The 55041-nt window shown below is 73.4% G+C and carries 53 protein-coding genes (2 of these 53 running past the window's edge); 20 read left to right on the plus strand and 33 right to left on the minus strand.

Translation table 11 applies throughout. The features are described 5' to 3' along the window. Nucleotides 1–498, plus strand: the 3' end of a protein-coding gene (locus tag AB0Q96_RS25460; protein WP_365329223.1) for a serine/threonine-protein kinase. It extends 1152 nt beyond the left edge of the window; only the last 498 of its 1650 coding nucleotides appear in the window; its start codon lies off the left edge, out of view; its stop codon occupies nucleotides 496–498. On the opposite strand, the gene AB0Q96_RS25465 is transcribed toward AB0Q96_RS25460, so the two are convergent. Beyond that, nucleotides 482–1291 (minus strand): SGNH/GDSL hydrolase family protein, encoded by an 810-nt coding sequence (locus AB0Q96_RS25465; RefSeq protein WP_365329225.1) that lies wholly within the window; start codon nucleotides 1289–1291, stop codon nucleotides 482–484. The two genes, AB0Q96_RS25460 and AB0Q96_RS25465, sit on opposite strands and share 17 nt — an antisense overlap. A gap of 211 nt (nucleotides 1292–1502) precedes the next feature. Here AB0Q96_RS25465 and AB0Q96_RS25470 point away from each other — a divergent pair, with 211 nt between their 5' ends. Then, the gene (locus tag AB0Q96_RS25470) at nucleotides 1503–2639 is read left to right on the plus strand and encodes a DUF5925 domain-containing protein (RefSeq protein WP_365329227.1); all 1137 of its coding nucleotides are present in this window, start codon (nucleotides 1503–1505) and stop codon (nucleotides 2637–2639) included. Nucleotides 2640–2687: 48 nt separating this feature from the next. On the opposite strand, the gene AB0Q96_RS25475 is transcribed toward AB0Q96_RS25470, so the two are convergent. Then, a complete protein-coding gene (locus AB0Q96_RS25475; protein WP_365329229.1) occupies nucleotides 2688–3062 on the minus strand; it encodes a GntR family transcriptional regulator in 375 nt (124 codons plus the stop codon). Between the two features lie 74 nt (nucleotides 3063–3136). On the opposite strand from AB0Q96_RS25475, the gene AB0Q96_RS25480 reads away from it, so the two are divergent. Further along, entirely contained in the window at nucleotides 3137–4066 is a 930-nt protein-coding gene (locus tag AB0Q96_RS25480) for a GNAT family N-acetyltransferase (RefSeq protein ID WP_365329231.1), read from the plus strand. Next, entirely contained in the window at nucleotides 4047–4541 is a 495-nt protein-coding gene (locus AB0Q96_RS25485) for a DUF402 domain-containing protein (protein ID WP_365329233.1), read from the plus strand. The genes AB0Q96_RS25480 and AB0Q96_RS25485 overlap by 20 nt, the downstream gene beginning before the upstream one ends. Nucleotides 4542–4572: 31 nt before the next feature. Here the strand turns inward: AB0Q96_RS25485 and AB0Q96_RS25490 are convergent, their stop codons facing one another. Genes AB0Q96_RS25490 through AB0Q96_RS25505 form a run of 4 tightly spaced genes read right to left on the minus strand, consistent with a single transcriptional unit; the run spans nucleotide 4573 to nucleotide 8092 of the window. Next, a complete protein-coding gene (locus AB0Q96_RS25490) occupies nucleotides 4573–5085 on the minus strand; it encodes a GNAT family N-acetyltransferase (protein WP_365329235.1) in 513 nt (170 codons plus the stop codon). Next, nucleotides 5082–6578 (minus strand): tripartite tricarboxylate transporter permease, encoded by a 1497-nt coding sequence (locus AB0Q96_RS25495; RefSeq protein ID WP_365329237.1) that lies wholly within the window; start codon nucleotides 6576–6578, stop codon nucleotides 5082–5084. The genes AB0Q96_RS25490 and AB0Q96_RS25495 overlap by 4 nt, the downstream gene beginning before the upstream one ends. Nucleotides 6579–6581: 3 nt before the next feature. After that, entirely contained in the window at nucleotides 6582–7112 is a 531-nt protein-coding gene (locus AB0Q96_RS25500) for a tripartite tricarboxylate transporter TctB family protein (RefSeq protein WP_365329239.1), read from the minus strand. Next, nucleotides 7109–8092, minus strand: a complete 984-nt coding sequence (locus tag AB0Q96_RS25505) for a tripartite tricarboxylate transporter substrate binding protein (RefSeq protein WP_365329241.1) — start codon at nucleotides 8090–8092, stop codon at nucleotides 7109–7111. Before AB0Q96_RS25505 ends, AB0Q96_RS25500 begins: the two co-directional genes overlap by 4 nt. A gap of 131 nt (nucleotides 8093–8223) precedes the next feature. Between AB0Q96_RS25505 and AB0Q96_RS25510 the strand changes: the two genes are divergently transcribed. Further along, on the plus strand, nucleotides 8224–8898 hold the full coding sequence (locus tag AB0Q96_RS25510) for a response regulator (protein ID WP_365329244.1): 675 nt from the start codon (nucleotides 8224–8226) through the stop codon (nucleotides 8896–8898). 148 nt (nucleotides 8899–9046) lie between these two features. Continuing rightward, on the plus strand, nucleotides 9047–10015 hold the full coding sequence (locus AB0Q96_RS25515; RefSeq protein ID WP_365329247.1) for a lytic polysaccharide monooxygenase: 969 nt from the start codon (nucleotides 9047–9049) through the stop codon (nucleotides 10013–10015). Here the strand turns inward: AB0Q96_RS25515 and AB0Q96_RS25520 are convergent. The 3 genes from AB0Q96_RS25520 to AB0Q96_RS25530 form a co-directional block, all read right to left on the minus strand. Beyond that, entirely contained in the window at nucleotides 10012–10890 is an 879-nt protein-coding gene (locus AB0Q96_RS25520; protein ID WP_365329249.1) for an alpha/beta fold hydrolase, read from the minus strand. The genes AB0Q96_RS25515 and AB0Q96_RS25520 overlap by 4 nt on opposite strands. Before the next feature lie 186 nt (nucleotides 10891–11076). Continuing rightward, the gene (locus AB0Q96_RS25525) at nucleotides 11077–12036 is read right to left on the minus strand and encodes a hypothetical protein (protein WP_365329399.1); all 960 of its coding nucleotides are present in this window, start codon (nucleotides 12034–12036) and stop codon (nucleotides 11077–11079) included. Next, nucleotides 12033–15578, minus strand: coding sequence for a DNA polymerase III subunit alpha (locus AB0Q96_RS25530; RefSeq protein ID WP_365329251.1), 3546 nt, complete (start codon nucleotides 15576–15578; stop codon nucleotides 12033–12035). The genes AB0Q96_RS25525 and AB0Q96_RS25530 overlap by 4 nt, the downstream gene beginning before the upstream one ends. A gap of 141 nt (nucleotides 15579–15719) precedes the next feature. Between AB0Q96_RS25530 and AB0Q96_RS25535 the strand changes: the two genes are divergently transcribed. Next, entirely contained in the window at nucleotides 15720–16757 is a 1038-nt protein-coding gene (locus tag AB0Q96_RS25535; RefSeq protein ID WP_365329253.1) for a DUF3533 domain-containing protein, read from the plus strand. Nucleotides 16758–16893: 136 nt separating this feature from the next. Here AB0Q96_RS25535 and adhE read toward each other — a convergent pair whose 3' ends face one another. The 8 genes from adhE to AB0Q96_RS25575 all read right to left on the minus strand — a co-directional run bounded on the left by adhE (nucleotide 16894) and on the right by AB0Q96_RS25575 (nucleotide 27315). Then, the gene (adhE, locus tag AB0Q96_RS25540) at nucleotides 16894–19488 is read right to left on the minus strand and encodes a bifunctional acetaldehyde-CoA/alcohol dehydrogenase (RefSeq protein ID WP_365329254.1); all 2595 of its coding nucleotides are present in this window, start codon (nucleotides 19486–19488) and stop codon (nucleotides 16894–16896) included. Nucleotides 19489–19683: 195 nt separating this feature from the next. Then, complete coding sequence (locus tag AB0Q96_RS25545) at nucleotides 19684–20583, minus strand: S1 family peptidase (protein ID WP_365329256.1); 900 nt, start codon at nucleotides 20581–20583, stop codon at nucleotides 19684–19686. Between the two features lie 325 nt (nucleotides 20584–20908). After that, nucleotides 20909–21706: a DUF1684 domain-containing protein gene (locus tag AB0Q96_RS25550; RefSeq protein ID WP_365329258.1), complete on the minus strand. Its 798-nt coding sequence runs from the start codon at nucleotides 21704–21706 to the stop codon at nucleotides 20909–20911. A gap of 24 nt (nucleotides 21707–21730) precedes the next feature. Beyond that, nucleotides 21731–22714, minus strand: coding sequence for an ABC transporter substrate-binding protein (locus AB0Q96_RS25555; protein ID WP_365329260.1), 984 nt, complete (start codon nucleotides 22712–22714; stop codon nucleotides 21731–21733). Between the two features lie 86 nt (nucleotides 22715–22800). Beyond that, nucleotides 22801–23592, minus strand: a complete 792-nt coding sequence (locus AB0Q96_RS25560; RefSeq protein WP_365329263.1) for an amino acid ABC transporter ATP-binding protein — start codon at nucleotides 23590–23592, stop codon at nucleotides 22801–22803. Further along, the gene (locus tag AB0Q96_RS25565; protein ID WP_365329265.1) at nucleotides 23589–24485 is read right to left on the minus strand and encodes an amino acid ABC transporter permease; all 897 of its coding nucleotides are present in this window, start codon (nucleotides 24483–24485) and stop codon (nucleotides 23589–23591) included. The genes AB0Q96_RS25560 and AB0Q96_RS25565 overlap by 4 nt, the downstream gene beginning before the upstream one ends. 137 nt (nucleotides 24486–24622) lie before the next feature. Beyond that, a complete protein-coding gene (locus AB0Q96_RS25570; protein ID WP_365329267.1) occupies nucleotides 24623–26467 on the minus strand; it encodes an FAD/NAD(P)-binding protein in 1845 nt (614 codons plus the stop codon). Next, nucleotides 26464–27315 carry an amino acid ABC transporter permease gene (locus AB0Q96_RS25575; RefSeq protein WP_365329269.1) on the minus strand — a complete coding sequence of 284 codons (852 nt, stop codon included), beginning with the start codon at nucleotides 27313–27315 and terminating at the stop codon, nucleotides 26464–26466. The genes AB0Q96_RS25570 and AB0Q96_RS25575 overlap by 4 nt, the downstream gene beginning before the upstream one ends. Nucleotides 27316–27729: 414 nt before the next feature. Here AB0Q96_RS25575 and AB0Q96_RS25580 point away from each other — a divergent pair, with 414 nt between their 5' ends. Beyond that, on the plus strand, nucleotides 27730–28209 hold the full coding sequence (locus tag AB0Q96_RS25580) for a GNAT family N-acetyltransferase (RefSeq protein ID WP_365329271.1): 480 nt from the start codon (nucleotides 27730–27732) through the stop codon (nucleotides 28207–28209). Continuing rightward, a complete protein-coding gene (locus tag AB0Q96_RS25585) occupies nucleotides 28206–29189 on the plus strand; it encodes an ABC transporter substrate-binding protein (protein WP_365329273.1) in 984 nt (327 codons plus the stop codon). Before AB0Q96_RS25580 ends, AB0Q96_RS25585 begins: the two co-directional genes overlap by 4 nt. Before the next feature lie 52 nt (nucleotides 29190–29241). Here the strand turns inward: AB0Q96_RS25585 and AB0Q96_RS25590 are convergent, their stop codons facing one another. Further along, entirely contained in the window at nucleotides 29242–30510 is a 1269-nt protein-coding gene (locus tag AB0Q96_RS25590; RefSeq protein ID WP_365329276.1) for a DUF5685 family protein, read from the minus strand. A gap of 288 nt (nucleotides 30511–30798) precedes the next feature. Here AB0Q96_RS25590 and sepF point away from each other — a divergent pair, with 288 nt between their 5' ends. After that, nucleotides 30799–31236, plus strand: a complete 438-nt coding sequence (gene sepF, locus AB0Q96_RS25595; protein ID WP_365329278.1) for a cell division protein SepF — start codon at nucleotides 30799–30801, stop codon at nucleotides 31234–31236. Between the two features lie 40 nt (nucleotides 31237–31276). Here the strand turns inward: sepF and AB0Q96_RS25600 are convergent, their stop codons facing one another. Continuing rightward, nucleotides 31277–32956, minus strand: coding sequence for an MFS transporter (locus AB0Q96_RS25600; protein ID WP_365329280.1), 1680 nt, complete (start codon nucleotides 32954–32956; stop codon nucleotides 31277–31279). Between the two features lie 415 nt (nucleotides 32957–33371). Between AB0Q96_RS25600 and AB0Q96_RS25605 the strand changes: the two genes are divergently transcribed. Beyond that, nucleotides 33372–34376 (plus strand): phosphatase PAP2 family protein, encoded by a 1005-nt coding sequence (locus AB0Q96_RS25605; protein WP_365329281.1) that lies wholly within the window; start codon nucleotides 33372–33374, stop codon nucleotides 34374–34376. Nucleotides 34377–34462: 86 nt separating this feature from the next. On the opposite strand, the gene AB0Q96_RS25610 is transcribed toward AB0Q96_RS25605, so the two are convergent. Then, nucleotides 34463–34654, minus strand: a complete 192-nt coding sequence (locus AB0Q96_RS25610) for an I78 family peptidase inhibitor (protein ID WP_365329282.1) — start codon at nucleotides 34652–34654, stop codon at nucleotides 34463–34465. A gap of 286 nt (nucleotides 34655–34940) precedes the next feature. Between AB0Q96_RS25610 and ctaD the strand changes: the two genes are divergently transcribed. Beyond that, nucleotides 34941–36653, plus strand: coding sequence for a cytochrome c oxidase subunit I (gene ctaD, locus AB0Q96_RS25615; protein WP_365329284.1), 1713 nt, complete (start codon nucleotides 34941–34943; stop codon nucleotides 36651–36653). 17 nt (nucleotides 36654–36670) lie between these two features. Here the strand turns inward: ctaD and AB0Q96_RS25620 are convergent, their stop codons facing one another. From AB0Q96_RS25620 to AB0Q96_RS25630, 3 genes are all read right to left on the minus strand, one after another. Further along, a complete protein-coding gene (locus tag AB0Q96_RS25620) occupies nucleotides 36671–37954 on the minus strand; it encodes a glycosyltransferase (protein ID WP_365329286.1) in 1284 nt (427 codons plus the stop codon). 70 nt (nucleotides 37955–38024) lie between these two features. After that, nucleotides 38025–39287 carry an ABC transporter substrate-binding protein gene (locus AB0Q96_RS25625; RefSeq protein WP_365329401.1) on the minus strand — a complete coding sequence of 421 codons (1263 nt, stop codon included), beginning with the start codon at nucleotides 39285–39287 and terminating at the stop codon, nucleotides 38025–38027. Nucleotides 39288–39312: 25 nt separating this feature from the next. After that, a complete protein-coding gene (locus AB0Q96_RS25630; protein WP_365329288.1) occupies nucleotides 39313–39804 on the minus strand; it encodes a hypothetical protein in 492 nt (163 codons plus the stop codon). 92 nt (nucleotides 39805–39896) lie between these two features. Here AB0Q96_RS25630 and AB0Q96_RS25635 point away from each other — a divergent pair, with 92 nt between their 5' ends. The 3 genes from AB0Q96_RS25635 to AB0Q96_RS25645 are packed head-to-tail and all read left to right on the plus strand — an operon-like array spanning nucleotide 39897 to nucleotide 43719. After that, on the plus strand, nucleotides 39897–40334 hold the full coding sequence (locus tag AB0Q96_RS25635) for a hypothetical protein (protein ID WP_365329290.1): 438 nt from the start codon (nucleotides 39897–39899) through the stop codon (nucleotides 40332–40334). Then, complete coding sequence (locus AB0Q96_RS25640) at nucleotides 40322–43057, plus strand: ATP-binding cassette domain-containing protein (protein ID WP_365329292.1); 2736 nt, start codon at nucleotides 40322–40324, stop codon at nucleotides 43055–43057. The genes AB0Q96_RS25635 and AB0Q96_RS25640 overlap by 13 nt, the downstream gene beginning before the upstream one ends. Further along, nucleotides 43054–43719, plus strand: coding sequence for an ATP-binding cassette domain-containing protein (locus tag AB0Q96_RS25645; protein WP_365329295.1), 666 nt, complete (start codon nucleotides 43054–43056; stop codon nucleotides 43717–43719). The genes AB0Q96_RS25640 and AB0Q96_RS25645 overlap by 4 nt, the downstream gene beginning before the upstream one ends. 107 nt (nucleotides 43720–43826) lie before the next feature. On the opposite strand, the gene AB0Q96_RS25650 is transcribed toward AB0Q96_RS25645, so the two are convergent. Further along, complete coding sequence (locus AB0Q96_RS25650; RefSeq protein WP_365329297.1) at nucleotides 43827–44345, minus strand: transglycosylase family protein; 519 nt, start codon at nucleotides 44343–44345, stop codon at nucleotides 43827–43829. 195 nt (nucleotides 44346–44540) lie between these two features. On the opposite strand from AB0Q96_RS25650, the gene AB0Q96_RS25655 reads away from it, so the two are divergent. Further along, nucleotides 44541–45323, plus strand: coding sequence for a hypothetical protein (locus tag AB0Q96_RS25655; protein ID WP_365329299.1), 783 nt, complete (start codon nucleotides 44541–44543; stop codon nucleotides 45321–45323). Between the two features lie 173 nt (nucleotides 45324–45496). Continuing rightward, nucleotides 45497–45736: a hypothetical protein gene (locus tag AB0Q96_RS25660; protein WP_365329301.1), complete on the plus strand. Its 240-nt coding sequence runs from the start codon at nucleotides 45497–45499 to the stop codon at nucleotides 45734–45736. Nucleotides 45737–45837: 101 nt separating this feature from the next. Here the strand turns inward: AB0Q96_RS25660 and der are convergent, their stop codons facing one another. The 5 genes from der to aroH form a co-directional block, all read right to left on the minus strand. Then, complete coding sequence (der, locus tag AB0Q96_RS25665) at nucleotides 45838–47286, minus strand: ribosome biogenesis GTPase Der (RefSeq protein ID WP_365329303.1); 1449 nt, start codon at nucleotides 47284–47286, stop codon at nucleotides 45838–45840. A gap of 70 nt (nucleotides 47287–47356) precedes the next feature. Further along, the gene (locus AB0Q96_RS25670) at nucleotides 47357–47944 is read right to left on the minus strand and encodes a lysophospholipid acyltransferase family protein (protein ID WP_365329403.1); all 588 of its coding nucleotides are present in this window, start codon (nucleotides 47942–47944) and stop codon (nucleotides 47357–47359) included. Nucleotides 47945–47997: 53 nt separating this feature from the next. Further along, nucleotides 47998–48717 carry a (d)CMP kinase gene (gene cmk / locus AB0Q96_RS25675; protein ID WP_365329305.1) on the minus strand — a complete coding sequence of 240 codons (720 nt, stop codon included), beginning with the start codon at nucleotides 48715–48717 and terminating at the stop codon, nucleotides 47998–48000. Nucleotides 48718–48804: 87 nt separating this feature from the next. Next, nucleotides 48805–49893 (minus strand): prephenate dehydrogenase, encoded by a 1089-nt coding sequence (locus AB0Q96_RS25680; RefSeq protein ID WP_365329307.1) that lies wholly within the window; start codon nucleotides 49891–49893, stop codon nucleotides 48805–48807. Then, nucleotides 49890–50252, minus strand: coding sequence for a chorismate mutase (gene aroH / locus AB0Q96_RS25685; protein ID WP_365329309.1), 363 nt, complete (start codon nucleotides 50250–50252; stop codon nucleotides 49890–49892). The genes AB0Q96_RS25680 and aroH overlap by 4 nt, the downstream gene beginning before the upstream one ends. Before the next feature lie 264 nt (nucleotides 50253–50516). Between aroH and AB0Q96_RS25690 the strand changes: the two genes are divergently transcribed. From AB0Q96_RS25690 to AB0Q96_RS25700, 3 genes are read left to right on the plus strand one after another with little or no spacing between them, the layout of a single operon-like run. Then, the gene (locus AB0Q96_RS25690) at nucleotides 50517–50852 is read left to right on the plus strand and encodes a DUF952 domain-containing protein (protein ID WP_365329311.1); all 336 of its coding nucleotides are present in this window, start codon (nucleotides 50517–50519) and stop codon (nucleotides 50850–50852) included. A 45-nt stretch (nucleotides 50853–50897) separates the two neighbouring features. After that, nucleotides 50898–51314 (plus strand): Rieske (2Fe-2S) protein, encoded by a 417-nt coding sequence (locus AB0Q96_RS25695; protein ID WP_365329313.1) that lies wholly within the window; start codon nucleotides 50898–50900, stop codon nucleotides 51312–51314. Nucleotides 51315–51324: 10 nt separating this feature from the next. Continuing rightward, nucleotides 51325–52002 carry a nucleotidyltransferase domain-containing protein gene (locus AB0Q96_RS25700; protein WP_365329315.1) on the plus strand — a complete coding sequence of 226 codons (678 nt, stop codon included), beginning with the start codon at nucleotides 51325–51327 and terminating at the stop codon, nucleotides 52000–52002. On the opposite strand, the gene AB0Q96_RS25705 is transcribed toward AB0Q96_RS25700, so the two are convergent. The 4 genes from AB0Q96_RS25705 to AB0Q96_RS25720 form a co-directional block, all read right to left on the minus strand. Beyond that, complete coding sequence (locus AB0Q96_RS25705) at nucleotides 51999–53039, minus strand: ADP-ribosylglycohydrolase family protein (RefSeq protein ID WP_365329316.1); 1041 nt, start codon at nucleotides 53037–53039, stop codon at nucleotides 51999–52001. The two genes, AB0Q96_RS25700 and AB0Q96_RS25705, sit on opposite strands and share 4 nt — an antisense overlap. Next, nucleotides 53036–53776, minus strand: coding sequence for an NUDIX domain-containing protein (locus tag AB0Q96_RS25710; RefSeq protein WP_365329318.1), 741 nt, complete (start codon nucleotides 53774–53776; stop codon nucleotides 53036–53038). The genes AB0Q96_RS25705 and AB0Q96_RS25710 overlap by 4 nt, the downstream gene beginning before the upstream one ends. Then, on the minus strand, nucleotides 53773–54693 hold the full coding sequence (locus tag AB0Q96_RS25715) for an AAA family ATPase (RefSeq protein WP_365329320.1): 921 nt from the start codon (nucleotides 54691–54693) through the stop codon (nucleotides 53773–53775). The genes AB0Q96_RS25710 and AB0Q96_RS25715 overlap by 4 nt, the downstream gene beginning before the upstream one ends. 145 nt (nucleotides 54694–54838) lie before the next feature. Beyond that, nucleotides 54839–55041: the final stretch of a pseudouridine synthase gene (locus AB0Q96_RS25720; RefSeq protein ID WP_365329322.1), read on the minus strand. 1075 nt of this gene lie beyond the right edge of the window; only the last 203 of its 1278 coding nucleotides appear in the window; its start codon lies beyond the right edge, outside the window; its stop codon occupies nucleotides 54839–54841.

The raw sequence follows: 55041 nt of genomic DNA on the forward strand, positions 1-55041 counted from the left end.
ACGCCGACGGCGGCGCCGACCACCGGGGCGCCCACCACTCCCCCGTCGACCTCGGCGAGCACGCCGGCGACCTCGGTGGTGGTGTCCGTGCGGGCGGACCGCGCGCGGTACGAGGGGGCCTGCCCGCCGCCGCAGGACCGGGCGCCCGCCTTCACCGCGACGTTCACGGTGGGCGGGACGCCCGCCTCGGTGTCGTACCGCTGGGTCACCGAGAGCGGCGAGGGCCAGGACACCGCGTGGCGGACGCTGGAGTTCCCGGCGGGCGGTCCGACCGAGCGTCAGGTGACCCGGATCCAGGCGGTGTACCGGCCGGACGGGACGCTGGAGGACCGGATCGGGGTGGAGGTGCGCTCGCCGGTCACCGTGCGGTCGGGCCTGGTCGCCTTCTCGGTGACGTGCGAGCGGGTGACCCCGACGGGCGGGGCCACCACTCCCACGGGCCCGCCGGCCACGAGCTCGGCCGGCACGCCCGCGCCGGGTGCTACACCGCGCCCTTGAAGCTGGGCAGGTAGCCGCCGGACTGGCCGGCCGCGGTGGGGTGGTACGACTCCCCGATGTTGAGCCAGTTGACGCTGTGCAGCCACGCCGTGCCGGAGGCGCAGATCTCGTGCCCGGTGAAGGCGGGGACGACGCTCGCGAAGGTGAAGCCGTGGTTGGCGGCTCTCTTGGCGGTGGCCGTGTTGAGGTAGTCCGAGGCGTCGTTGATGGCGCGCCGCTCGTTCTCGCTCAGACCTGCCGCGCAGGTTCCGCCGAGCTGGTAGAAGCGCGGGTAGCCGAGCACCACGACCCGGGCGTTGGGCGCCTTGTTGTGGATCGCCGTGTACACCGAGTCGAGGTTCCCGGGCAGCGTGGAGTCGACGTAGGCCTTGGCCTGATTCACGCGGTTGATACAGGTCGCCTCCGACTGGAGGACGCAGGTGGTCATGACGTCGGCGAAACCGGCGTCATTGCCGCCGATCGTGACGGACACCAGGTCAGTGGCGGTGGAGAGCGGTCCGAGCTGATTGGCCGTGACATCACCCGTTCGGGCGCCCGAGCACGCGGTGAACGCGAAGGACGAGGGGGCGTTCGCGTTCTTCCAGAGGACCGGATAGGCCTTCGTGGAGCGCTTGCAGTCGCCGCTCGCGCTGTCGTAACTCCCGGAGCCGACGCCCGAGGAGTACGAGTCGCCGAGCGCCACGTAGTCGAGTGCGGCACTCTCGGCCGCCTGCGCGGTTCCCACCCCGGTGAGGGCGAGGACGGCACCGAGCAGGAGCGAAGAGGAGAAAGCCGTAAAACGGGACAGTTTCATGGGACCTCCTGTAGCAGGATCTCTGCGTTACCAGGTAGTAGCAGTCGAACCGGCGCGCTGGAAGTGTCCATGCCAAAACTCGTGGCCGATTACCCCTGACTTCCTTTCAGAAACCATCAAGATCAAGCCATCTGAACATCGGTCGGCCCCCGCGGAACGTCCCGTTCAAAACCCCGTGCACGGAATGCCCGGTTGCCGGATCATGGACGCCATGTCAGCCAACGAAGCCCAGGGCACGGCGGGGGAACCGTCCGGGAAGCCGTCGAGACCCGAAGGGGCACTGCCCATCCGGCTCAACGTCGACGACAGCGACTCGCCGTCGGACGTCGTCGACGCGCTGTTCCTCGGACGCTTCACGACCGGGGAACAGCCGCACGCCCTGAGCACCACGCTCGACCGGGTCAAGCCCGCCGCCACGCTGCTGCCCGGCGGCGCGCGACTGCTCCGGGCCACCAAGGACGACGACCGCAGCGCGCTGCTCGCCGAGGGCGAGGGGTGGACACTGCTCGTCTCCCGCTGGAGCCGGGGCGCGGACGTCACCGTCACCGCGACCGACGCCGCCCTCGCCGAACGGGTCCTCAAGGAGGCCACGGACGGCGCCAAGGACGAGCCCGAACCCCAGCCGGAGAACGTCGCCATGGGCTTCTGGTACGTGTCGCCCCGGCGCGGCCCGCACCGGACCACCCGGCAGATCGGCGCGGGCACCTGGGAGGAGATCCGGCCCAACTACACGGCGCCCGTCGCCGGCGCGATGGACCGGCTGATGGCCGTCACCCCCGAGGACATCACCGGCCGGCTGCTGCTGCTCCACGGCCCGCCCGGCACCGGCAAGACCTCCGCCCTGCGCACCCTCGCCCGGTCCTGGCGCGACTGGTGCCAGGTCGACTGCGTCCTCGACCCGGAGCGCCTGTTCAGCGACGTCGGCTATCTGATGGACATCGCGATCGGCGAGGACGAGGGCACCCCGAAGGGCCGCTGGCGGCTGCTGCTCCTGGAGGACTGCGACGAGCTGATCCGCGGCGAGGCGAAGCACACCGCGGGCCAGGCGCTCTCCCGGCTGCTCAACCTGACGGACGGCCTGCTCGGCCAGGGCCGCAACGTCCTCGTCGGCGTCACCACCAACGAGGACCTGGAGCGCCTGCACCCCGCCGTGGTCCGCCCCGGCCGCTGCCTGGCCCGCATCGAGGTCGGCCCGCTGACCCGCGCCGAGTCGGTGGACTGGCTGGGGAGCGAGGAGGGCGTGGGCCGGGACGGCTCGACCCTGGCGGAGCTGTTCGCGCTACGGCGCGGGACCTCGGCGGTGGGCATGCCGGAACAGCGCGCCGCCGACGCCGGGTTGTACCTGTAGCGGGGCCCGGCGCGGTCCGCGCGCGCCGTGGCCCACGGCCGCGGGGGCTCAGTCGTCGAACGTCGCCCGGATCGCCTCGGCGACCGCCGACTCCGCCGCCTCCCGGCTCAGCCCCAGTCGGCGCGCCTCCGTCACGTACGCCGCCGCGGCCGTGGCGGCCAGGCGGGAGGCCGCGTCGGAGGCCGCCGCGACGAAGGTGCCGTTGCGACCCCGGGTCTCGATCACCCCGTCCCCTTCCAGGGCCTTGTACGCCTTGGCGACCGTGTTCGCCGCGAGCCCGAGGTCCTCCGCGAGGCCCCGCACCGTCGGGAGCTTGTAGCCGACGGGCAGCTCCCCCGAGCGGGCGCTCTCCGAGATCTGGGCGCGGAGCTGTTCGTACGGAGCGGTGGTGGAGTGCTGGTCCACGCTGATTCGAAGCGTCACCCGCCCGATTGTGCACCCGGCCGACGGGAAAATGGGAGGCGGCCTGACGCGCCCGCCGCATAGCGTGCGGCATCATGACTGTGATCGTCCGTGATGTACGGCCCGAGTCCTCCGAGGACACCGAGGGCTACGCCCGGGTCCGGCGCGCCGCCCTGCCCTTCATGCTCGCCACCGGCCCCCAGGTGGCCTTCGACTGGGCGCACACCCATCCCGACGCACGCCGACGCCCGCTGGTCGCCGAGGCCGACGGGGAGATCGTCGGCACGGCCGAGGTGGCGCTCGCCCACGAGTCGCCCGAGCCCGGCATCGGGAACGTCAACGTCTTCGTGCACCCCGCGCACCGCGGACGCGGCGCCGGCGCGCTGCTGCTGCGGGCCGCCGAGGAGCACCTGGCCGCGGTGGGCGCGACCACGCTGTACAGCTGGGTCCTGGACGAGCCGGCGCACCGCGCCTTCGCCGAGCGGCACGGGTACACGGCCAGCCGCTCCGCCTACTTCCTGCGCCTCGACCTGACCACCGCCGCGCTGCCGCCGCTCCAGGAGCCGCCCGCCGGGGTCGAGCTGCGTCCGGCGACGGACTTCGCCGCCGATCCGCGCCCGCTGTTCGAGCTGGACGCGCTGACCACGGCCGACGAGCCGGGTGACGTGGGCGCCGAGCTCGACGACTACGCGCACTGGCTCGCGTCCACCTGGAACCACCCGCTGCTCGACCGCGAGCTGACCACGGTGGCGCTGGTCGACGGGCGGCCGGCGGCGTTCACGGCGGCCCGTACCGACGGGCTGGGCCGCTACGGGTCGGGGATGACGGGCACGGCGCCGGAGTTCCGCGGGCGGGGGCTCGCCAAGCTGGCGAAGAACCACTCGCTGCACCGGGCGCGGGCGGCGGGCTGCACGGAGGCCCTCACCGGCAACGACACGGAGAACGGGCCGATGCTCGCCGTCAACGAGTGGTTCGGGTACGAGATCGCCGCGAAGGAGTGCCGCCATGTCCGCGCGCTGGGTTGAGATCGCCCTGGTGAAGGCGGGGCGGACCAAGATCCGTTATCCGGCGGAGCTGCTGGCCGACGACGGGGTCCGGCTGACCGTCCGGGCGCCGTGGGCCGCCGAGGGAGTACGGGACTTCGGCTTCGTGCGCTTCGAGCCGGGCGACGTCTTCACCGAGCACTACTGGCGGGACCGCTGGTACGCGGTGAAGGAGGTGCGGTCCGGCGACGGCACGCTCAAGGGCTGGTACTGCGACGTGACCCGGCCCGCCGCGGTGGGCGCCGACGGGGCCGAGGTGCTGGTCGAGGACCTGGACCTCGACCTGTGGGTGTCGGCGGACGGCTCCGAGGTCCTGCGGCTCGACGAGGACGAGTTCGCGGCGAGCGGCCTGGCCGCCGCCGACCCGGACGCGGCCGAGCGGGCCGTACGCGCCCTCGACGAGCTGGACGCGCTGGGCCGCGAGGGCCTGGTGCGCCTGCTGGCGGCGGGGGCGTAGCGCCCGTCCTGGCCACTCGCCGACGCCCGGCTCACCCCGTCGGAGGCGAGTCGGGCGTCGGGGCGCCGCTCACGGACTTCCGGTAGTGGACGCGGTCGTACGGCCCGTCACGACGCCGTTCGACGACCTCGTAGCCGTACCGCTCGTACAGCTTCTGGTTCTCCCACATCATCGCGTTGGTGAGCAGCCGCACCTCGGGCAGTCCGAGGGCGCGGGCCCGGTCCTCGACCCAGCCCATCAGGACCCGGCCGAGGCCGGTGCCCTGGGCGTCGGGGTGGACGGCGATGGTGTCGAGGTAGAGGTGGTCCGCCTCCGGGACCACCACGACCAGGCCGGCCACCGGCTCGCCCGCGACGAAGACCCGGCCCGCCGCCACGTTCGCCGTGTGGTCCTCCTCCATCGGGGCGGGCACGACGCCGATCCGCTCGATGTAGTGGTGGAAGGCCGCGTCGATCACGGCCTTCACCGCGGGCACGTCGGCGGGGGCGGCGGGACGGGGCACGTCCCGCCTCCGGGGATCCTGCGTCACACGGTCATGCGTCATGCCGCCACAGTACGGCGGCGGTTGATCAGCTTCCGCACCAGCGGCCAGGCCAGCAGGAGCAGCACCACCGCGTACACGGTCACCGAGAACGGGGTGTTCACCAGGCCGGTGAGCGAGCCGTCGCTGATCTGCAGGGCGCGGCGCAGCTGCTGTTCGGCGGCCGGGCCGAGGATGACCCCGATCACGGCCGGCAGGACGGGCAGTCCGTAGCGCCGCATGCCGAAGCCGATGAGGCCGATGATCAGCAGGATCACCAGGTCGAGGGCCTCGCCGCCGACCGCGTACGCGCCGACGGCGGCGAAGAACAGGATGCCGGCGTAGAGGTACGGGCGGGGGATGCGCAGCAGTTTGGCCCAGACCGGCGCGAGCGGCAGGTTGAGCGCGAGGAGCAGCACCATGCCGACGAAGAGCGAGGCGATCAGGCCCCAGACCAGCTCGGGTTCGCGTTCGAAGAGCAGCGGCCCGGGCTGGATGCCGTACTGCTGGAAGGCGGCGAGCATCACGGCGGCGACGGCCGTGGTCGGCAGGCCGAGGGTGAGCATGGAGACGAGGGTGCCGGCGGCGGAGGCGGAGGCGGCGGACTCGGGGCCCGCGACGCCCTCGATGGCGCCCTTGCCGAACTCGTCCTTGTGCTTCGACAGGCGCTTCTCCGTGACGTACGCCAGGAAGGTCGGGATCTCGGCGCCGCCGGCCGGGATCGCGCCGAACGGGAAGCCGATGAACGGGCCGCGCAGCCAGGACTTCCAGGTGCGCCGCACGTCGTCGCGGCCGAGCCAGGGGCGGCCGACGGGGATCGCCTCGCCGGTGGTGCGGCGCAGGTGGGCGGCGACCCACAGGGCCTCGCCGATGGCGAAGAGGCCGACCGCGACGATGACGACGTCGATGCCGTCGGCGAGCTGGAGCGAGCCGAAGGTGAGGCGCTGCTGGCCGGTCATCTGGTCGAGGCCGACCAGGCCGAGGGTGAGGCCGATGAGGAGGGAGGCGAGACCGCGGATGCGGGAGGAGCCGAGGACGGAGGTCACCGCGATGAAGGCGAGGACCATGATGGCGAAGTAGTCGGGGGCGCCGATGTCGACGGCGAGCGCGGCGACGGTCGGGGCGAGCAGCACGAGCAGGACGGTGCCGGTCATGCCGCCGGCGAAGTGCCCGATGGCGGCGGCCGCGAGGGCCTGAGCGCCGCGGCCCGACTTGGCCATCGGGTTGCCCTCGATGGCGGCGACGACGGCCGCGCTCTCGCCGGGGGTGTTGAGCAGGATGGAGGTGGTGGAGCCGCCGAACATGGCGCCGTAGTAGATGCCGGCGAACATGATGAACGCGCCGGTCGGCTCCAGGCCGTACGTCACGGGCAGGAGCAGGGCGACGGCCATGGCGGGGCCGATGCCGGGCAGCACGCCGATGGCGGTGCCGAGGAGGACGCCGATGGCGGCCCACAGCAGGTTGACGGGGGTCAGCGCGGTGCCGAAGCCGTCGATCAGGGAGTTGAGCGAGTCCATGGGTCAGAGCACTCCCATCAGCGGGCCGCCGGGCAGCGGGACGCCGAGCAGCTTGTCGAAGACGACGTAGGTGAGCAGGGAGAGGGCGGCGGCGATCAGCGGGTCGCGGGTCAGGTGGCGGCTGCCGAGGGCGTAGGCCGCGCCCCAGAAGAGCAGGGCGCCGGCGACGGGGAAGCCGGCCGGGCCGATGAGGACGGCGAAGCCGAGGAAGACGCCGGCGAGGAGGAGGACGGTGCGCCAGTCGCCGGGTTCGGACAGGTCGACGTCCTCGCCTCCCTCGGCCTCGCCTCTGCCGCCGCGCAGGACGTCGACGGTGAGGAGGACGGCGACGAGGAGCAGGCCGGTGCCGACGACCAGGGGGACGGTGCGGGGGCCGACGGGGCCGCGCTGCCCGAGGTCCACGGGCATGGTGAGGGCGTCGGTGAGGACCAGGACGCCGAGGGCGAGCAGGATGAGGCCGACGCCGAGCTCGGAGTGCTCGCGCAGCCAGGACCGGCGCGGGGCGGGGGCGGTGCCGGGGGTCGTGGTGGTCACAGTCCGAGCTCCTTCAGTACGGAGGCGACGCGGCGGTCCTGTTCGGTGAGGAAGGTGCCGAACCGGTCGCCGGGCAGGAAGGCGTCGTTCCAGCCGTGGGTCTTCAGGGACGCCTGCCACTGCGGGGACTCGTGGAGCTTGGTGACGAGGACGACCAGCTTGTCGCGTTCGGCGTCGGAGAGGCCGGGCGGGGCGACGATCCCGCGCCAGTTGATGAACTCGGTGTCGAGCCCGGCCTCGCGGAGGGTGGGGGCGTCGAGGCCGGGGACCCGCTCGGCGCCGGTGACGGCGAGCAGGCGCAGCTCGCCGGCCTTGATCTGGTCGAGGTACTCGCCGACGCCGGAGACACCGAAGGCGACCTTGTCGCCGAGGATGGAGGCGAGGAGTTCGCCGCCGCCGTCGAAGGGGACGTAGTTGACGTCCTTCGGCGGGATGCCGGCGGCCTGCGCCATCAGCATGGGCGCGAGGTGGTCGGGGCCGCCGGGCGAGGAGCCGCCGCCGACGGGCAGCTTGCCCGGGTCCTTCTTCCAGGCGGCGAGCAGGTCCTGAATGGTGCGGTACGGGGAGTCCTTGCCGACCACGACGATGTCCTGCTCCATGGTGAGCCGGGCGATCGGGGTGGTGTCGGCGAGGGTCTTCGGGGTCTTGTTGGTGTGGACGGCGCCGACGACGCCGAGGCCCATGGACATGGCGAGCCGGCCGTTGCCGTGTTCGCCGACGAGCCGGGTGAGGCCGACGGTGCCGCCCGCGCCGGGCAGGTTGAAGACCTCGATGTCGGTGGTGAGCCCGGCCTCCTCGGCGTTCTTGGCCGCGGTGCGGGCGGTGATGTCGTAGCCGCCGCCGGGTGTGTTGGGGACCATGATGCGCAGGCCGGGTATCTGCGTGCCGGTGTCGGAGCCGCTGCCGGTGCTGAGCAGCGGGGGTCCCACGAGCACGAGCAGCGCCGCCCCGAACAGGGCGAGCGGAGTGCTGAGCCGCACGTGAGCCGCCTCTCGGTAGGGAGGGATGGGGGTGTGAGGTGGCCCACATGTTGCCCGCGCGTGAACAAGCTGTCTCTCTTCCGCAACCAACGGACGTTGTGGTCCTTGTGGTCGCGCCCTACGTTGGCCGCGTGACGAACGTGCTGGTGGTCGACGACGACTTCATGGTGGCCAAGCTGCACTGCCGCTATGTGTCGGCGGTGCCGGGCTTCTCCGTCGTGGGCGTCGCCCACGGCGGCGCGGAGGCACTGCGCGCGGCGCACGCGCTCCGCCCCGATCTGCTGCTGCTCGACATCTTCCTGCCGGACATGGACGGGATCGCGGTGCTGCGCGAACTGCGGGCCGCGGGGCTCGCGACGGACGCGCTGTTCATCACGGCCGCGCGGGACGTGGACACCATCCGCGCGGCGCTGCGCGCCGGGGCCCTGCACTACCTCATCAAGCCGTTCAACCAGGCCGCCCTCCAGGAGCAGCTGCGCCATGTGGCCTCGCTCCGCAGCCGCCTCGCCGAACTGTCGGCGGCGGAGGCCCGTCAGGAGGACGTGGACCAGATCTTCGGCACCCGCCCGCGCGGCTCCCGCGAACTCCCCAAGGGCCTGGCCGCCCCCACCGCGGAACTGGTCGACACGATCCTGCGCGCCCACCCGGAGGGCCTCTCGGCCACCGAATGCGCCGAGGCCGGCTCCCTCTCCCGCGTCAGCGCCCGCCGCTACCTGGAGTACTTCGCGGAAACCGGCCGCGCCGAGATCACCCTCCGCTACGGCGGCACGGGCCGCCCGGAACGGCGCTACCGACGGGTGGGCTGAGGCGTGCCTGTGGCCCCGCTTAGAGGCCCCTTAACACGACCATAAAGATCGCCCCCCGGCCGTCGGAACCCCCGGATATCCGTTCGGCGAGGGCTAGTTTGCTGGGCAACCCCCCACATCCCCACCCTCGTGAAGGAGTTGTCCCCCCATGACCTCTCTCCGTACGGCCGTCGCTCCGGTCGTCACCGCCTCCGCCGTTCTGGTGCTGGCCGGGATCGGGTCCGCGCCCGCTTTCGCGCACGGGTCGATGACCGATCCGGTGAGCCGGGTCGCGGCCTGTTACGCGGAGGGGCCGGAGAGCCCCAAGTCGGCGGCGTGCAAGGCGGTCGTGGCGGCCGGTGGGACGCAGCCGCTGTACGACTGGAACGGGGTGAACATCGGGGACGCCGGCGGGCGGAGCCGGCAGATCATTCCGGACGGGAAGCTGTGCAGCGCCGGGAACGACAAGTACCGGGGGCTCGACCTCGCGCGGGCGGACTGGCCGGCGAGCAAGATGGCGTCCGGTGAGCACACGTTCCGGTACAAGGGGACCGCCCCGCACAAGGGGTCGTTCGCGCTGTACGTGACGAAGGACGGGTACGACCCGGCCAAGCCGCTGAAGTGGTCCGACCTGGAGGCGAAGCCGTTCGTCACGGTGACCGATCCCGGGATGACCGCCGGCGACTACGTGTTCAAGGGCACGGTGCCGAAGAAGTCCGGGCGCCACCTCATCTACTCGATCTGGCAGCGGTCCGACTCCCCCGAGGCGTTCTACACCTGCTCGGACGTCGTGTTCGGGGCGGATTCCGCTTCGTCGCCGGGGTCGCCCGCGCCGACCGCCGCCGCACCCACCGACGCGCCGCCCACGGCGGGGCACTCCGGGCACGCCGGGCACGGGGCTCAGGGCGGGCAGGGCGGGAAGGGTGCGCAGGGCGGGGAAGCGCCGGCGCCTGCCGGGTCCTCCGCGGCCGCCGCCCCGGCGCCCGCGCCCGCTTCCGCGGGCGGGGCCGGGGGTGACGCGCTGGCCGAGACCGGGGGCGACGCCGCCACCTCGTACCTGGCGGTGGGCGGCGCCGCCGTGCTGGGGCTCGGGGCGGTCGTGCTGTTCGCCACGGCCCGGCGTCGTTCTGTCCGTTAGCCGATCACGGACAGGCAGGTGGTCGGGGTCGCGTGGGCCGGGTCGAGGGCGTTCTCCACTTCGTGGAAGACGACCCGGTCCACCGTCCCGATCGCCACGTGCTCCGCCAGGTCGAGCGCGCACAGGTCCTGGAGCACGATGTTGTCGACGTTCGGCCCGTCGAGGAAGCCGGAGCGGTACGGGGTGACGACCTCGTCGTAACGGGTGGCGATGACCGTGTACCTCACGCCGGGCACCGTGTCGCCGCCCGCGTTCAGCTTGGTGAGGAGCGCGGAGCCGGCGATCTGGTCGGCGAGTCCCGGGGTCGACGCCGACAGCAGGTCCTCGGCGCCCGGGAAGTACGGCAGCAGCTTGGTGAGGCCGTTGAGCGTCGTGCCGTGGTTGTCCGGAGCGATGCCGACGAGCGCGTTGACCTTCTGCGCGCCGCCGAGGAACTTCAGGTAGTAGCGGGGCATCATGCCGCCCTGCGAGTGCCCGACGAGGTCCGCCTTCCGGGCGCCCGTCGCGGCGAGGACCCGGTCGACGTACGTGTCGAGCTGCGCGGCCGACTTGTCGACCGGGCCGAGGCCGTGGAAGAGCGGCACGTTGGGCAGTTGCCCGTAGTCGAGCGAGAAGACGCAGTAGCCGCGGTCGACCAGGTAGGGCGCCAGGCCCAGCCAGTTGTCGACGGCGTTGCCGAAGGTGCCGTGCACGAGGACGACCGGGCGGGGATGAGCGGCCGAGGGCTTGCAGGAGAAGTCGTTCCAGCCCCGGCTCGGGGCGGTGCCGGCCTGCGCGGCGGCGGTGGGGGCGAGGGTGGCGGCGGCGGTCAGCAGGAGCACGGCCAGCGCTCTGACGGCGTGCTTCCAGGGGGTCCGGGAGGTCCGGGGCAGCATCGGGCGATCTCCTTGCGGCTCAAGGGAAGGGGGATGCGGTACGCCCTGCGGTCCGGACCACAAGTGGGGATGCGCTTCCGTCAAGCTACGCACGGGTAGCGTCGACTGGGAAGTTACGCGTCAGTAAAAACTGGCGTGTCCCCGTCGGGTGCGCGGCAGGTGTGCGGCGGGTGCGCCGGGTGCGTCTCAAGCCGCCAGCGAGCCCGGCAGTACCGCCCGGGGGCCGTACTTCGCCCGGGCCCGGTCCGCCACCGCCTCGATCCGGCGCGCCTTCTCGTCCGCCGGGTCGAAGGTCAGCTGGCGCGCGGCGCCTTCGGCCGGTTCCAGACCCTCGGCGCGCAGGGCGATGCCCCGTACCCGGGCGCGCTGGAGCGCGAAGGAGGTGTGGACCGCGTACGCGAGGGCGGTGAGCGCGGCCGAGTGGGCGGTCGGTTCGCGCAGGGTGCGGGTCCGGCCGGAGGTGCTGCGGTCGGCGTACCGCACGGTGACGGTCAGGGAGCGGCACACCTGGCCCTCCGTCCGCATCCGGGCGCCCAGTTCCTCGGTGAGCGAGAGCAGTGCCCTGCGCTGTTCGGCCGGGTCCAGTTCGTCGTGCGGGAAGGAGCGTTCGGCGGCCAGCGACCTGGAGAGCTCGCCGGGGACGACGGGGGTGCGGTCGATGCCCCGGGCCCGTTCCCACAGCTCGCGGCCGGCCTTGGCGCCGACGAGCCGCTGGAGCACGGCGAGCGGCGCGTCCGCGACCCGGCCGACCGAGTCGAGGCCGTAGCCGCAGAGGGTACGGGCGGTGGCGCGGCCGACGCCGTCCAGCGCGACGACCGGGCGGTCCCGCAGGAAGTCCGCCGGGTCCTCGACGACCAGGGTGACGCCGGGCCGGGCCTCGCGGGCGGCCATCCGGGCCAGCATCGGGTTGGGCCCGGCGCCGATGACGCAGTCCACCCCGTACAGGGCGAGCGCCCTGACCCGGATGACCGAGGCGAGCTCGGCCGGGCTCCAGCCGAAGTAGCGCGCCGCGCCGCGCACGTCGGCGAGCATCTCGCCGTGCGGGGTCGCCTCGACCACCGGGGTGAACTCCGTGAGGAGGGCGATGAGTCGGGGGAGCGTCACCTCCCCCGGGGGTTCGAGCCGGAACCGTACGCAGAGGATCATCCGGCGCTCCCGGGGCTGCTGTGCCACAGTTTCCGCGCCGGTGTCGCGGCGCCCTCCCCGGCGGGCCGGAGGTCGGCCCAGGGGTTCATCTCGTAGCCGGTGGACAGGGTGATGCGCCGGCCGGTGTCGGCGGATCCGGTGGCCTCGGCTACGTCGGCGGTCCCGTCGGCGGAAGGGTCCCCCGGCTGTTCCGACAGGCGTTCCCCGACCGCCGGCAGGCCGCCGTTCGCCCGCAGTTCGGCCAGTTCGGCGAGGTTCCAGGCGGCGGAGCCGACCACGCTGAGGCTGCGCGGGCCGCGGCGCTGCACCACGCCCCGGACGAGCAGCAGCCAGGAGTGGAAGACGGTGTGGGCGCAGCGTTCGTGGGAGTCGTCGAAGAAGGCGAGGTCGACCAGGCCGGTGCCGTCGTCGAGGGTGGTGAAGATGACCCGCTTGCCGGAGCGGATCGGCGGCGTCTGGGTGGCGGCCTTGGCGCCGGCGACCAGGACGGTCTGTCCGTGCGGGGCGGAGCGCAGTCGCCGGGCGGAGACGACGCCGAGTTCACGCAGGAAGGTCCGCTGGTCGTCCATGAGGTGGCGGGAGGCGTCCATGCCGAGGATGCCGAGTTCGGCGCTGAGGCGTTCGGACTCGTCGAGGTCGGGCAGGCCGACGGGGGCGGTCCTGTTGCCCTGGGCGAGCGGGAGCTGTCCGCCGTAGGAGGCGGTTCCGCGCTGGAGGCGGTGGAGTTCGGTCAGGTGCAGGAGCAGGTCGCGGCGGTTGGCGCCGAAGGCGTCGAGCGCGCCGACCTGGGCGAGGCGTTCGGCGACGGGTTTGCGCGGGCGGGCCCGCTCCCAGAAGTCGAGGAGGGAGGCGTAGGGGCGGCCGGTCTCGATGCGGGCGCCCTCGGCCTCGCTGATGCCGTGGACGTCGGTGAGGCCGAGCCGGAGGCCCCACACCGCCGGGCCCTCGGACACCAGTTCGATACGGTGGGCGACCGCGGACCGGTTCACGTCCAGCGGCAGCACGGGCACCCCGCGCCGCCTGGCGTCCGCGAGCAGCAGCCGCTTCGGGTACATGCCGGGGTCGTGGGTGAGCAGCCCGGCGTAGAAGGCGGCCGGGTGGTGGGCCTTGAGCCAGGCCGACTGGTAGGTCGGCACGGCGAAGGCCACCGCGTGCGCCTTGCAGAAGCCGTACGAGCCGAAGGCCTCGACGATCTCCCAGGTGCGGGCGACCACCTCGGGGGCGTACCCCCGGCGCCCGGCCCGCTCGGCGAACCAGATCCTGATCCGCCCCTGCGACTCGGGATCGGAGAGCCCGCGGCGCACCTGGTCGGCCTCGTCCAGGCCGCAGCCGGTCATGATGCCGACGATCTCGATGATCTGCTCGTGGAAGACGACGACACCGTAGGTCTCCTTCAGCGTCCCCTCCAGGTCGGGGTGCGGGTAGCGGACCGGCGCGCGGCCGTGCCGGGCCTCGATGAAGGGGCGGACCATGTCGGCGGCGACCGGGCCCGGCCGGAAGAGCGAGATGTCGACGACGAGGTCGTGGAAGGTCTCCGGCTGGAGCCGGCCCACCAGGTCGCGCTGGCCGGGCGATTCGATCTGGAAGCAGCCCAGCGTCTCGGTGGAGCGGATGAGCCGGTACGTGTCGGGGTCGCCGGGCGGGACGGCGTCGAGGTCCGGGCGGGTGCCGGTGGCGCGCCCGACCTCGGCGACGGCGTGCGCCATCGCGGACTGCATCCGCACCCCGAGGACGTCGAGCTTGAGCAGGCCGAGGTCCTCCACGTCCTCCTTGTCGAACTGGGCCATGGGCATGGGGGAACCGCCGGTGCCCTCCGGGCCCTGGGGGATCTCGCCGCTGGTGGGGACGACGGGGGTGCGGGTGAGCAGCGAGGCGTCCGAGAGGAGCACCCCGCAGGGGTGCATGGCGATGCCGCGGGGCAGCGCGTCGAGCGCCTCGACCAGCGTCCAGAACCGTTCCCGGCCCCGGAGTTCGGCCTTCAGCCCGCGTAGCTCGGGCAGTTCGTCCAGGGCGGCGCGGGCGTCCCGGGCGCGGATGTGCGGGAAGGCCTTGGCGATCCGGTCGATGTCGGCCGGGTCCATGGACAGGGCGGCGCCCACGTCCCGTACGGCGTGGCGGACCCGGTAGGTCTCGGGCATGGCGACGGCGGCGACCCGTTCGGCGCCGAAGCGGTCGAGGATCGCCCGGTAGACCTCCAGGCGGCGGGCGGACTCCACGTCGATGTCGATGTCGGGCAGCGCGGTGCGGCGTTTGGAGAGGAAGCGTTCCATCAGCAGGCCGTGCTCGACCGGGTCGGCGTGGACGATGCCGAGGAGGTGGTTGACGAGGGAGCCGGCGCCGGAGCCGCGGGCGGCCACCCGGATGCCCATCCCCCGGACGTCCTCCACGACCTGGGCGACCGTCAGGAAGTAGCCGGCGAAGCCGTGGTGGGCGATGACGTCGAGCTCCCGGTGCATTCGCTCCCAGTGGCCGCGCCGCTTCTCGTACCCCTTCAGGACCATGCCGGCGGCGGCCCGGGAGGCGAGCACCCGCTGGGCGGTGCGGTGGGCGGCGCCGACGAGCCGCGGCTCGGGGAAGTGCGCGGAGCCCATGCCGAGGTCGTCCTCGGGGTCGACCAGGCACCCGGCGGCGACGGCCGCGGTGTGTTCCAGGAGCCGGTGCGCGGCCTCGCGGCGGAAGCCCGCGGCCTCGACGGTCCGCTCGGCGGCGGCCCGCATGGCGCCGGCGTCCTTGAGCCAGCCCTCCCCGCCGTCGAGCCCGGCGCCGCGGGGGTCGACGGGGACGAGCCGGCGGGCGGAGTCGAGGACGTCGGCGACGGGGCCCTGGCCGGGGTCGGCGTAGCGGACCTCGTTGCCGAGGACGGGCCGGACGCCCTGTTCGGCGGCGAAGCCGACGGTGCGGGCGGCGAGCCGCAGCGAGCCGGGGCCGGTGCCGGGGAGCCCGTGCGGGACGACCTCCAGGCGCAGGGCGTCCCCGTACCGCTCGCGCCAGGGCACGAGCAGCCGGGCGGCCCGGTCGGGGCGGCCGGCGACGAGGGCGCGCCCGACGTCGGAGGCGGGCCCGAGCAGCACGAAGAGCCCGTCGTCGGCGCCCGGCCCCGAGGGTCCGGCGGCGGTCCCGGCGGTCCAGGGCAGCACCGGCGGCCCCTCCCCCGGCCGGGCGTGGGCGGCGGTGACGAGGGCGCAGAGCGCGGCCCAGCCGGCGCGGGAGCGGGCGAGGAAGACGGCGCGGGGCGCGGACTCGTCGACGAAGGCGCCGCCCCGTACGGGCACGCGCCGCGCGGAGCCGCGGGCGGCGGCGGTGGTGGTGTCCGGCGGGCCGGGGGCCGGGGCGTAGGCCAGGTCCGCGCCGAACAGGGGGCGTACGCCGGCCGTCGCGCAGGCCTTGGCGAAGCGGACGACGCCGGCGACGGTGTCGCGGTCGGTCAGAGCGAGGGCGTCCATGCCCCGCTCGGCGGCGCGCTCGGCCAGGCGGGCGGGGTGGGAGGCGCCGTAGCGCAGGGAGAAGCCCGACGCGGTGTGCAGGTGCGTGAACCCCGGCATCGCCACACCTCCCGCATCTCATTCGTACGTACGTTCCCACCCCCTCGATCCCAGCGTAGCTCATTTTCGAACATCCGTACGATAACCCGTTCGGGCCTCTCCCACCTGCGACGACACCCCGTTGCCACGAGCCTGGGGGGCATGACCCTCGTCGACGAACTGAAGAGCGCCGTCACCCCCCGGGCAGCCTTGCTGGTCGTGGGCGTCTTCGCCCTCCAGATGCTGTTCATCGCCTCGTACGTCGGGGCCCTGCACGATCCCAAGCCGAGGGACGTCCCCTTCGGCGTGGTCGCCCCGCAGCCGGTCACCGCCACCCTGACGGGACGGCTGGAGAAGCTGCCCGGCGACCCGCTCGACCCGCGGACGGTGGCGAGCGCGGACGCGGCCCGGGACCAGATCGTGAACCGGGAGATCGACGGGGCCCTGATCGTCGACCCGGCCGGCCGCACGGACACCCTGCTCGTCGCCTCTGGCGGCGGCACCGTGCTCTCCTCCACCCTGGAGAAGATGTTCACGGCGCTCGAAGCGCCCCAGGGCCGCACGGTGCGGACCGTCGACGTGGCCCCGGCCTCCCCGAAGGACTTCGACGGGCTCTCCGCCTTCTACCTGGTCGTCGGCTGGTGCGTCGGCGGCTACATCTGCGCCGCGATCCTGGCGATCAGCTCCGGGTCGCGGCCCGCCAACCTGGAGCGGGCGATCATCCGGCTCGGGGTGCTCGCGCTCTACTCGGTCCTCGGCGGTCTCGGTGGCGCGATCATCGTCGGCCCCATCCTGGACGCCCTGCCCGGCAGCATCCCCGCCCTGTGGGGCCTGGGCACCCTGGTGGTCTTCGCCGTCGGCGCGACCACGCTGGCCCTGCAGTCGCTCTTCGGGATCGTGGGCATCGGCCTGGCGATCCTGCTCATCGTGGTCGCGGGCAATCCCAGCGCGGGCGGCGCCTTCCCGCTGCCGATGCTGCCACCGTTCTGGAACGCGATCGGCCCGGCCCTGCCACCGGGCGCCGGCACCTGGGTGGCCCGCTCGATCGCCTACTTCAAGGGCAACGACGTCACCGGCTCCCTGCTGGTCCTCTCCGCCTGGGCGGTGGTCGGCTCGGTCGTCACGGTGGTGATGTCCACGCTGAAGCGCAAGCCCGAGCCGGACCCGATCGCCGGGGAGCTCGACGAGGTACGCCCGTAGCGCGGACCCGGCACACGGAAGGGCCCCCGGTCGTCACGACCAGGGGCCCTTCCCCTTACCTGATCACCGGCGCCACTTCCCGTGGTACGCCCGGGTCACCGGTGTTACTTCCCGTAGTACGCCCGGGTCACCGGTGCTACTTCCCGTAGTACGCCCGGGTCATCAGCGCCTTCATGTCGTCGATCATCGGCATCCGCGGGTTGGCGGGCGCGCACTGGTCGGCGTAGGCGTTCATCGCCTGCTGGGGCAGGGCCTCCAGGAAGGCCGCCTCGTCGACGCCCTCCTCCTGGAAGGAGGCCGGGATGCCGCACTTGGCGCGCAGCTCCTCGATCGCGCGGGCGTAGAACTCCACGCCCTCCTCCGGGGTCGCGGCCGGCAGGCCGAGCGTCCGGGCGATCTCCTGGAACCGCTCGGGGGCGCGGTAGACCTCGGCCTTCGGCCACGGCACGGCCTTGTGGGTGACGGTGCCGTTGTACCGGATCACGTGCGGGAGCAGCAGGGCGTTGGTGCGCCCGTGGGCCACGTGGAAGGTGTTGCCGAGGGTGTGGGCCATGGCGTGCACCAGGCCGAGGAAGGCGTTGGCGAAGGCCATGCCGGCGATGGTGGACGCGTTGTGCATCTTCTCGCGGGCCTCGGGCGCCTTGCCGCCCTCCGTCACGCAGGTCTCCAGGTTCTCGAAGATCAGCTTGATGGCCTGGAGGCACTGGCCGTCGGTGAAGTCGTTGGCGTAGGCCGAGACGTACGCCTCGGTGGCGTGGGTCAGGGCGTCGAAGCCGGAGTCGGCGGTCACCGTCGGCGGGAGGTTCAGCGGCAGCACCGGGTCGACGATGGCCACGTCCGGGGTGAGCGCGTAGTCGGCGAGCGGGTACTTCTGCGCCGCCTCGGGGTCGGAGATGACCGCGAACGGGGTGACCTCGCTGCCCGTGCCCGAGGTGGTCGGGATCGCGACCAGCTTCGCCTTCTCGCCCAGCTTCGGGAAGCGGTAGGCGCGCTTGCGGATGTCGAAGAACTTCTCCTTGGTGTCCGCGAACTCGACCTCGGGCCGCTCGTACATCAGCCACATGATCTTCGCCGCGTCCATCGGCGAGCCGCCGCCGAGGGCCACGATGGTGTCCGGTCCGAAGTCCCGCATGGCGGCGGCGCCGGCGCGGACGGTGGCGAGCTCCGGGTTGGGCTCGACGTTGTCGATGACCTGGATCGTCACCGGCTCGGCGCGCCCGTTGAGGATGTCGGTGACCTTCTGGACGAAGCCGATGGCGCCCATGGTCTTGTCGGTCACGATCGTGACCCTGCGGACGCCCTCCATCTCGCCGAGGTAGCGGATGGCGTTGCGCTCGAAGTAGATCTTCGGCGGGATCTTGTACCACTGCATGTTGGTGTTGCGCCGTCCGATCCGCTTGACGTTGATCAGGTTGACCGCGGTCACGTTGTTGGAGACCGAGTTGTGCCCGTACGAGCCGCAGCCGAGGGTGAGGGAGGGGAGGAAGGCGTTGTAGACGTCGCCGATGCCGCCGAAGGTGGAGGGGGCGTTGACGATGACCCGGATCGCCTTGACGCGCTTGCCGAACTCCTCGGCCAGCGCCTCGTCCTCGGTGTGGATGGCGGCGCTGTGCCCGAGGCCGTGGAACTCGACCATGCGGGCGGCCAGGTCGAGGCCGTGCTCGGTGGAGTCGGCCTTGAGGGCGGCCAGGATCGGGGAGAGCTTCTCGCGGGTGAGGGGCTCGTTCTCGCCGACCTCGGCGCACTCGGCGAGGAGGATCGAGGTGCCCTCCGGGACCTCGAAGCCGGCCTGCTCGGCGATCCACCGGGGGGACTTGCCGACGACCGCCGCGTTGAGCTTGGCGCCGCCGCAGTTGGTGCCGTAGGCGGTGGTGCCGAAGACGTACTCCTCCAGCTTGGTCTTCTCGGCGGCGGTGACGACGTAGGCGCCGAGCCGCTCGAACTCGGCGATGCCCTGCTCGTACACCTCCTGGTCGAGGACGACGGCCTGCTCGGAGGCGCAGATCATGCCGTTGTCGAAGGCCTTGGAGAGCACGATGTCGTGGATCGCGCGCTGGAGCTTGGCGTCCTTGGTGACGTAGGCGGGCACGTTGCCGGCGCCGACGCCGAGGGCGGGCTTGCCGCACGAGTAGGCGGCCCTGACCATCGCGTTGCCGCCGGTGGCGAGGATGGTGGAGACGCCCTCGTGGTTCATCAGCTCACCGGTGGCCGCCATGGACGGCTCCTCGATCCACTGCACGCAGTCGGCGGGCGCGCCGGCCTCGACGGCGGCGTCGCGGACGATCCGGGCGGCCTCCGCCGAGCACTTCTGCGCGGAGGGGTGGAAGGCGAAGACGATGGGGTTACGGGTCTTCAGCGCGATCAGCGCCTTGAAGATCGTCGTCGAGGTCGGGTTGGTGACGGGGGTCATCGCGCAGACGACGCCGACGGGCTCGGCGATCTCGGTGATGCCGTTCAGCTCGTCGCGGCGGATGACGCCGGCGGTCTTCAGCCCGGCCATCGAGTGGGTGACGTGCTCGCAGGCGAAGAGGTTCTTGACGGCCTTGTCCTCGAAGAGGCCGCGACCGGTCTCCTCGACGGCGAGGCGGGCGAGCTCGCCGTGCGCGCTCAGGGCGGCGAGCGAGGCCTTCTTCACGATGTGGTCGACCTGCTCCTGGTCGAGGGTCTCGAACCGGTCGAGGGCGGCGAGGGCCGCCTGGACGAGTCCGTCCACCATCTCCTTGGCCTCCATGGCAGGCACTCCTTCTTGGTCCCGTGCTTTTTTCTTCACCTCCCATTCGACACCCGGTGACCTGCGAAAAGATGCGATGAAAGACCCCTGGGACAGGGCCGGAAGTCCCTTTGTGAATGGATTCACAAGATCTTGGAAGGGGGTGCCCCCGACGCGTCCGCCGAGGGCACCGGAAGAACCTGGAAGGCGCGGGACCTAGAAGACGTTGACCCCGTAGGCGCTCAGGGCCTCGGTCACCGGCTGGAAGAACGTGGTGCCGCCGGAGCTGCAGTTGCCGCTGCCGCCCGAGGTGAGGCCGATGGCGCGGCTGCCGGAGTAGAGCGGGCCGCCGGAGTCGCCCGGCTCGGCGCAGACGTTGGTCTGGATCATGCCGTAGACGATGTCGCCGCCGCCGTAGTTCACGGTGGCGTTGAGACCGGTGACCGTGCCGCTGTGGATGCCGGTGGTGGAGCCGCGGCGGGTGACGGACATGCCGACCGTGGCGTTGGCGGCGCTGGTGATGTCGACGCTGCCGACCGTCCCGGACTTGGTCACCGAGGTGTTGGTGTAGCGCACGATCCCGTAGTCGTTGGTCGGGAAGCTGGACCCGGCCGTGCTGCCGAGGACGGTGGTGTGCGCGGAGTTCGACCACCAGGTGGTCGCGCCGTCGGTGCAGTGGCCGGCGGTGAGGAAGTAGTCGTTGCCCGCGCTGTCCTTGACGTTGAAGCCGAGCGAGCAGCGCCAGCTGCTCGCGTAGATGGCGTCGCCGCCGGAGATCAGCTTGTTGAACCTGCCCGCGGTGCGCTCGACGCGCAGCGCGCCCGCGTTGGCTCCGGCCTGGCGCTTGATCCTGGCTATGTCGGCCTGCGAGACGGTGGAGTCGACGGTGACCACCACCGTCTTCGTGGCCGGGTCGACGCGCCAGGCGGTGCCCGCGACGTCGGCCGCGAGGACGGCGTCGCTCGCGGCGGTGAGCTGGGGGGCGCTGAAGGTGCCCGTCGAGGCGGCGGAGTCGGCGTTCGCGGCGGGGACGGCGAACGCCGCGGCGGCGGCGAGGCCGGTCGCGACGGCGAGCATCCGGATGTTTCTCGTGGGGGTGGTGCGCTTGATCCTCACTTTTCGTTCCTCCAGAGGGGAATCGGGGGTCCGCAGTGGGGTGCCGGACCCGTGAGGCGCGGCCCAGGGCCGGCGCTGTGGGGGAGTCTCCGGCCGTACCGCTTCACGCCGCAAGGGCTCCTTTCGGCCGTACATCCTTCAACTGACGCTGTACGGAAGGGAGTTGAGGAGCCCGTCGATCACGCTTCCCAAGCCGAGCCGAGCCGAGCCGACCCGGCCCCGGACACGGCCCCGGACACGCGGACAGGCGGCACCCGGGGCGCGTTCGCCCCTGGTACCGCCCGCCCGTCCGGCCCGGCCCGGCCCGGTCCCGGCCGGTCCCCGGTCAGCCCTCGACCAGCCGCCGCTCCCCCGCCGCGACCGCCGTGTCCAGCGTGTTCCCCGGCGGCGGGAAGGGGCAGATGAAGTGCGCGGCGAACGCGCACGGCGGCAGCAGCACCCGGTTGAGGTCCACCGTCACCGAGCCGTCCGCCGCCGGGGCCGGCGGCCGCAGGAAGCGGAAGCGGTAGCTGTCCCGCCCGCTGGTGGCGTCCGCGAAGACCGCCCAGAGCGTGCCGTCCTCCTCCACGGCCACCTGGAGGGTGTGCTCGGCTCCGTGCAGGTCGAAGACGAGCTCGCCGGCGAGACCGAGCCCGCGCTGCTTGCCGTCCGCGTTCTCCACCCGCACGTGCCGGTCCTCGGCGTACGGGCGGAAGACGCCCGGCCGTACCCACGCCTCGTCGTACGGGGTGGCCTCGATGCCCCGGAACGCGCGCCGCGCCTCCGAGCCGGGGTCGAAGTCCCGTACGGCCCACTCCCCTTCGCGGCGCAGCACGACGAGCCGTCGGCCGGCCGCCTCGACTCGTGACTCGTGGATCGGGCCGTGGTCCGCGGTGAGCCGGACGCTGCCGGTCAGCGGCTTGCCGTCCACCGTGACCGCGTCCTCGGCGCCGGCGGTGAGGACCACCTCGTCGTCCTCCGCCCGCCACTCACCGGGAACGGCCGGAATTCGCCCCTCCGGGAAGTCCGAGAGCCAGTACGTACCCGTCAGCGAGAGCGGCCCGTAGGTCGAGGCGACCGCCGCCTCGCGCCGCTCGTGCCAGTCCTGCCAGTCCTGCCGGTCCTGCGATGTGTCCGTGCTCATGGTGGGAAACCTTTCCATACCGGGTCAGTTCTCGGTCCGGGGCAGGCCGGGCGGGTTGATCTCCGAGGCGGCCACGGCCTCGCTGCTCAGCCCCCAGCGCTTCAGGACCTGCCCGTAGGTGCCGTTCTGGATGACGTGGTCCAGCGCGGCGGCGTAGGCGGCGACGAGGCCGCTGTCCTTCTTGGTGGTGGCGGCGATCTTGCCCTGGAGCCCCGCGCCGGCCCCGGAGAACTTGCCGACGATCTCCGTCTGGCCGGCGGCGGCCACGTGGTACGCGGCGCTCGGGTTGGGCCCGAGGTAGGCGTCGATGCGGCCCGACTGGAGGGCCAGGTAGTAGTCGGAGACGTTCTGGAAGTACTTGATGTCGACCGGCTTGCGGCCCGCCTTCTCGTTCTCCTTGCTCCAGTCGACCAGGATCTTCTCCTGGTTGGTGCCGGAGCCGACCGCGATGGACTTGCCGGCCACGTCGGCCGCGCCCTTCACCTTCCAGCCCGTGCCCTTCTTCGCCTCGAAGGCCAGGTCGTCCAGGCGGTAGGTGGCGAAGTCGTACTTGTCCTTGCGCTCCTCGGTCACGGTGACGTTGGAGAAGACGCCGTCGAACTTGCCGCTGTCCAGGCCGACGAAGAGGTTCTCCCAGGAGACGGCGTCGAACTCCGGCTTCACGCCGAGGGTGTCGGCGACCAGGGTGGCGATGTCGAGCTCGACGCCGATGAGGGTTCTGTCGTCGGTGGCGTAGAAGCCGAGCGGCGGGGCGCTGCCGGTGGAGACCCCCAGGGAGAGCGTGCCGCGCTTGCGCACGGCCTCCGGCAGCTTGGCGGCGATGGCGTCGACCTTGGCGGTGTGGACGCGCTTCTGGTCCGGGCCGAGGTTGATCGAGCTGCCCGCGCCCTTCTGGCCCTTGGGCGCGACCTGGTCGGTGGCGACGTCACTGGCACCGCAGGCGGTGAGCGAGGCGAGGGCGGTGAGCGAGGCGAGCGCGACGGCGAGCGGACGACGGCGTACGGACATGACGGGACTCCTTCTGTCGGGGGAGGTCGGGGAAGGTCAGAGGGCAGGGAAGGTCGGGAAGGGGCGGGGAGGAAGGGCGGGAAGGGTCAGAGGACCTTGGAGAGGAAGGCGCGGGTGCGCTCGTGCCGGGGGTTCTCCAGCACCTCGGCCGGCGGGCCCTGTTCGACGATCCGGCCCTCGTCCATGAAGACGACCGTGTCGGCGACCTCGCGGGCGAAGCCGATCTCGTGGGTGACGACGATCATGGTGGTGCCGGAGGCGGCCAGGTCCTTGATGACGTCGAGCACCTCGCCGACCAGCTCGGGGTCGAGCGCGGAGGTCGGCTCGTCGAAGAGCAGCAGGCTCGGTTCGAGGGCGAGCGCGCGGGCGATGGCGACCCGCTGCTGCTGTCCGCCGGAGAGCTGCTTGGGGTAGGCGTGGGCCTTGTCGGCGAGCCCGACCCGTTCGAGCAGCGTCAGGGCGGCCAACTCGGCTTCCTTGCGCGGGCGCTTGAGGGCGGAGACCGGCGCCTCGACGATGTTCTCCAGGACGGTGAGGTGCGGGAAGAGGTGGAAGTTCTGGAAGACGAAGCCGATCCGGGTGCGCTGCCGGAGGATCTCGCGCTCGCGCAGCTCGTACAGCTTGTCGCCGGAGCGGCGGTAGCCGACCAGGGTGCCGTCGACGCTGATGGAGCCGCTGTCGACCTTCTCCAGGTGGTTGATGGTCCGCAGGAGCGTGGACTTGCCGGAGCCCGAGGGGCCGAGGATGACGGTGACCTCGCCGGGGCGCACGTCGAGGTCGATGCCGCGCAGGACCTCCAGGGCGCCGAAGCTCTTGCGTACGGAACGGATCCGGACCTTGCTCTCGGGTGCGGCGGTGTCGGGTGCGGCGGTGCTCATCGGGTGCTCCCCTTCGCGTAGTGACGTTCGACGTAGTGCTGGACGATGGAGAGCGCCGTGGTGAGGAGGATGTACCAGGCGGTGGCGACCATCAGGAGCGGGACGACCCGCCCGTTGCGGCCGTAGACGACCTGGACCTGGTAGAAGAGCTCGCCGATCGCCATCACGGAGACGATCGAGGTGCCCTTGAAGAGCGAGATGATCTCGTTGGCGGCGTTGGGCAGGATCGAGCGCATGGCCTGCGGCAGCACGATCCGGCGCAGTTGTCGCAGCCGCGGGATGCCGAGCGAGGCCGCCGCCTCCAGCTGGCCGCCGTCGACGGCGAGGACGCCGCCGCGGACGATCTCCGCCGCGTACGCCGCCTGGTGCAGCGCCAGGCCGAGGACGGCGGCGCTCATCGCGCCGACCAGGCCCATGGTGTCGAAGGAGAAGAAGCGCGGCCCGAACGGGATGCCGAGGCTGAGCTCCTTGTAGAGGTAGGCCAGGTTGAACCAGAAGAGCAGCTGGACGATGAGCGGGATCGACCGGAAGGCCCAGATGTAGCCGAAGGCGACCGCCTTGAGGAAGGGGCTCGCGGACAGGCGCATGAACGCGAGCACGATCCCGAGGGCGAAGCCGAGGGCGGTGCCGTAGAAGGTGAGCTGGAGGGTGACCCAGACGGCCTTGAGGATGGCGTCGGCGGTGAAGAAGCGGGCGAAGACGTCCCACTCCCAGCCGGGGTTGGTGATCAGGCCGTTGAGGAACTGGGCGAGGACGACGGCGGTGGCGACGACCGCGACCCAGCGCCAGGGGTGCCGTACGGGCACCACCTTGAGGACGGCGGGGTCCGCGCCGTCGGTCGCGGCGGCCGGCCGCGGCGGCGCGTCGACCGGTGGATCACTGGTGAGAGACATGGGCGTACCTCGGTACGAGAGGAGGGCGGGAGGTGCGGAGGGACGGACGAGGCAGGCGGGGCTGCCGGGGCAGACAGGACTGCCAGGGCTGCCGGGACTGCCGGGGCGCGGGGAACGGTCGGAACGGGGGCCCGCGCTCAGCGCGCGGGCACCGCCTCCGGTACGGCCTCGGGCTCCGGTGCGGGCGCCGTACAGGACAGGTCGCGCAGCAGCGCGAGCGCGGTCCGGGCGGTCCGGTCGTTCTGCCGGAAGGCGAAGCCGCCGGTGCGCGGCCGGGTGAAGGCGCCGCCCGCCCGGGCGGTGGTGTGCGGTCCGAGCGCGAAGTGCCGCGGGTGCGGGCGTCCGTCGCGGCCCAGGACCCGTCCGTCGTCGGGGTCGACGGCGAGCAGCCCGGCGTCGGTGGCGCGGGCGCCGTCCTCGTACAGGGCGCGCAGCAGGGGGCTGCCGGTGCGCTTCAGGGTGGGGTCGGGCAGCCGGGCCTCGACGAGGGCGCGGGCCTCGGTCCACTCCCCCGGCACGCTCGCGGAGGAGGCGCGGAAGACGCCCCGTTCCTCGTCGGTCTCGACGGTGACGTCCGCGCCGAGGAAGCGGACGAGTCCGGCGTCGGAGAGGGCGAGCAGCCGGCGCAGCCGGGGGCCGGGCGGGCCGGAGGCGAGGTAGCTGAAGAAGCCGTGCCACCAGTTGCTCGGGTCGCCGAGGTCGCCGAGGCGCAGGAGCTGCCCGTAGACGGAGAGCACGGCGCCGAAGACGGCCAGGTCGGGGCTGTGCGCGGGGTCGTGGCGGCGGTCGAGGTCGGCGGCTATGTAGCGGCGCAGCCCGTCCTGGAGGGCGTCGCCGGTGCGGTGCGTCACTCCGGCGAGCGGGTGGTCGAGGGCGTCCAGGTCGAGCCGGTCGGCCGGGTCGGGCACGGCGGCGGCGACCAGCGCGTCGAGTTCGGGTGAGCGGGGGGCGGCGGCGGTGTACTTCTCCTCGAAGTCGGTCCAGGCGACGCCGGTCCGCTCGGGGTGCGCGGCGAACAGGCGGTGGTAGTGGGCCCAGCCGAGCTCCTTCTCGACGAGCGGCCACACGTCCCGCCGGAAATCCAGGGGGCCGGTCCTGGCGAGCAGCGCGTCGACCTCGGCGGGGCCGAAGAAGCGGGGCAGCGGGGGGTGCTCGCCGTCGAGCTCGTAGCCGATCTTGGAGTGGTACGGGACGCCCCGCCGCGAGCCGACGTGGAGCACGGGCTCGCGGCCGGACGGGCGGTAGACGAGCCGGTCGCCGTGCTCTTCGTACGTGCCGCCGCGGCCCTCGGTGAGGAGCACCATGAGGTCGATGAAGGCGAGGCCGAAGCCGCGGACCAGGACGGGTGCGCCGGCGGCCAGCGCGGACAGGTCGGTGTCGGCGGTGAAGTCGGGCGGCAGGTGGACGAGTCCGTGCCGGGCGGCGAAGTCGGTGAGTGCGCGTTGGTCGGCGTCGGGGTGGGCGTCGAGGTGTCCGAGGGCGAGGACGACGAGGTCGGCGGTGAGCGGCACGGCGTGGCCGTCGAGCCAGACGCGCTGGCGGCCGTCGCGGGGTCCGGTGACGCGCAGCGCGGTGGTGGGGTGCTCGTGGACGGTGACGGAGGGCGGGAGCGCGGCGCGGGCCCGCTCGTAGAACCAGCGGAGGTAGGCGCCCTGTTGGGGGCGGCTGGGGAAGCTGCGGCCGTCGAGGCCGGCCCATTCGGCGAGGGTGGGTCCGGGCCGTACGGGGCCGTCGATGGTGACGGTCTCGTCGGTGAACATGGTGACGTCCTCGGCCTGGGAGTTCATCCAGAGCAGCGGGGACTGGGAGGTGCGCCAGATCCGGCCGCCGCCGGCCGGGTGCGGGTCGACGAGGTGCAGGTCGAGGGGGTGGTCCCCGTACAGCTCGGGCAGGTTGGCGGCGAGCCGTTCGAGGAAGCCGGTGCCGCGGGGGCCGGCGCCGACGACGACGAGCGAGCGGCGTGCGGTGTCCGGGCGGTTCATCGGGCACCCGCCGTACCGCGGGCGTAGTGCCGCTCGACGTAGTGCTGTCCGACGCTGAGGACGGAGGTGACCAGGACGTACCAGAGGGTGGCGACCAGGAGCAGCGGGATGACCTGGTAGGTGGCGTGGTAGACGAGCTGGACGGAGTAGAGCAGGTCCTGCACGGCGATGACGGAGACGATCGAGGTGCCCTTGAGGGTGCCGATGAGCATGTTCCCGGCGGGCGGGACGATGGCGCGCATGGCCTGCGGCAGCACGATCCGGGTGAGCCGGCGGCCGCGTCCGAGGCCGAGGGACTGGGCGGCCTCGATCTGGCCGCGGTCGACGGAGAGGATCCCGCCGCGGACGACCTCGGCGGCGTAGGCGGCCTCGTGGAGGGTGAGGCCGATGACGGCGACGGAGACGGGCCCGAGGAGGTTGACGGTGTGGACGCCGAGGATCGTCGGGTAGAGCACGCCGATGTTGAACCAGAACAGCAGCTGGACCAGGATCGGCGTGGACCGGAAGAACCAGACGTATCCCCAGCTCACGGCGCGCAGCACGGGGTTGTCGGAGAGCCGCATGACGGCGAGCAGGGTGCCGAGGACGAAGCCGAGGGCCATCACGAGGGCGGTCAGCCACAGGGTGAGGCCGAGGCCGCGCAGCACGGACGTGGAGGTGAAGTAGGCCCCGACCACGTCCCATTGGAAGGCGCGGTTGGTGGCGACGGAGACGAGGCCGAGCGCGACGAGGACGAGGACGGCCGCGGCGGCGGTCCACTGGCCGGTGCGGCGGGCGGGGACGATGCGCGGCGCCGGTTCGGTGTCGGGCGGGGCGGTGACGGGGGTCTTGGTGAGGATCGCGGACATGGCGAAGGCTCCGTGGATGCCAGAGACGGATCGAACACGGGAGTGCGCCTTCACGCGCGGTGAGCCGCGGCCCGAGCCCCTCAGCACGGTCCGCCTCTTCAACGTAGTCGGCGGGCACGGAGTGCTGTCAAGTCCGTCCGGAGTGTGAGCCGTTCGTCTCATCACGGTTGACGGGGAAACGGATGCCTGTTCCACTTGGGCCATGTATTCGCAGCAGTGGCTGGTCACGCGCTCCCACATCGACTTCGGTCGCGTGTGGTCCTCTTCCTGTTGAGCCGACCCCCTGCTTGCTCCTGTCCGCGTGCTGTTCTCCCGCGGCGCCTTCACTTCCGCACGTCCGTGAGTGCCTGAGCTCGACTCCCCTCGTCCTGCCCCGCCTTTCGTCTTTTTCCCTACTTGTTCCGTAGGAAATCCATGACCTTCGCGCTGTCCGTGCACCGGACCACGACCACCGACCCCTTGGCGCGCCCGCTCCTCGACGAGCTGGCGTACGAGTACACGACCCGGTACGGCTCCTCGGAGGACCTGCGCCGCTACCCGGCGGAGGAGTTCGCCCCGCCACGGGGGGCCTTCCTGCTGCTCCTGGAGCAGGGGCGGCCCGTCGCGGGCGGCGCCTACCGCCGTTACGACGAGCACACCGCCGAGCTGAAGCGGATCTGGACCCACTCGGCGCACCGCAGGCGCGGTCTGGCCCGCCGGGTCCTGACCGTGCTCGAACGGGAGGCCGCCGACCGCGGCTACACCCGGATCTACCTGACCACCGGTCCGCGCCAGCCCGAGGCCAAGGGCCTCTACCTGGCGACCGGATACCGCCCCCTCTTCGACGTCGCCGCCGATCCCGAGTCGATCGGGCCGCTGCCGTTCGAGAAGTACCTGGAGAACCCGAAGCCATGAGCACCACACGCACCCAGCGCACCACGCGTACGAAGCGCACCACCGCCCTGCTCGCCCTGACCGCCGCGGCGGGCCTCGCCCTCACGGCCTGCGCCGGCGGGGAGCCGGTGGCGGCCCCCGCCGGCGCGACGGGGAAGGGGGGCGCGCAGGGCGCGCTCCCGAAGGAGGACGTGGTGACGGGGGTGAAGAAGAACGAGGCCGCGGCGAAGCTGCTGCCGGCCGACGTGAGACAGCGCGGCCGTCTGACCCTCGCCACCTCGGTGGGCACCCCGCCCAGCTCGGCCTACCTGCCGGACGGGAAGACCGTGACCGGCCTGGACGCCGACTTCTCGCAGGCCGTGGGGAAGGCGCTCGGCCTGGAGGTGACGACCGAGGTCGCCGGCTTCGAGGCCATCCTGCCGGCGCTCGGCAGCGGCAAGTACGACATCGGCATGGGCAACTTCGGTGTGACGGAGGAGCGGCGCAAGACGATCGACTTCGTCACGTACGTCAACGACGGGCAGGGCTTCGCGGCCCGCGCCGACTCGAAGCTGACGGACATCACCGACCTCACGCAGCTCTGCGGCCTGAAGGTGGCCACCGGGGCGGGCACCACCTTCGAGCGGACCCTGGAGAAGAACAAGGAGCGGTGCGCGAAGGCCGGCAAGGAGCCGTACGAGGTGAACGTCTTCGCCGACACGTCCGCCGGCTGGCTGGCGCTCCAGCAGGGCCGCAGCGACGTGCTGATGAGCACCATCAACGGCATCCGGTACGCGGTGACCCAGCAGCCGGGCACGAAGTTCCTCAACGAGTACCGGCGCCTCGACGTCGGCTTCGCCTTCAAGAAGGGCTCGGCGCTCACGCCCGCCTTCCAGGCCGCGGTGAACGGCCTGAAGGCGGACGGGACCTACGACCGGATCCTGAAGAAGTGGGGCGTGTCCGCCTCGGCCATCGCCGAGTCGCGGATCTCCCCGCCGGAGATCCCCGCGCCGACGAAGTGACGGGCTCCGTCGGGCCCCGCCGCACCGGGGCCCGACGGCCGATGAGACGCCGTCAGCAGTCGCAGGGGCAGCAGCAGTCACAGTTGCCGCAGTCGCAGCCGCCGCAGTCGCAGTCGCACTTGTGGCAGCAGCCCTCCCGCTTCTTGCGGGACCAGGGGCCCTCGTACTTCTCGGCGCAGCAGATCTGGCAGGTGCAGAACAGCCAGGTGAAGGCGGCGCACCCGGCGAGGAAGCCGCGGGGCTCGGGCCGGTGCGGTCCGCCGCCCTCGCCGCCCCCGCCATGGAAGGGCGGCACCCCGCCCGGCCCGCCGGGGCCGCCCGGCTTGGCGAGCGGGTCGCCCGGTCCGTACGGGCCGGGCTGCGCGTACGGGTTCCCCGGCACCGGCCCCCCGTACGGCTGCCCCTGCCCCGGCCCGTGCGGCTGCCCGTACGGCTGCCCCGGTCCCGGTGCCCCGTGGGCGCAGGTCGTCGTGCCGAAGGCCCGGTCGACGGAGGTGCGCAGCTCGTGGGCGAGCAGGACGTGGGCCAGCCGTCCGTCGGCGAAGTCGGCGTCCTTGAGCGCGAGCCGGATGCCGTGCAGCGCGTCGTCGGCGAGCCGGCGCGCCTCGTCGCGGGAGGTCCCGGTCGCGGTGAGCGGGTTCCAGGCGCCGGCGGCGGCGTCGGCGGCCTGGTCCTCGACGGCGTCGAGGAGGTGGGCGAGGCGCCCGAAGAGGCGCCCGGCCTCGGCGAGCGGCTCGGCGTTGCCGGGGCGGCCGGCGAGGACGGCGGTGTGCGCGAAGGCGGCGGCGGTCGCCGTCTCGGTGGGCTCGGTGACGACGAGCAGCGGGGTGCCGGGCCCGGCGAGCGCCTCGATGCCGGTCTGCCGGTCGACGGCGTCGACCAGGACGGCGGTGTCGAAGCCGAGCTCCCGGCCGGTGCGGGCGCCCGCCCGGTCCCAGGAGCGGGCGATGCGGCGGGCCGCGGCGGCGACCGGCCTGCGGGCCAACAGCCCGTCGCGGTCGGCGACGTGGTCGCGGACCTTGGCGGACGCCAGCACGAGGGAGACGGCGGCGGCGAGCCGCGCGCCCTCGCCCCGGGCGACGGGCGCGGTCCGCATCGCCCGGAGCGCGCAGGGGCCCGCGGTGCGGCGGCCGGCCGCGGTGGCGCCGGTCTGAGCCTCCGTCAGGACCGAGACGATCAGGCCGTCGTAGTTGGTGACCACCCGGGCGAGCTGCCCGTGGTCGGCGCGAAGTGCCAGGCAGAGGCCGCAGAGATGGGCCATCCACTCGGTCCTGAGCCCCTCGGTGAGGCGGTGCGCGCAGGGTCTGACGATTCCGAACAAGACATTCTCCCCCGTGGCTGCCGGGCGTGGCGGTTCACCCGTACGCCCCTGTCGTCACCCTTCCGGCCCGACATTCGTATTTTAAGTTGCGCGCTCCCGCCCGCCCCCCCTGTCAGCCCCCGCATACCGCAAGATCCCTGACGAATCGCCAGTTTTCGAACCTCACGTTCTGCACCAGTACCGTCACGAATCCCCTGCGCGCCGACTATCCACTTGGCGCGCGATCCGCATCATGGACGACGATAGGGATTGCGGAACCACAAGTGACCGCGCTGAAAGGAGGCGTCCATGGGATCGGTGCGCAAGGCGAGTGCCTGGCTGGGACTCGTCGAGGACAACGACGAGCGTTACTACGACGACGAGTACGCCGACGGTGCCGAGAACGGCAGCGACGCCTGGGTGACGGACCCGCGGGTGCGGGTGGCGACCGACACGGCGCAGGACCACGGCCGTCGGATCGCCACCGTCTCCCCCGACGGGTTCCGGGACGCCCGGGGCATCGGCGAGCTGTTCCGGGACGGCGTCCCGGTGATCGTGAACCTGACCGCGATGGAGCCGAACGACGCCAAGCGCGTGGTCGACTTCGCCGCCGGTCTCGCCTTCGGCCTGCGCGGCTCGATCGAGCGGGTGGCCACCCGGGTCTTCCTGCTGACCCCGGCCGACACGCAGATCGTCAGCGGCGAGCCCGCCGGGCGGTCGCAGGACGGTTTCTTCAACCAGAGCTGACCCCCGCCGGGGCTCGGCTCACCTCCGGCCCGGTCCTGCGTCAGGACCGGGGCCGGGCCGAGCCGGCCGGCTCGGCGGGCTCACGGGACCCGGGCACCTTCGGGACACCGCCCGCCCGCTCCGCGCCTCCGACGGGCTCCGCGCTCCCGACCGGCTCCGACTCACCGACGAGCTCCGGATCGGCGGCGCACTCCATCACGCGCGGCAGCCGCAGCGCCATCAGCGCCCCGAGCAGCAGCAGCCCGGCGCTCACGAACAAGGTCACGTGCAGGCCGTTCACGAAGGCGTGCCGGGCCGCCTGATACAGCGCCGTCCCCGCCGGGCCGCCGAGCCGCTCGGCCACCTGGTACGCCTCGCCCAGCGAGTTCGCCGCGGCCTTCGCGGCCCCCTCCGGCACTCCGGGCAGCCCGCTCAGACCGGGCGCGTAGGCCGCGTTCATGACACTGCCGAGCAGCGCGATGCCCATGCCCGCGCCGAGCTGGTACGAGGTCTCGCCGATCGCCGCGGCCCCGCCGGCGCTCTCCGGGGGAGCCTCGCTGAGCATCGACTCGTACGCCGAGAAGAGCGTGGTCTGGAGCCCGAAGCCGAGCAGGACGAAGCCGGTGGTGAGCAGCAGCGGCCGGTCGTGCTGGCCCATGAGGGTGAGCAGGAGCACTGCGGCGGCGGTCAGCACGAAGCCCCAGCCGACCATCCGGCGCGGTCCGAGCCGGCGCAGCGTGTACGAGCCGGTGGCGCCCGCGGCCATGGCGGCGAAGGTCAGCGGCAGCAGCCGCAGCCCGGTCTCCAGCGGGCTGAGCCCGAGGACCAGCTGGAGGTACTGGACGGCGATCAGCTCCAGGCCGACCAGGGCCAGCATGCCCAGGACGATGCAGCCGACCGAGGTGGTGAAGGCCGGCCGGGAGAACAGCCGCATGTCGATCAGCGGGTGGGCGCGCCGCTTCTGCCGCCGCACGAAGAGGACGAGCAGCGCGGCGCCGACCAGCAGCGGGCCCGCGGTGGCCAGGGAGAGCGGGGGGTCGCCGGCGCCGAGCCGCTTGACCCCGAGGACGGAGCCGAGCACACCGGCGGTGGCCATCAGGGCGCCGAGGACGTCCCAGGGGCCGTCGGCGCCGCCCTTGGACTCGGGCAGCAGCCAGCGGCCGAGCGGCAGGATCAGCGCCATCAGCGGGATGTTGATCAGGAAGACCGAGCCCCACCAGTAGTGCTCGACCAGGAAGCCGCCGAGCACCGGCCCGGTGGCGGCGCCGATGGCGGCGACCGCCGTCCAGACGGCGATGGCGGTGGCCCGCTCGCGCCGGTCCGGGAAGACCGTGCGGAGGATGGAGAGCGTGGCGGGCATGATCATCGCGCCGCCGACCCCGAGCAGGGCGCGGGCCCCGATCAGGACCCCGGGGGTGGTGGCGAGCGCGGCGACCGCGGAGGCGACGCCGAACAGCGCGTATCCGAGGAGGAGCACCCGTCTGCGGCCGACCCGGTCGCCGAGCGTGCCGAAGAGGATCAGCAGCGAGGCGCAGATCAGCGGATAGGCGTCGACGATCCACAGCAGCGCCGTGGAGCTGGGGCTCAGGTCCTGGGTGAGGGAGGGGACGGCGACGTGCAGCACGGTCGAGTCGAGTGCGACGAGCAGCAGGCTCACGCAGAGGACGACGAGGACGACCCAGCGGTTGGCGCCGCCGGCAGCGGTACGGAGTCGCGCTCCGGCCGTGTTCGTCCGCGTCATGTACGTACCTCCCAGTGAAGCCCTCGCGCTCGGCGGGCACCTGCCGGGGGACGGACCCCGGGGCGGCCCGGCATCGACGGGCGAGTGAGCCGTCAGCGTACGCGAGTTCAAGCCCCGAGCGCGTGGTGCAGCTCTCACCTCGGCGGACCACTCGGTGTGGCGTACGCCACTCGACGCGCGCCGCGCGTCGTGTGGAATTCCGTGCGGAAGGCGGTCGGACCAATTGATCCGGCATTCTCCTGACCCTCAAACAGACTTCCGGAAACGCCCGCTCCGCAATAGGGCGGAAGGTCATCCGATTTTCCGACGGACGGCGGGAACAAACGCCCGGCTGAGAGCAACTCCACATCACATCGTCATCACGAAGGCACCGGAACGACCAAGGTCGCTACTCACTCCCTGTAACGTCGATTGGGTGCGTACCGACATCTTTGCCCGGCTGGACCGGGAGCCGGAACCGCCGAAGATAGAGGTCCCGCGGATGACCCGCACGCGTCTCGCCCTCTTCGGCGGGACGTCGGCGTTCTATCTGGCCATCGTCGTCGCCGTACTGCTGTCGACCTGGCTGGTGACCCTCGACTGGAAGATCATGCTCTTCCGGCCCTATCAGCAGTGGCCGGAGCTGCACGCCTTCCTCGACTACTACGTCGTCCTCGGCCAGCGCGGCCCCACGGCCGTCATGGTGGCGGCCTGGCTGGGCTGGCGCTCCTGGCGTCAGCACACGCTGCGACCGCTGCTCTCCCTCGGCGCCGCGCTGCTCCTGCTCAACGTGACCGTCGGCGCGGTCAAGCTCGGCCTCGGCCGTCTCGGCCCCCACTACGCGACGCAGGTCGGCTCCGCCGAGCTGTTCGGCGGCGGCGATATATTCCCGTCCGGGCACACCGCGAACGCGGTGGTGACCTGGGGCATCCTCGCCTACCTGGCGACCACGCCGAGGGCCCGGCGCTATCTGTCGGCCCTCTCGGCGGTGGTCGCCCTCGGGGTCGGTCTCACCACCGTCTACCTCGGCACCCACTGGCTCAGCGACGTGCTGCTCGGCTGGGCCGCGGGCCTGCTGATCCTGCTCGCGCTGCCCTGGTGCGAGCCGGCGATCGCGGTGGCCGAGGCGTGGATCCTGGGGCTGCGGGACCGGCTGCGCGAGCTGCTGCGGGCCCGTCGGCGGCTGGTCCCCTCGCTGCCCGTGGCGGGCGGCGGACCGGTACCCGGGCTCTTCCCGCAGCGCCCGACGGGGGCCGACGAGCCGGTCCGGGAGAAGGTCGGCGCCGGTTCGGGCCGGGCGGCCGCGGGCCGTGCCACCGGGCTCCCGAACCCGCCGCTCGCCCCGCCGCGCACCCATCACGCGGTGCGCTCGGAGCGCGGTCCGGTCGGTCAGGCCGGCAGTCGCAGGCCGCCGCACTCGCGGCCGGCCACCGGCGGCTGAGCCGTCAGCACGACATGAAGGAGGGGCCCCGGCCGGGATCGGCTGGGGCCCCTCCTTCATGTCGCGCGGACGTCCCGGTGGCGCCGTCAGCCGCGCCAGGCGCGCGTGACGACCCCGTTCTCGACCTCGAAGTTGATGCGCCCGGCCAGGTACTCCATGGTCACGATCGAGCCCGGCGGCAGGGACCGGACGACGCGCCAGCCCCTGTTCCGGGCGGTGCGCTCGGCGTCGTCGGCGGCGAGCCCCACATACGTTTCGGGTGCGTGTTCGGGTGTCATACAGCTCACGTTAGTACCTTGCCGGTCACGCTTGTGTCACAGGTTCTCGACATACGTTTGACAGGGACGCGCTCGTTCGCACGGGCGGTTTCCGGCCGGTTCTCCGATAATTCTCGCCCCCTCCCCGGAATTCGGGTGAGGCCGCCGTCCGCCGGGAATTCCCGGGCATCCGCCCACATGCGCGGCTTTCACGTTTTCCGCGCATCCCGCACACAAGGTCCGCCGACCGGACGACCCGTCGGTCCGCCTCCCCCGCTTCCCGGGCGGCACGGCGCATCATCCAGGGATGGCTACCGAGACCGCGCCCGGAACGGTCGAATCCGCACGCCAGCGGCACGGGCGGGTGCTGGTCGACTGGATCACCACGACCGATCACAAGAAGATCGGCCACCTCTATCTGGTGACCTCGTTCGTCTTCTTCCTGATCGCCGGGGCCCTCGCCATGGTGATGCGGGCCGAGCTGGCCAGACCCGGGCTCCAGCTGGTGTCGAACCTGGAGTTCAACCAGGCGTTCACCCTGCACGGCACGATCATGCTGCTGCTCTTCGCGACCCCGACCTTCGCGGGCTTCGCCAACGAGCTGGTGCCGCTCCAGATCGGCGCGCCCGACGTCGCCTTCCCTCGGCTCAACATGTTCTCGTACTGGCTGTTCCTCTTCGGCGGCCTGATGGTGCTCGGCTCCGCCTTCACCCCGGGCGGCCCGGCCGCCTTCGGATGGACCGCCTACGCCCCGCTGAACAGCCTGCTGCGGTCGCCCGGCGTCGGCGTCGACCTGTGGATCATGGGGCTCGCGCTCTCCGGCTTCGGCACGATCCTCACCTCGGTGAACTTCCTCGCGACCATCATCGGGATGCGGGCGCCGGGGATGACCATGTTCCGGATGCCGATCTTCACCTGGAACGTCCTCTTCACCACGATCCTGGTGCTGATGGCCTTCCCCGTGCTCGCCGCGGCCCTGCTCGCCCTGGAGTCCGACCGGCGGCTCGGCTCGGTGGTCTTCCAGCCGCAGAACGGCGGGGCGCTGCTGTGGCAGCACCTGTTCTGGTTCTTCGGGCACCCCGAGGTCTACATCATCGCCCTGCCGTTCTTCGGCATCATCAGCGAGATCATCCCGGTCTTCGCCCGCAAGCCGATCTTCGGCTACACGACCCTGGTGGCCGCCACGATGACCATCACCGGCCTGTCGGTGGTCGTGTGGGCGCACCACATGTTCGCGACCGGGGCGGTGCTGCTGCCCTTCTTCTCGCTGCTGTCCTTCCTGATCGCGGTGCCCACCGGAGTGAAGTTCTTCAACTGGACCGGCACCATGCTGGGCGGCTCGCTCTCCTTCGAGACCCCGATGCTGTGGGCCACCGGCTTCCTGGTGTCGTTCCTGTTCGGCGGGCTCACCGGGGTGATCCTCGCCTCGCCGCCGATGGACTTCGCCGTCACCGACTCCTACTTCGTGGTCGCCCACTTCCACTACACGGTCTTCGGCACGGTCGTCTTCGCGACCTTCGCGGGCTTCTACTTCTGGTGGCCCAAGTTCACCGGGCGGATGCTCGACGAGCGGCTCGGGAAGATGCACTTCTGGACGCTCTTCGTCGGCTTCCACACCACCTTCCTCGTCCAGCACTGGCTGGGCGCCGAGGGCATGCCGCGACGGTACGCCGACTACCTGGAGGCCGACGGGTTCACCGCCCTCAACACGGTCTCGACCATCGGCGCCTTCCTGCTGGGCGCCTCCACCCTGCCGTTCCTCTACAACGTGTGGCGGACCTGGCGGTACGGGGAGAAGGTCGACGTCGACGACCCGTGGGGCTACGGCCGCTCGCTGGAGTGGGCGACCTCCTGCCCGCCGCCCCGCCACAACTTCACCTCGGTGCCCCGGATCCGCTCCGAGTCCCCCGCCTTCGACCTGCGGCACCCCGAGTTCGCCGCCTACGAGCGCATGCGGCTCACCAGCCCGCCGCCGGAACGCCGGCCGGCGCGACGGGGCGGCGGGACGCCCGGCCCCTGAGGCGCGGGCTCCGGCCGTCAGCGGAAGCGGCGGACCAGGACCCCCGCCTTCGCCTTCGCCGTGTAGCCGGCGTCGAGGAGCGCGCCGACCGCGCGGTGGAGGCCCGCGCGGGCCCGCCCTCCACTCCGTACCCGGGGGCGGGCGGCGGCCCCGTCGGCCAGTGCGGACCAGATCGTCTCGTGGCGGGCGGCGATCCTGACCGGGTCGAAACGCTCGGACGCGACCAGCGCCGCCTTCGCCGCCCGGGCCCGGCCCTCGTCGTCGTTGATGAGGGCGAGCAGGGCCGCGGCGACCGCCGCGGTGTCGTCGACCGGGACCAGGCGCCCGTCGACGCCGTCCTCGATGATCTCGCCGGGCCCGTACGGGCAGTCGGTGGAGACCACCGGCAGGCCGCAGCGCATCGCCTCGACGATGGTCATGCCGAAGGACTCCCGCCGCGAGGTGACGGCGGCCAGCGAACCCTTGGCCCACTCGGGCTCCATGGGGTGCGCGGTGCCCATGAGGAAGACGTGCTCGCCGAGGGAGCGCCGCTCGATCTGCCGGGCCAGCGTCTTCTTCAGGTTGTCGGAGGCGTCCCCGGTGCCGTAGATGCGCAGCTTCCAGTCGGGACGGGCCGCGGCCACATCGGCGAAGGCGTCGATCAGCAGGTCGTACCGCTTGACCGGGGTGAGCCGGCCGGCCGCGACGACGACCTTCGCGGCGGGGTCGGCCGGCGGCACGTCCGGCGCGGGCACGCTGTTGGGCACGGCGTCGACCCGCACGCCGGGCAGGGCGAGCGCCCGGTAGGAGCGGGCGTCGGCCTCGGTGACGGTGGTGACGGCGTCCAGGAGCGCGTACTCGTGGGCGATGTCGCGGCGCAGCCGGTAGCTGTGCCCGTCGAGGATCAGGTGCTCCTGGCCGACCAGGACCGGTCCGCGCGGGGCCTGCCGGGCCAGCTGGACGTTGAGGCCGGGGCGGGTGGCGACCACCACGTCCGCCTCGACCGAGGCGAGATGGGCGCCGATCCGGGCGTCGGTGAGCGCGCTGTACTGCTTCCATCGCCCGTCGCCGCGCGGGAAGACCCGGGCGGGGCGCCCGAAGTCGGGGTGCCCGCCGTCGTAACCCGGGCTGTTCTTCCGCAGGTCGACGAGGTGACGCAGGGTCACCCCGGCGGGGATGCCGAGGATCGGTTCGTCGCGGTGCCGGAACACCGAGACGATCTCGACCTCGTGACGTTCCGCCAGTTCGGCGGCGAGGGTGAAGGTCGTCCGGATCGTGCCGCCGATGTGGTAGCCGTTGTGGAGCAGGAAGGAGATGCGCATGACGCTTACCGGTTCCCCCCGGTGAGGTGCGTGGTCGGGGCGACTGTACTGCGCCCGGCGGAGCCGCCGTTCAGGGCCGGTAGGGAAGTTGGGGCACGGTGGCGCAGTCGGTGTCCATGTCGCCCTGCGACACCCAGCCCCGCCCGTCCTGCCAACGGGCCACGGACAGACAGGTGTACCGGGTCTCCGGCGGCCGGGCGAGACGCTCGAACCGTACGGGCAGCAGCAGTCCGCGCGCGGTGTACGGCTCCGGCCGGCCGACGAACCCCTCCACGCACGCGCGGGTCGGGCGGGCCCCGCAGGACCGCACCGCGTCCGTGAACCACATGGCCGCCGCCCAGCCCTCCAGCTGCCACTGGGAGAGCGGCCGGTCCCCCATCGCCGCCCGGAACTCCCGTACCGCGGGCCGTCCCGTGTCGTCGTGGTTGCGGCTGGAGCCGGTGGCGTAGAGCGCGGCGCGGCAGCCGGGCGCGCCCGCGTAGTCGCGGGGCACGGTGGAGGACCAGTTCTGCACGTTGGTGACCTTGGCCTCGACGCGGACGCCGAGCTGCTGCATCGCCTCGCACAGCCGGACGTTGCCGTGCGTGTCCAGGGCGTCGAGGACGAGGTCCACGTGCTGCGCCCGCAGGTCGGCGGCGACCGCGCGGAAGTTGGGCAGCACGAAGTCGACCTGCTCGTCGACGACCCGGTAGCCCTCGGCGCGCAGCCCCGCGGAGACCAGCCGGGCGTACGAGGCGGAGGCGGCCTGGTTGTAGGAGACGACGGCGGCGGTGCGGGCGCCCAGGTGCCGCCGGAACCAGCGGTAGACCTCGGTGCCCCCGTACAGCGTCCCGTTCCAGCCGGGCGCGCGGCCGGTGCGCGGGGCGGAGCTGCCGTAGATCCCGTACAGGTGCGGGTAGGTGTCGTAGGCGGGGGTCAGCGGCTGGCCGCCGATGTCGGGGACGCCGGCCCGGGAGACCAGCGGGGCGCCCGCGTAGTCCAGGGCGGTGGTGGCGACCAGGGCGAAGACCTTCCGCTCGTCGAGCAGCTCGTGCACGCACGCGTTGTTGCCGGCGCCGCTGCCGCCGTCGTCGCAGGTGAGGACCTCGACCTTGCGGCCGTCGATGCCGCCGCGCGCGTTGAGGGCGTCGAAGTAGGCGCGGGCGCCGTCGCGCGGGCCGGTGAAGGTGTCGCCGCCGACCGGGCTGGTGGCGCTGGTGATGATGCCGACGCGGAGCGGCCCACCGCCGGAGGGGGGGTTGGCGGTGGGTCGCGTCTCGAAGTCACGTTCCGGAAGCCGGCTGCCGCAGCCCGCGACCAGCAGCAGGGCGAGCACGGCGAGCAGGGCCGCCACGGCGACGCGCCACGCCGGGCCCGCCTCAGCAGCCGGTGACCTGCGCACCGCTGAGCTGGACCAGGCCGCAGAGGGTCTTCACGGAGACCTTCCAGGTGTCGTTCTGCAGGACGGAGGTGCCCTTGGCGCCGGGCAGGGCGGGACTGCCGCCGACGAGCAGGTCGTAGGTCACGTCGGCGCCGGAGGGCGAGGTGAACGTGATGGCCCTGACCTGGGCCGAGGCCATGCCCGCGGTCTTGTCCGCGGCGAACGCCCCGAGCACGGGCGCCATCTTCTCGCCGTTCTCCAGGAGTTTGATCCTCTCGCTCGTCGGGGTCTTCGGGTCGAAGAAGGCCGTCCAGTTCCTGCTGATCTGCGCCTTGGCGGCGACCGGGTCGGCGGGTCCCACCATGGCGGGTGCGGTGGTGGTGCCCTGCCCGGAGGAGGAGCCGCCGCCGTCCGAGCAGCCCGCGAGGGCCGGGACCAGCAGCAGCACCGCGGCGGCCGCGAGGGGCGCGGCGCGTCGTCCGAGAACCATCTGGCTCACCACCGGATGTCCGTCCAGGCCGGACGGCCTGATGATTCCAGGGTGGGCCGAACAGGGACATACCGCAAGAAAGAACAGGATCCATGGAGGCGAGGGAGGTCCCCGTGCCGGCGTCGACACCCCGGATCCTGCTGTGGGGCGGGCTCGCGGCGGCCGCCGGGGGCGCGGTGCTGTGTGTTCTCGGCTGGTACGGGATCTCGGGCGAACGCTTCGCGGAGCGGCAGCTGCCGTACCTGGCGTCGTGCACGGTGCCGGGGGCGGCGCTGATCGTCGCGGGAGCGGTCCTGCTGGCGACGGGCACCCGACAGCCCTCCGAAGCCGCCCCCGACCAGGACCCGCCCCCGCCCCCCGGGCCCCCTCCCCCGGCCCCGCCCTCTTCCCCCGGCCCCCCGCTCCGCGTCCCCGGCGGGACGCTCGCCCACCGGCCGGACTGCCCGCTGGTGGCCGCACGACCGGAGGCGGTGCCGGTCGGGGACGCGGAGCTGGACCCGTGCCCGGTGTGTGAACCGTGGCCTCGCTGACGTACGAGCTGACGCTGGCCGGACTGGCGGTCGGCAGCGCGGCGGCGCTCACCGGCATCGGCCTGATCGTCACCTACCGGGCGACCGGCGTGCTGAACCTGGCGCACGGGGCGATCGCGATGATCTGCGCGTACGTGCTGCGCCAACTGGTGGTGGAGTGGTCCTGGCCGCTCCCCGTGGCCGCGCTCGTCACCCTCCTCCTCTTCGCCCCGGCCGTCGGGCTCGTCCTCGACCGGGTGGTGTTCCGCCCGCTCGCGCTGCGCGGCTCGAACCCGGCGCAGACCCTGGTGGCCTCCATCGGCGTGTTCGTCCTCCTCGTCGGGACGGCGGCGCTGATCTGGGGCACGGGCGCCCTCCCCGACGCGCCGGTCCTGCTGGGCGACGACCCGTGGGCGCAACTGGCGGTGGTGGTGGCGCTGGCCTGCCTGGTCGGGGCGGTGACCCGGTGGACCCGCTTCGGCCGGGAACTGCGGGCGGTGGTGGACAACCGGCCGCTCGCGACGGTCTCCGGGATCGCCGCGGACCGGGTGTCGGCGGCGGGCTGGGCCTTCGGCTCGTGCACGGCGGGCCTCACCGGGGTGCTCCTCGCGCCGTACGTGCGGCTCGACCCGTACGGGATGCCGCTGCTCGTCGTCGAGGTGATCGCGGTCGCGGTGGTGGCCCGGATGCGGAGCCTGCCGGTGGCGGTGCTGACCGGGCTCGCGCTGGGCGTGGCCCAGGCCCAGCTCACCCGGCTGCACCCGGAGGGCTGGGCGGGGCCGCTGGTCGAGGCGGTCGGGGCGAACCTCTTCGTGGTGGCGCTCCTGGTGGCGGCGCTGGTGCTGCCGGGGGTGGGCGGCGGGGACACGCTGCCGCCGGCCCCGGCGGGCCGGGTCCCGCCGGGCCTGTGGCCGACGGCGGGCGTCCTGCTGCTCCTGCCGCTGGGCTTCGGCGGCACCGACCTGACGACCGCGGTCCAGGTCCCGGCCCTCGCGGTGATCCTGCTCTCGCTGGTGGTCGTCTCGGGCCGGGCCGGCCAGATCGCGCTGGGCCAGACGGCGTACGCGGGCCTGGGCGCCCTCTTCGCGGCCCTGCTGGCGGCGGCCGGCCTGCCGGAGCTGGTGGCGCTGGGGACGGCGGTGCTGTGCGTGGCCCCGCTGGGCCTGCTGACCGGCTGGCCCGCGATCCGCCGCCACGGCCTGGCGCTGGCCCTGGCCACCCTGGCGGTCGGCGTCGCGGTCAGCCGCTTCGTCCTGACCCAGCCCTACGCCACGGCGGGCCTGACGGTCTCCCGCCCGGCCGCGTTCACCGACGACCGCGCCTACTACGCCCTGGAGCTCGTCCTCCTGGCCGCCTGCCTCCTCCTGGTGGGGGCGCTGCGCCGGGGCCGCACGGGCCGCGCCCTCGCGGCCCTGCGCGACCACGAGCCCGGAGCGGAGGCGGCGGGCGTCCGCGTGGCCGGCCTGAAGCTGCTCACCTTCGTCCTGGGCGCGGCCCTGGCGGCCCTCGGCGGCGGCCTCCTGACCATGGGCCAACGCGCCTTCGACCCCGACGCGTACGACCCGATCCGCGGCCTCCTCTGGTTCGCCGCCGTCCTGGTCCTCGGCCCCGACACCCTCCTCACCCCCCTCCTGGCCGCCGCCCTCCTCACCACCCTCGACACCGGCACCCACCCGGGCATGGCAGCGGCGACGATCGGCATCCTGGCCACCTTGACCGGCCGAATCCCTCCGCTGCTGGAGTGGCTGGGGCGGGGGGTGGGTGGGGGGAGCCCTGCGGGCGCGGCGGACAGGGCGGGCGGGTTCGGCGGGGCGGATATGCCAGGCCCAGCGGGCAGGCCGGACGCGGCGAGCACCACGGACAGGTTCGGCGGGCCGGGTGTGCCGCGCCCGCCCACTGCACCGGCACCCACCCCACCCGCGCCGAAGGCGCCGTCGTCCGCCGCCCCCCACCGCCCCGCGGCCGCCGACGGCGCGGCGCCCCCCACGGGAAGACCCGCACCTGTCTCCCCCGGCGGAACGGGTGGTGCGGGTGGGAACCCCAGCCCGGCCGGAGGCCGGGCGCACCCCCACCGGCCCGCAGCGGCCGACGCACCCGCACCCGCCCTCCACACCGACCACCTCACCCTCACCTACCCCGGCGGCCTCACTGCCCTCCACACCGTCACCCTCACCCTCCGCCCCGCCCAGATCACCGCCCTCGTCGGCCCCAACGGCGCCGGCAAGAGCACCTTGTTCGACTGTCTCGCGGGGACCCTGCGGCCGACCGCGGGGCGGGTCGCGCTCGGCGGCACCGACATCACCGGGCGCCCGGCGCACGCCCGCGCCCGGATGGGGATCGGCCGGACGTTCCAGCAGCTCGCCGTGTTCCCCTCGCTCACCGTGGAGGAGAACGTCCGCGTCGGCGCCGAGCAGGGCCGGGCGGCCGCCCCGGGGGCCGTGGAGCAGGCGCTGCGTCTGGTGGGGCTCGCCGGGCCCGCGCGGCACCGGCCGGCGGCCGGGCTGCCGACCGGGACGCTGCGCCGGATCGAGCTGGCCCGGGCCCTGGCGGCCCGACCGCACACGCTGCTGCTCGACGAGCCGGCCGCCGGCCTGGACGCCGGCGAGACCGCGGAACTCGCCCGGATCCTCGCCGCCCTGGCCGCCGACGGCCTGACCGTGCTGGTCGTCGAGCACGACCCGGACCTGGTCGCCGGCCTCGCCCGTACCGTCCACACCATGGAAGGCGGCCGGGTCGTGTCATGAGCGTCGAGATCGCCCTGCGCGCGGCCCGGGTCCGCTACGGCCCCCTGGAGGCCCTGCACGGCCTCGATCTGCCGCTGCCGGCCGCCACGGTCACCGTGCTGCTCGGCCGCAACGGCGCCGGCCGCAGCTCCGCGCTGCGCGCCCTCGCCGGGACGGTGCCGCTCGCGGCGGGCCGGGTGGAGTGGCAGGGCGCCGACGTCACCCGGCTGCCCGCCCACGAGCGGGCCCGCCGCGGCCTCTGCTTCGTCCCGGACCTGCGGGCCGTGTACGCGACCCTCACCGTCGCCGAGAACCTCGACCTCGCGGCCCCCGGCCGACAGGACGCCGCCCTCGCCGCCTACCCCGAGCTGGCGCCGCTGCTCGCCCACCGGGCCGGCACGCTGTCCGGCGGCGAGCGCCGGATGCTCGCGCTCACCCGCGCCGTGCTGTCGGACGCCCGGGTGGTGCTGGTCGACGAGCCGTCGCTCGGCCTGTCGAAGGCGGTGGCCGACCGTACGTACGGGCTGCTCGCCGGCCTCGCGCGAAGCGGCGGCGCGGCCGTCGTGCTGGCCGAGCAGCGGGTGCCGCCCGGCCTGCCGCCGGGCTCGGTGGCGTACGAGCTGCGGCGCGGCTCGCTCGCGTCCGGCGGGGAGATCCTGACCGGCGGTCCGGGGCCGGCCTAGGCCGTCCGCCCGGCAGGATCCGGAGGAAACGGCCTAGGTCGTGTCCGGAGAGTAGCGCCGTCTGCCCGAAGGGCAGGGCGAGCCAGGCGGGACTCTCCGGACACGACCTAGGGCAGCCGCAGCAGCGTGCCCACCATCAGCCGGTTCGGGTCCGGTCCGATCGCCGCGCGGTTCGCCGCGTACAGCGCCTCCCAGCCGCCCTTCACGGCGAACCGGCGGGCGACCTTGGCGAGCGTGTCGCCGGCCTGGACGGCGTGGGCGCGGCCGCTCAGCCCGTACCGCTCGGAGCAGACCGGCCAGGCGCCCCAGCCCTGGACGCGCAGGACGTCCTCGGCGACGGCGATCTGCTGGGCCCGGCTCGCGAGGTCGGCGCGCGCCGCGTACGCGAGGCCGCCGAACTCGCGCCAGGTCGGCGGCCAGAACTGGAGCCCGCCGTAGAAGCCGTTGCCGGTGTTCGCCGCCCACCGCCCACCGCTCTCGCAGTCGGCGACGCACCCCCACGGCCACTGGTCCTGCACGCACGCCTCGACGGGCGAGGGGGCCGCGACGGCGTCGGCGACCGCTCCCGGGGCGAGGAGCGCGGCGACCAGGACGGCACCGGCCGTCGCATATCGGATCTTCGACATCGGCGCAGGCTAGGCAGGCACCGCGGGCGCCCCGCCCGTGCCGCGCGGAACACCGTTCACATGCCACCCGGTCGGCGTCACACAAGTTGTCGGGTGCGCACGCGTGACCCCGGCCGAGCCTTGCCCGTTGAACTCGGCATGAGACGCCCGGGAACCGCCCGGCCGTCCGCACGCACCGAGTCCAGGGAGCCCCCCGTGCCGCGCATGCTCGACGTCAGCGAGGACGTACGCGCCGAGATCGGCGACGAAGAAGCCGACCGGCTGCTCGCCGGCGACAACGCCCCGGGCAGCTACGACTGCACCTCCTGCCGGACGCCGGGCGATTCCGAGCACGAGCGCACCAGCACGGTGCTGTTCGTCGGCGACGAGACCGCCGTCCTCGCCTTCGCCCACGCCACCTGCATCCCGTCCCAGGTCGTCCGGGTCGAGGAGGCGCAGCTCCAGGGGGCCGTGGCCTCGATCGCGGCGGCGGACGCGGCCGACTCGCTGGCGGTGTCGCACCCGGAGCAGGCGGTGCTCGGCGTCACGAGCGGCCTGGTCCTGATCGACGGCGAGCTGCACCCGGCGCTCGTCGTGGAGCCGACCGCCCCGGTCGCCCGGCCGGGCTCGGACGGGCTGGTCGACGAGTTCCTGCCGCTGCTCGCGGAGCAGGGCTTCCAGCAGGTGACGGACCTGAACCGGAAGCCGGCCCCGCTGCCGGGCTGGTCGGTCCTGGTCGCCATGGGACAGCTGCACTCGGTGCTCCAGCCGGGCGCGGGCGGCGTCGGCCAGGCCGCCTGGTGGCAGGCGCACCAGCCGCTCCAGGTCACCGAGGGCTGGCGGGCCGCGGCGAACAAGTCGCACACGGTGCTGGTGTTCGCGGCGCCGGTCGGCTCGATCGGCCAGCAGCCGCGCGAGGACCTGCTGCGCGACGCCCTGGAGAAGGCGGCGGCCAACGGGCGCCTGGTGGCCGCCGCCATGCCGCTGGCCGGTACGTGAGGGCGGACGGGCCCGGCATAGGGCCGGCGCGGGTCCCGGGTGCGCCGACGGTGCCGCGTCCCCGGGTTCCGCTATCCGAGGGCCGCCCGCATCTCGCGGACGGCGGGGTCGTTGGCACCTACGTGCACCCATACGACCCATTCCGTCAGCAGTGTCCGAGTCCGATCCCGTCCATGCGCCCGGCGCAGGACGCGTCGGCGGGTCCTTCGGCGACGCCGATCTACGACGCCCTGTACTCCGAGTACCGCCGGAGGTTCCGCACGCTGCCGGGCGACCGCAGCGGCGAGGAGGAGCTGGGCTTCCGCTCCTTCGGGGCGGGGACGTACCGGCACGCGGCGCACGGGCAGGGCCCGGGGCAGCGGCAGGCGGGCTGGTCGGCGTACGCGCTGCCGCCGGGCCGGACCAGTCCGTGACGGGGATACGGCGGAGGGCCGGGGCGATCACATCGCCCCGGCCCTCCGCCGTGTGCCCGGCCTACGCGAGCCGCACGTCCCCGTACGGCGTGTGGCGTGCCCTACTTCTTCTTGCCGCGCTTCTCCCGCACCCGCACCGAGATGTGGATCGGGGTGCCCTCGAAGCCGAACTCCTCGCGCAGGCGGCGCTCGACGAAGCGGCGGTAGCCGTGCTCCAGGAAGCCGGAGGCGAAGAGCACGAAGCGCGGGGGCTTGGTGCCCGCCTGCGTACCGAAGAGGATGCGGGGCTGCTTGCCGCCGCGAATCGGGTGCGGGTGGGCGGCGACGATCTCGCCCAGGAACGCGTTCAGCCGGCCGGTGGGGACACGGGTCTCCCAGCCGGCGATGGCGGTCTCGATGGCCGGGACCAGCTTGTCCATGTGGCGGCCGGTCTTGGCGGAGACGTTGACCCGGGGCGCCCAGGCGACCTGCTGCATCTCGGTCTCGATCTCGCGCTCGAGGTAGTAGCGGCGCTCCTCGTCGAGCTCGTCCCACTTGTTGTAGGCGATGACGACGGCGCGGCCCGACTCGACCGCCATCGTGATGATGCGCTGGTCCTGGACGGAGATGTTGTCGGTGGTGTCGATGAGGATGACGGCCACCTCGGCCTTCTCGACGGCGGCGGCCGTGCGCAGGGAGGCGTAGTAGTCGGCGCCCTCCTGGAGGTGCACCTTCTTGCGGATGCCGGCCGTGTCGACGAACTTCCAGGTCTTGCCGCCGAGCACGATCAGCTCGTCGACCGGGTCACGGGTGGTGCCCGCGAGCTCGTTGACGACGACGCGGTCCTCGCCGGCGACCTTGTTGAGCAGGGAGGACTTGCCGACGTTGGGCCGCCCGATCAGGGCGATCCGGCGCGGGCCGCCGATGGCGTTGCCGAAGCGCTGCTCGGGCGCCTCGGGCAGGGCCTCCAGGACGGCGTCGAGGAGGTCGCCGGTGCCGCGGCCGTGCAGCGAGGAGACCGGGTACGGCTCGCCGAGGCCCAGCGACCACAGGGCGGTGGCGTCGGCCTCGCCGGACTGGCCGTCGACCTTGTTGGCGGCGAGGACGACCGGCTTCCCGGCGCGGCGCAGCAGCTTGACGACGGCCTCGTCGGTGTCGGTGGCGCCCACGGTGGCGTCGACGACGAAGAGGCAGGCGTCGGAGGCCTCGATGGCGTACTCGGCCTGGGCGGCGACGGAGGCGTCGATGCCGAGGACGTCCTGCTCCCAGCCGCCGGTGTCGACGACCTTGAAGCGGCGGCCGGCCCACTCGGCCTCGTAGGTGACGCGGTCGCGGGTGACGCCCGGCTTGTCCTCGACGACGGCCTCGCGGCGGCCGATGATCCGGTTCACCAGGGTCGACTTGCCGACATTGGGACGCCCGACGACGGCGAGGACGGGGAGCGGGCCGTGCCCGGCCTCCTCGATCGCGCCCTCGACGTCCTCGATGTCGAAGCCCTCTTCCGCGGCGAGCTCCATGAACTCCGCGTACTCGGCGTCGCCAAGTGCCCCGTGGTCGTGCTGGTCGTTCATGAAGTCCGTTCCTTGATCATTCGTGGTCGGTGGGTCCCCGGGCCGCGGGGCCCACTACTGGGAGTGTCGCTCAGCGCCCGGTGAGGCGCCTGGCGTTTTTCAGGTGGTCGGTGAGGCGTTCCTGGATGCGGAAGGTCGCCTCGTCGAGCGCCTTGCGGGTGCGCCGGCCGCTGCCGTCGCCCGCTTCGAAGGCGTCGCCGAAGACGACGTCCACCCGGCTGCGGAGCCGGGGCAGCGCCTTGACGAGCCGTCCCGGCTTGTCGGTGCTGCCGAGGACGGCGACCGGGACGATCGGCGCGCCGCTGCGGACGGCGAAGTAGGCGAGCCCGGCGCGCAGCGAGGCGAAGTCGCCCTCGCCGCGGGTGCCCTCGGGGAAGATCCCGAGGACGCCGCCGTGCTCCAGGACGGCGAGCGCGTTGCCGATGGCGGCGCGGTCGGTGCTGTCCCGGTCGACCTTCAGCTGGCCGATGCCGTGGAGGAAGCTGCCCAGCGGTCCGACGAACGCTTCCTTCTTGATGAGGAAGTGCACGGGCCGCGGGGCGGTGCCCATGAGCATGGGGCCGTCGAGGTTGTGCGCGTGGTTGACGGCGAAGATGACGGGGCCGGAGGCCGGTACCCGCCAGGCGCCGAGGACACGCGGTCTCCAGAGGCCGTACATCAGCCCGATGCCGATGCCGCGGCCGACGGCGGCGCCCTTCTCGGAGGGCTGGGTCACTTGGCGGCCGTCCTCTTCTCGTCCACCAGGGTGACGACGCACTCGATGACCTGGTCGAGGGTGAGCTCGGTCGTGTCGACCTCGACGGCGTCGCCGGCCTTGGCGAGCGGGGAGGTCTTGCGGCTGGAGTCGGCCGCGTCCCGCTTGATCAGGGCTTCCTTGGTGGCGTGCACGTCGGCGCCCTTGACCTCGCCGGAGCGGCGGGCGGCGCGGGCCTCGGGGGAGGCGGTGAGGAAGATCTTGAGGTCGGCGTCGGGCAGGACGGTGGTGCCGATGTCCCGGCCCTCGACGACGATGCCGTGCTCGGCGCCCTTGGCGATGGACCGCTGGAGCTCCGTGATCAGGGCGCGCACCTCGGGGACGGCGCTGACGGCGCTGACCTTGGAGGTGACCTCCTCGGTACGGATGGGTCCGGCCGCGTCGAGGCCGTCGACGGTGATGGTGGGCCGGGCCGGGTCGGTGCCGGAGACGATGACGGGCTTGGCGGCGGCGTTGGCGACGGCCTCGGCGTCCTGGACGTCGACGCCGTTGCTGATCATCCACCAGGTGATGGCCCGGTACTGGGCGCCGGTGTCGAGGTAGCTCAGCCCCAGCTTGGCGGCCACCGCCTTCGAGGTGCTCGACTTGCCCGTGCCGGAGGGGCCGTCGATGGCGACGATCACGGTTTCCACGGTGGGGAACGCCTTCCTGGGTGAGCGGGAGCCCCCGGCGGACATGCGGGGACCCCCACAAGGTTACCGAGTCCGCCGCCCCCGTTCGGCCCAGCGGGCCCCGGACCCCGCGTCGGGGGCCGGGATCCCCGCTCAGCCGGTGCGCAGCGCCCAGCCCCGCTCCCGCAGGGCCTCGGCCAGGGCGGGGGCCGTCGAGGGGTCGACCATCAGCTGGACCAGGCCGGCCTGCTGGCCGGTCGCGTGCTCGATGCGGACGTCCTCGACGTTGACCCCGGCGCGGCCGGCGTCGGCGAAGATGCGGGCCAGCTCGCCGGGCTGGTCGCTGATGAGGACGACGACCGTCTCGTACGCGGTGGGGGCGGCGCCGTGCTTGCCGGGGACGCGGGCGCGGCCGGCGTTGCCGCGGCGCAGGACGTCCTCGACGCCGGAGGCGCCGGCGCGGCGCTTGGCGTCGTCGCCGGACTCCAGGGAGCGCAGCGCCCGGACCGTCTCGTCGAGGTCGGCGGCCACGCCCGCGAGGACGTCGGCGACGGGTCCCGGGTTGGCGGAGAGGATCTCGACCCACATGCGGGGGTCGGAGGCGGCGATCCGGGTGACGTCGCGGATGCCCTGGCCGCAGAGGCGCACCGCGGTCTCGTCGGCCTGCTCCAGGCGGGCCGCGACCATCGAGGACACGAGCTGCGGGGTGTGCGAGACGAGCGCGACGGCGCGGTCGTGGGCGTCGGCGTCCATGACGACGGGGACGGCCCGGCAGAGCGCGACGAGTTCGAGGGCGAGGTTGAGGACCTCGGTGTCGGTGTCCCGGCCGGGGGTCAGCACCCAGGGGCGGCCCTCGAAGAGGTCGGCGGTGGCGGCGAGCGGTCCGGAGCGCTCCTTGCCGGACATCGGGTGGGTGCCGATGTACGCGGTGAGGTCGAGGCCCAGTTCCTCCAGCTCGCGCTTGGGGCCGCCCTTGACGCTGGCCACGTCGATGTAGCCGCGCCCGAGCCCGGCCCGCATGGCCTCGGCGAGGGTGCCGGCGACGTGCGCGGGCGGTACGGCGACGACGACGAGGTCCACGGGGCCCTCGGGGGTGTCCTCGGTGCCCGCGCCGAGCGCGGCGGCGGTGCGGGCGCGGTCGGGGTCGTGGTCGCGCAGATGGACGCCGATGCCGCGCCCGGCGAGGGCGAGCGCCGCCGAGGTGCCGATCAGGCCGGTTCCGATGACGAGCGCGGTTCTCACTGGGCGATGTCCTTGCGCAGGGCGGCCGCGGCACCGAGGTAGACGTGCGCGATCCGGGACTTGGGCAGATCCGACTCGATGTGCGCGAGGAGGCGTACGACCCTCGGCATGGCGCCCTCGATGTCGAGCTCCTGGGCGCAGATCAGGGGGACGTCCACGATGCCGACGCGACGGGCCGCGGCGGCGGGGAAGTCGCTGTGCAGGTCGGGCGTGGCCGTGAACCAGATGCTGATGAGGTCGTCGGCGGTCAGCCCGTTGCGTTCGAGCACGGCGGCGAGGAGCTCCTCGACCCGCTCGTGCATGTGTCCGGCCTCGTCCCGCTCCAGCTGGACGGCGCCTCGGACCGCTCGTACCGCCACCTCGTGCTCCTTCCGCGCGTCAGTGCTCCGGCCCAAGCCTAGTCAGCCGTTCGGAGGTGTCGTCGGGGCGCCCGCCCTCCGAGACGGCGGCGCGGCGGGCGCGGGAGTGCGGCCGGTCGGGGGTTCGTCGACGGCCTGCGGAGCGGGTCGGGGCCGCTGGAGCCCTGGAACACGGCCGATCCCCTCCGCACCGGTGCGTTGCGCCACTCGGGGCAGCGGGTCGGCGGGGTCACGGTCGGGGTACATCGGGGTACAACTGTCGGCATGCTGATGCACGTCGTACCCCTGGACGCATGGTCCGCCGATCCCGGCCTCCCGTACGCCCCGCCCTCCCTGGCGGCCGAGGGCTTCGTCCACTGCTCGCCGGACGGGACGGCCGCCCTGGCCGTCGCCGACGCCCACTACCGGAACGCGGCCGGCCCGCTGCTGGTCCTGGTCGTCGACGAGTCGCTGCTCTCCGGAGAGGTCCGCTGGGAGGGCTCGGAGGACCTGCTCTTCCCGCATGTGTACGGGCCGATCGAGCGCGCGGCGGTGACGGAGCTCCTGGAGGTGCGGCGGGACGAGGACGGCCGGGCGAGGGAGCTGACGCCCTGGGCGTAGGCGTGTCGCGGCACCGGTGCCGGGCGCCCGGCCAAGCTGGGCGGCATGACTGCTGACGCCCTCCCCCGTCGTACCGCGCTCCTCGCCGGTGGTGCCGCCCTGGCCGCCGGCTGCGGAGGGGGGTCGGGCGGCGGCGACGGCACGGACGGCACCCGGACGAGCGGCACGCCCTCGCCCACCGTGCTCGCCGCCGCCTCCGACATCCCGGTCGGCGGCGGCACGGTCTTCAAGGACGCGAAGGTCGTGGTCACCCAGCCCGTGGCGAACGAGTTCAGGGCCTTCTCGGCGGTCTGCACGCATCAGGGCTGCCTGGTGGACACGGTCGCCGACGGCACGATCGACTGCCCCTGCCACGGCTCGAAGTACCGCGTCACCGACGGCACGGTGGCGGCGGGCCCGGCGCCCCGCCGGCTCCCGGAGGAACGGATTAATGTGTCGGACGGGAACATCACCCTGGCCTAGCCTGGCGCGCATGACTCCCGAAGAGCTGGTCCGCGACCACACGATCTACTCCTGCGTCATGGGGTCGCGCGCGTTCGGTCTGGCGACCGAGGACAGCGACACCGACCGCCGGGGCGTCTATCTGGCCCCGACCCCGCTGTTCTGGCGCTTCGAGAAGCCGCCGGCCCATGTGGAGGGCCCGGCGGAGGAGCAGTTCAGCTGGGAGCTGGAACGCTTCTGCGAGCTCGCCCTGCGCAACAACCCGAACATCCTGGAGTGCCTGCACTCCCCCGTCGTCGAGCACGTCGACGCCACCGGTCGCGAGCTGCTGGCGCTGCGCGGGGCGTTCCTGTCCCGCCAGGCGCACACCACCTTCGTGCGCTACGCGGAGGGCCAGCGCCGCAAGCTGGAGGCGGACGTCCGGCAGTACGGGGCCCCGCGCTGGAAGCACGCCATGCACCTGCTGCGGCTGCTGACCAGCTGCCGCGACCTGCTGCGCAGCGGCGAGCTCCGCGTCGACGTGGGCGAGGAGCGCGAGCGGCTGCTCGCGGTGAAGCGCGGCGAGGTGTCCTGGGAGGACGCCGAGCGCTGGATGGGCCGGCTCCAGGACGAGGCCGACCGGGCCCGTGACACGAGCCCGCTGCCCGCCGCCCCGGACCGGGCGCGCGTCGAGGACTTCCTGGTCAGGGCCCGGAAGGCGGCGCTCTAGACGGCGTCCCAGGCCGCCCCGAAGGCCAGCAGCTCGTCCCGGTGCTCGATCCGCTCCACCCACTCCGCGGGCCAGGCGTCCGCGCCGAGGTGGGCGCCCGCGAAGGCGCCCGCGAGGCAGGCGATCGAATCGGAGTCGCCGCGGGTGCAGGCGGCGCGGCGGAGCGCGGTGAGCGGCTCGTCGGGGAAGAGCAGGAAGCAGAGCAGGCCGGTGGCGAGGGCCTCCTCGGCGATCCAGCCGTCGCCGGTGTACGTGCAGGGGTCGAGCTCCGGGTCGGCGGTGCGCTGCACCGCGTCGAGCCGTTCGAGGACCGCCAGGCACTCGTCCCAGCCGCGCTCGGCGAAGTGACGCGGCGAGGGGTCCTGGGAGCGGGTCCACAGGTCGCCGAGCCAGCGCTCGTCGTAGTGGGAGCGCTTCTCGTACGCGTACGAGCGGAGCCGGCCGACGAGTCCGGCGGGGTCGACGCCCCCGGCGAGCAGGTGCACGGCCCGGGCGGTGAGGTCGGAGGCGGCGAGGGCCGTGGGGTGCCCGTGGGTGAGGGCCGCCTGGAGCTGGGCGGCGCCCGCGCGCTGCCCGTCGTCGAGGCCGGGCACGAGTCCGATCGGGGCGACCCGCATGTTGGCGCCGCAGCCCTTGGAGTGGATCTGGCTGGCGTCCTGCCAGAGCCGGTCGGTGTCGAGCAGCCGGCACGCCCTCAGACAGGTGTTGCCGGGGGCCCGGTTGTTCTCGGGCGAGTGGTACCAGTCGACGAACTCGTCGCGGACCGGCCGGGCGAGCCGCAGCGGGGTGAGGGCGCCCCGGTCCAGGGCGGTGCGCACGCCGCGCGCGAGGGCCAGGGTCATCTGGGTGTCGTCGGTGATGTAGGAGAGCCCGCGGCGCACGGGCTGCTCCATCCGCCGCCACGGCCCGGCCTTCGCCAGGATCGCGGGGACGTCGTTGAACTCGGTGGGGAAGCCCAGCGCGTCGCCGAGCGCGAGGCCGAGCAGCGCCCCGGTCGCGGCCCGCTTGGCGGGGCCGGCCGTCGCTCCGTGCGTCATGGCGTTCGTCCTTCCGGTCGCAGCAGCGGCGGGTGCAGCGCGGTGGCCTCGCCCGCCCGGTAGAGAGCGGCCGGTTTCCCCCGTCCGCCGGTGCGGCGCGGCGGTGCCTCGACGGGCCGGACGAAGCCGGGGGTGGCGAGGACCTTGCGCCGGAAGTTGGGGCGGTCCAGCGGGACGCCCCAGACCGTCTCGTACACCTGCCGCAGCTCGCCGAGGGTGAACTCGGGCGGGCAGAAGGCGGTGGCGAGGCAGGTGTACTCCAGCTTGGCGCCGACGCGTTCGCGGGCGTCGGCGAGGATGCGGTCGTGGTCGAAGGCGAGCCCGCGGACCGTCTCGTACGGCAGCCAGCGGGCCTGGGCCGCGTCCCCGCCGCCGCGCGGGTCGGGCAGGTCGGGCACGAGCGCGGCGAACGCGACGGAGACCACCCGCATCCGGGGGTCGCGGTCCGGTTCGCTGTAGGTGCGCAGCTGTTCCAGGTGGAGCCGGGCGGTGGTCGCGCCGGACAGCCCGGTCTCCTCGGCGAGTTCGCGGCGGGCGGCGCGCTCGGCGGACTCCTCGGGCAGCACGAAGCCGCCGGGGAGGGCCCAGCTGCCGGCGTGGGGCTCCTGGCCGCGTTCGACGAGCAGGACGTGCAGCCGGCCCTCGCGGACGGTGAACACGGCGAGGTCGGCGGTGACGGCGAACGGCTCGAAGGCGCGCGGGTCGTAGCCGGCCAGGGCCGGGTGGGTGGTGGTCATCGGCGCTCCAGGGGCGTGGCGAGCAGGGCGTCCACGGCGGCCACGGCCGCGGCGAGCCGCTCCTCGTGCGGTCCGGTGAGGACGGCGGTGCGGCGCCCGGTGCGGGTGAGCTGGGTGAGCAGCCGGGCGGTGGCCCAGGGCCGCAGCCGGGCGGCGCCCTCGGGGTCCCCGGGGCGCTCGGGGCCCTCGGGGTTCCCCGGGTCCGCTATCCCGCGGTGGTCGGTGAGCAGCCACAGGTGGTGGCGGGCGCGGGCGGCGATCTCGCCGGTGTCGGCGCTGCGGGTGCCCATGTGCCGCTCGTGGCGGATGGTGACGGTGAACGCGTCGGTGTCGCAGACCAGGACCGGCGAGCCGTCCCGGGCGCGCTCCTCCTCGCGCTCGGCCTGCCCGAGGGCGATGAGCGGGAAGTCCCCGGAGCGCAGGGGCGCGCCGTCGCGGGCGGCACGGTACTCGGGCGCGTACTCGGGGACGTACCGGGTGCGCGCCCAGACGCCGCCGCGGCCGCGGTAGTGGGCGGCGAGGGCGCGGGCCAGGGTGGTGGTGCCGGTGTGGCCGGCGCCGAGGACGACCACGCGCCGGGTGAGGGCGGCCTGTACGGGTGCCTCCAGGAGGTGCCAGTGGGCGGCGGGGTCGGCGAGGACGTCCTCGGCCGGGGAGCCGGGGGTGAAGACGGCGTCCACGGGTTCGCGGAGGGCGCCGAGGGGGTTGTCGCCGGTGGTGCCGGTGACGAGGGCCTCGGGGTGGATCTCGCGCATCCAGGCGACCCGCTCGGCGAGCGGCAGCGGGTCGTCGGGGCAGCCGCGGACCAGGACGGTGAGCCGCTCGCAGCGCGCGTGGGCGGTGCGGACGAGCCGGTGGTGGGCGGCGTGCGGCGGGCAGAACGCGCCGAGGACCAGGCCGTGCCCGTAACGCTTCATGCGGTCGCCTCCCCACCCCGTACCCTTTAAAAGTCACTCTGACTATAAAACGGAGGGGCGTTCGCACACAAGGACGAAAACGCACGCGAGGCCCGTGACCGCCGGGCGGTCACGGGCCTCGTGTGGGGCTGGGGGCAGCGGGTCTTTAGAGACCGACTTCCTTCATCAGCATGCCGACCTCGGTGTTGCTGAGGCGGCGCAGCCAGCCCGACTTCTGGTCGCCCAGGGTGATCGGGCCGAAGGCGGTGCGGACCAGCTTCTCGACCGGGAAGCCGGCCTCGGCCAGCATCCGTCGCACGATGTGCTTGCGGCCCTCGTGGAGCACGACCTCGACCAGGTAGTTCTTGC

This window comes from Streptomyces sp. NPDC093111 (assembly GCF_040683955.1).
In the GTDB taxonomy this organism is placed as follows: Bacteria; Actinomycetota; Actinomycetes; order Streptomycetales; family Streptomycetaceae; genus Streptomyces.

Coding starts and splice junctions, on each gene's coding strand:
- AB0Q96_RS25465 (WP_365329225.1), bottom strand. CDS start 1,291: ATGAAACTGTCCCGTTTTACGGCTTTCTCCTCTTCGCTCCTGCTCGGT.
- AB0Q96_RS25470 (WP_365329227.1), top strand. CDS start 1,503: ATGTCAGCCAACGAAGCCCAGGGCACGGCGGGGGAACCGTCCGGGAAG.
- AB0Q96_RS25480 (WP_365329231.1), top strand. CDS start 3,137: ATGACTGTGATCGTCCGTGATGTACGGCCCGAGTCCTCCGAGGACACC.
- AB0Q96_RS25485 (WP_365329233.1), top strand. CDS start 4,047: ATGTCCGCGCGCTGGGTTGAGATCGCCCTGGTGAAGGCGGGGCGGACC.
- AB0Q96_RS25490 (WP_365329235.1), bottom strand. CDS start 5,085: ATGACGCATGACCGTGTGACGCAGGATCCCCGGAGGCGGGACGTGCCC.
- AB0Q96_RS25495 (WP_365329237.1), bottom strand. CDS start 6,578: ATGGACTCGCTCAACTCCCTGATCGACGGCTTCGGCACCGCGCTGACC.
- AB0Q96_RS25515 (WP_365329247.1), top strand. CDS start 9,047: ATGACCTCTCTCCGTACGGCCGTCGCTCCGGTCGTCACCGCCTCCGCC.
- AB0Q96_RS25520 (WP_365329249.1), bottom strand. CDS start 10,890: ATGCTGCCCCGGACCTCCCGGACCCCCTGGAAGCACGCCGTCAGAGCG.
- AB0Q96_RS25525 (WP_365329399.1), bottom strand. CDS start 12,036: ATGATCCTCTGCGTACGGTTCCGGCTCGAACCCCCGGGGGAGGTGACG.
- AB0Q96_RS25530 (WP_365329251.1), bottom strand. CDS start 15,578: ATGCCGGGGTTCACGCACCTGCACACCGCGTCGGGCTTCTCCCTGCGC.
- AB0Q96_RS25535 (WP_365329253.1), top strand. CDS start 15,720: ATGACCCTCGTCGACGAACTGAAGAGCGCCGTCACCCCCCGGGCAGCC.
- adhE (WP_365329254.1), bottom strand. CDS start 19,488: ATGGAGGCCAAGGAGATGGTGGACGGACTCGTCCAGGCGGCCCTCGCC.
- AB0Q96_RS25550 (WP_365329258.1), bottom strand. CDS start 21,706: ATGAGCACGGACACATCGCAGGACCGGCAGGACTGGCAGGACTGGCAC.
- AB0Q96_RS25555 (WP_365329260.1), bottom strand. CDS start 22,714: ATGTCCGTACGCCGTCGTCCGCTCGCCGTCGCGCTCGCCTCGCTCACC.
- AB0Q96_RS25560 (WP_365329263.1), bottom strand. CDS start 23,592: ATGAGCACCGCCGCACCCGACACCGCCGCACCCGAGAGCAAGGTCCGG.
- AB0Q96_RS25565 (WP_365329265.1), bottom strand. CDS start 24,485: ATGTCTCTCACCAGTGATCCACCGGTCGACGCGCCGCCGCGGCCGGCC.
- AB0Q96_RS25570 (WP_365329267.1), bottom strand. CDS start 26,467: ATGAACCGCCCGGACACCGCACGCCGCTCGCTCGTCGTCGTCGGCGCC.
- AB0Q96_RS25575 (WP_365329269.1), bottom strand. CDS start 27,315: ATGTCCGCGATCCTCACCAAGACCCCCGTCACCGCCCCGCCCGACACC.
- AB0Q96_RS25580 (WP_365329271.1), top strand. CDS start 27,730: ATGACCTTCGCGCTGTCCGTGCACCGGACCACGACCACCGACCCCTTG.
- AB0Q96_RS25585 (WP_365329273.1), top strand. CDS start 28,206: ATGAGCACCACACGCACCCAGCGCACCACGCGTACGAAGCGCACCACC.
- sepF (WP_365329278.1), top strand. CDS start 30,799: ATGGGATCGGTGCGCAAGGCGAGTGCCTGGCTGGGACTCGTCGAGGAC.
- AB0Q96_RS25600 (WP_365329280.1), bottom strand. CDS start 32,956: ATGACGCGGACGAACACGGCCGGAGCGCGACTCCGTACCGCTGCCGGC.
- AB0Q96_RS25610 (WP_365329282.1), bottom strand. CDS start 34,654: ATGACACCCGAACACGCACCCGAAACGTATGTGGGGCTCGCCGCCGAC.
- ctaD (WP_365329284.1), top strand. CDS start 34,941: ATGGCTACCGAGACCGCGCCCGGAACGGTCGAATCCGCACGCCAGCGG.
- AB0Q96_RS25620 (WP_365329286.1), bottom strand. CDS start 37,954: ATGCGCATCTCCTTCCTGCTCCACAACGGCTACCACATCGGCGGCACG.
- AB0Q96_RS25630 (WP_365329288.1), bottom strand. CDS start 39,804: ATGGTTCTCGGACGACGCGCCGCGCCCCTCGCGGCCGCCGCGGTGCTG.
- AB0Q96_RS25635 (WP_365329290.1), top strand. CDS start 39,897: ATGGAGGCGAGGGAGGTCCCCGTGCCGGCGTCGACACCCCGGATCCTG.
- AB0Q96_RS25645 (WP_365329295.1), top strand. CDS start 43,054: ATGAGCGTCGAGATCGCCCTGCGCGCGGCCCGGGTCCGCTACGGCCCC.
- AB0Q96_RS25650 (WP_365329297.1), bottom strand. CDS start 44,345: ATGTCGAAGATCCGATATGCGACGGCCGGTGCCGTCCTGGTCGCCGCG.
- AB0Q96_RS25660 (WP_365329301.1), top strand. CDS start 45,497: ATGCGCCCGGCGCAGGACGCGTCGGCGGGTCCTTCGGCGACGCCGATC.
- der (WP_365329303.1), bottom strand. CDS start 47,286: ATGAACGACCAGCACGACCACGGGGCACTTGGCGACGCCGAGTACGCG.
- AB0Q96_RS25670 (WP_365329403.1), bottom strand. CDS start 47,944: ATGTACGGCCTCTGGAGACCGCGTGTCCTCGGCGCCTGGCGGGTACCG.
- cmk (WP_365329305.1), bottom strand. CDS start 48,717: ATGTCCGCCGGGGGCTCCCGCTCACCCAGGAAGGCGTTCCCCACCGTG.
- AB0Q96_RS25690 (WP_365329311.1), top strand. CDS start 50,517: ATGCTGATGCACGTCGTACCCCTGGACGCATGGTCCGCCGATCCCGGC.
- AB0Q96_RS25695 (WP_365329313.1), top strand. CDS start 50,898: ATGACTGCTGACGCCCTCCCCCGTCGTACCGCGCTCCTCGCCGGTGGT.
- AB0Q96_RS25700 (WP_365329315.1), top strand. CDS start 51,325: ATGACTCCCGAAGAGCTGGTCCGCGACCACACGATCTACTCCTGCGTC.
- AB0Q96_RS25705 (WP_365329316.1), bottom strand. CDS start 53,039: ATGACGCACGGAGCGACGGCCGGCCCCGCCAAGCGGGCCGCGACCGGG.
- AB0Q96_RS25710 (WP_365329318.1), bottom strand. CDS start 53,776: ATGACCACCACCCACCCGGCCCTGGCCGGCTACGACCCGCGCGCCTTC.
- AB0Q96_RS25715 (WP_365329320.1), bottom strand. CDS start 54,693: ATGAAGCGTTACGGGCACGGCCTGGTCCTCGGCGCGTTCTGCCCGCCG.